Source organism: Streptomyces marokkonensis (assembly GCF_039539045.1).
Classification (GTDB): domain Bacteria; phylum Actinomycetota; class Actinomycetes; order Streptomycetales; family Streptomycetaceae; genus Streptomyces; species Streptomyces marokkonensis.
In genome coordinates this window covers 1-52,757 of the sequence record NZ_BAABCQ010000036.1, presented here as the reverse complement: position 1 = coordinate 52,757, position 52,757 = coordinate 1, and the positions used below count along the sequence as shown (strand labels likewise).

Annotated in this window: 48 protein-coding genes; 20 read left to right on the top strand and 28 right to left on the bottom strand. The window is 71.9% G+C overall.

Going from position 1 to position 52,757, the window contains the following annotated elements:
- The 4 genes from ABEA26_RS12115 to ABEA26_RS12100 all read left to right on the top strand — a co-directional run.
- Nucleotides 1-979, top strand: a 979-nt coding sequence (locus ABEA26_RS12115; RefSeq protein WP_345591819.1) for a metal ABC transporter substrate-binding protein, incomplete at its 5' end; no start/stop codon positions are given.
- A complete protein-coding gene (locus tag ABEA26_RS12110) occupies nucleotides 976-1,794 on the top strand; it encodes a metal ABC transporter ATP-binding protein (RefSeq protein ID WP_425587821.1) in 819 nt (272 codons plus the stop codon). The genes ABEA26_RS12115 and ABEA26_RS12110, both read left to right, overlap by 4 nt.
- 10 nt (nucleotides 1,795-1,804) lie before the next feature.
- On the top strand, nucleotides 1,805-2,707 hold the full coding sequence (locus tag ABEA26_RS12105; protein ID WP_345591817.1) for a metal ABC transporter permease: 903 nt from the start codon (nucleotides 1,805-1,807) through the stop codon (nucleotides 2,705-2,707).
- A gap of 68 nt (nucleotides 2,708-2,775) precedes the next feature.
- The gene (locus tag ABEA26_RS12100) at nucleotides 2,776-3,195 is read left to right on the top strand and encodes a Fur family transcriptional regulator (RefSeq protein ID WP_345591816.1); all 420 of its coding nucleotides are present in this window, start codon (nucleotides 2,776-2,778) and stop codon (nucleotides 3,193-3,195) included.
- 97 nt (nucleotides 3,196-3,292) lie between these two features.
- Here the strand turns inward: ABEA26_RS12100 and ABEA26_RS12095 are convergent, their stop codons facing one another.
- The 3 genes from ABEA26_RS12095 to ABEA26_RS12085 are packed head-to-tail and all read right to left on the bottom strand — an operon-like array spanning nucleotide 3,293 to nucleotide 5,183.
- The gene (locus ABEA26_RS12095) at nucleotides 3,293-4,144 is read right to left on the bottom strand and encodes an isoprenyl transferase (RefSeq protein ID WP_345591814.1); all 852 of its coding nucleotides are present in this window, start codon (nucleotides 4,142-4,144) and stop codon (nucleotides 3,293-3,295) included.
- A gap of 50 nt (nucleotides 4,145-4,194) precedes the next feature.
- Nucleotides 4,195-4,944: a DNA repair protein RecO gene (gene recO, locus ABEA26_RS12090; RefSeq protein WP_345591813.1), complete on the bottom strand. Its 750-nt coding sequence runs from the start codon at nucleotides 4,942-4,944 to the stop codon at nucleotides 4,195-4,197.
- A gap of 23 nt (nucleotides 4,945-4,967) precedes the next feature.
- Nucleotides 4,968-5,183 carry a hypothetical protein gene (locus ABEA26_RS12085; RefSeq protein WP_345591827.1) on the bottom strand — a complete coding sequence of 72 codons (216 nt, stop codon included), beginning with the start codon at nucleotides 5,181-5,183 and terminating at the stop codon, nucleotides 4,968-4,970.
- Nucleotides 5,184-5,504: 321 nt separating this feature from the next.
- Between ABEA26_RS12085 and ABEA26_RS12075 the strand changes: the two genes are divergently transcribed.
- From ABEA26_RS12075 to ABEA26_RS12065, 3 genes are all read left to right on the top strand, one after another.
- A complete protein-coding gene (locus ABEA26_RS12075) occupies nucleotides 5,505-6,338 on the top strand; it encodes a helix-turn-helix domain-containing protein (protein ID WP_345591811.1) in 834 nt (277 codons plus the stop codon).
- Nucleotides 6,320-6,529: a DUF397 domain-containing protein gene (locus tag ABEA26_RS12070; protein WP_345591810.1), complete on the top strand. Its 210-nt coding sequence runs from the start codon at nucleotides 6,320-6,322 to the stop codon at nucleotides 6,527-6,529. Before ABEA26_RS12075 ends, ABEA26_RS12070 begins: the two co-directional genes overlap by 19 nt.
- Nucleotides 6,530-6,634: 105 nt before the next feature.
- Nucleotides 6,635-8,131 (top strand): alpha/beta hydrolase, encoded by a 1,497-nt coding sequence (locus ABEA26_RS12065; RefSeq protein WP_345591808.1) that lies wholly within the window; start codon nucleotides 6,635-6,637, stop codon nucleotides 8,129-8,131.
- Here ABEA26_RS12065 and ABEA26_RS12060 read toward each other — a convergent pair.
- The 9 genes from ABEA26_RS12060 to ABEA26_RS12020 all read right to left on the bottom strand — a co-directional run bounded on the left by ABEA26_RS12060 (nucleotide 8,119) and on the right by ABEA26_RS12020 (nucleotide 19,237).
- On the bottom strand, nucleotides 8,119-8,796 hold the full coding sequence (locus ABEA26_RS12060) for a response regulator transcription factor (RefSeq protein ID WP_345591806.1): 678 nt from the start codon (nucleotides 8,794-8,796) through the stop codon (nucleotides 8,119-8,121). The two genes, ABEA26_RS12065 and ABEA26_RS12060, sit on opposite strands and share 13 nt — an antisense overlap.
- A gap of 3 nt (nucleotides 8,797-8,799) precedes the next feature.
- On the bottom strand, nucleotides 8,800-10,086 hold the full coding sequence (locus ABEA26_RS12055; RefSeq protein WP_425587820.1) for a sensor histidine kinase: 1,287 nt from the start codon (nucleotides 10,084-10,086) through the stop codon (nucleotides 8,800-8,802).
- A gap of 67 nt (nucleotides 10,087-10,153) precedes the next feature.
- Nucleotides 10,154-12,259 (bottom strand): MMPL family transporter, encoded by a 2,106-nt coding sequence (locus tag ABEA26_RS12050; RefSeq protein WP_345591805.1) that lies wholly within the window; start codon nucleotides 12,257-12,259, stop codon nucleotides 10,154-10,156.
- A 160-nt stretch (nucleotides 12,260-12,419) separates the two neighbouring features.
- The gene (locus ABEA26_RS12045) at nucleotides 12,420-13,598 is read right to left on the bottom strand and encodes a hypothetical protein (RefSeq protein WP_345591803.1); all 1,179 of its coding nucleotides are present in this window, start codon (nucleotides 13,596-13,598) and stop codon (nucleotides 12,420-12,422) included.
- Between the two features lie 73 nt (nucleotides 13,599-13,671).
- On the bottom strand, nucleotides 13,672-14,652 hold the full coding sequence (locus tag ABEA26_RS12040) for an SCO2521 family protein (RefSeq protein WP_345591802.1): 981 nt from the start codon (nucleotides 14,650-14,652) through the stop codon (nucleotides 13,672-13,674).
- Nucleotide 14,653: 1 nt separating this feature from the next.
- Complete coding sequence (locus ABEA26_RS12035) at nucleotides 14,654-15,619, bottom strand: SCO2522 family protein (protein WP_345591801.1); 966 nt, start codon at nucleotides 15,617-15,619, stop codon at nucleotides 14,654-14,656.
- Between the two features lie 25 nt (nucleotides 15,620-15,644).
- On the bottom strand, nucleotides 15,645-16,562 hold the full coding sequence (locus tag ABEA26_RS12030; protein WP_345591823.1) for an SCO2523 family variant P-loop protein: 918 nt from the start codon (nucleotides 16,560-16,562) through the stop codon (nucleotides 15,645-15,647).
- Between the two features lie 2 nt (nucleotides 16,563-16,564).
- Complete coding sequence (locus tag ABEA26_RS12025; protein ID WP_345591800.1) at nucleotides 16,565-18,412, bottom strand: SCO2524 family protein; 1,848 nt, start codon at nucleotides 18,410-18,412, stop codon at nucleotides 16,565-16,567.
- A gap of 54 nt (nucleotides 18,413-18,466) precedes the next feature.
- Nucleotides 18,467-19,237: an SCO2525 family SAM-dependent methyltransferase gene (locus ABEA26_RS12020; RefSeq protein ID WP_345591799.1), complete on the bottom strand. Its 771-nt coding sequence runs from the start codon at nucleotides 19,235-19,237 to the stop codon at nucleotides 18,467-18,469.
- Between the two features lie 310 nt (nucleotides 19,238-19,547).
- On the opposite strand from ABEA26_RS12020, the gene ABEA26_RS12015 reads away from it, so the two are divergent.
- Nucleotides 19,548-20,114: a GNAT family N-acetyltransferase gene (locus ABEA26_RS12015; protein ID WP_345591798.1), complete on the top strand. Its 567-nt coding sequence runs from the start codon at nucleotides 19,548-19,550 to the stop codon at nucleotides 20,112-20,114.
- Between the two features lie 116 nt (nucleotides 20,115-20,230).
- Here ABEA26_RS12015 and ABEA26_RS12010 read toward each other — a convergent pair whose 3' ends face one another.
- On the bottom strand, nucleotides 20,231-20,926 hold the full coding sequence (locus tag ABEA26_RS12010; RefSeq protein ID WP_345591797.1) for a TerB family tellurite resistance protein: 696 nt from the start codon (nucleotides 20,924-20,926) through the stop codon (nucleotides 20,231-20,233).
- A 184-nt stretch (nucleotides 20,927-21,110) separates the two neighbouring features.
- Complete coding sequence (gene leuA / locus ABEA26_RS12005; RefSeq protein WP_345591796.1) at nucleotides 21,111-22,832, bottom strand: 2-isopropylmalate synthase; 1,722 nt, start codon at nucleotides 22,830-22,832, stop codon at nucleotides 21,111-21,113.
- Between the two features lie 361 nt (nucleotides 22,833-23,193).
- Between leuA and ABEA26_RS12000 the strand changes: the two genes are divergently transcribed.
- The 9 genes from ABEA26_RS12000 to era all read left to right on the top strand — a co-directional run bounded on the left by ABEA26_RS12000 (nucleotide 23,194) and on the right by era (nucleotide 31,960).
- The gene (locus ABEA26_RS12000) at nucleotides 23,194-24,264 is read left to right on the top strand and encodes a M4 family metallopeptidase (protein ID WP_345591795.1); all 1,071 of its coding nucleotides are present in this window, start codon (nucleotides 23,194-23,196) and stop codon (nucleotides 24,262-24,264) included.
- Between the two features lie 21 nt (nucleotides 24,265-24,285).
- The gene (locus ABEA26_RS11995; protein ID WP_345591794.1) at nucleotides 24,286-24,552 is read left to right on the top strand and encodes a protealysin inhibitor emfourin; all 267 of its coding nucleotides are present in this window, start codon (nucleotides 24,286-24,288) and stop codon (nucleotides 24,550-24,552) included.
- Between the two features lie 76 nt (nucleotides 24,553-24,628).
- On the top strand, nucleotides 24,629-25,990 hold the full coding sequence (locus ABEA26_RS11990) for a GH1 family beta-glucosidase (RefSeq protein WP_345591793.1): 1,362 nt from the start codon (nucleotides 24,629-24,631) through the stop codon (nucleotides 25,988-25,990).
- A 157-nt stretch (nucleotides 25,991-26,147) separates the two neighbouring features.
- On the top strand, nucleotides 26,148-28,301 hold the full coding sequence (locus tag ABEA26_RS11985; RefSeq protein ID WP_345591792.1) for a PhoH family protein: 2,154 nt from the start codon (nucleotides 26,148-26,150) through the stop codon (nucleotides 28,299-28,301).
- A 12-nt stretch (nucleotides 28,302-28,313) separates the two neighbouring features.
- Nucleotides 28,314-28,811, top strand: coding sequence for an rRNA maturation RNase YbeY (ybeY, locus tag ABEA26_RS11980; RefSeq protein WP_345591791.1), 498 nt, complete (start codon nucleotides 28,314-28,316; stop codon nucleotides 28,809-28,811).
- A complete protein-coding gene (locus ABEA26_RS11975) occupies nucleotides 28,808-30,112 on the top strand; it encodes a hemolysin family protein (protein WP_345591789.1) in 1,305 nt (434 codons plus the stop codon). Before ybeY ends, ABEA26_RS11975 begins: the two co-directional genes overlap by 4 nt.
- A complete protein-coding gene (locus ABEA26_RS11970; RefSeq protein WP_345591787.1) occupies nucleotides 30,109-30,468 on the top strand; it encodes an MmcQ/YjbR family DNA-binding protein in 360 nt (119 codons plus the stop codon). Before ABEA26_RS11975 ends, ABEA26_RS11970 begins: the two co-directional genes overlap by 4 nt.
- Before the next feature lie 95 nt (nucleotides 30,469-30,563).
- The gene (locus tag ABEA26_RS11965; protein ID WP_345591785.1) at nucleotides 30,564-30,917 is read left to right on the top strand and encodes a cytidine deaminase; all 354 of its coding nucleotides are present in this window, start codon (nucleotides 30,564-30,566) and stop codon (nucleotides 30,915-30,917) included.
- Nucleotides 30,918-31,006: 89 nt separating this feature from the next.
- Nucleotides 31,007-31,960, top strand: a complete 954-nt coding sequence (era, locus tag ABEA26_RS11960; RefSeq protein WP_345591784.1) for a GTPase Era — start codon at nucleotides 31,007-31,009, stop codon at nucleotides 31,958-31,960.
- 45 nt (nucleotides 31,961-32,005) lie between these two features.
- On the opposite strand, the gene ABEA26_RS11955 is transcribed toward era, so the two are convergent.
- The 7 genes from ABEA26_RS11955 to ABEA26_RS11925 form a co-directional block, all read right to left on the bottom strand.
- Nucleotides 32,006-33,139: a carbohydrate kinase family protein gene (locus tag ABEA26_RS11955; protein ID WP_425587822.1), complete on the bottom strand. Its 1,134-nt coding sequence runs from the start codon at nucleotides 33,137-33,139 to the stop codon at nucleotides 32,006-32,008.
- A 224-nt stretch (nucleotides 33,140-33,363) separates the two neighbouring features.
- Entirely contained in the window at nucleotides 33,364-34,659 is a 1,296-nt protein-coding gene (locus ABEA26_RS11950) for a glucarate dehydratase family protein (RefSeq protein ID WP_345591783.1), read from the bottom strand.
- Between the two features lie 222 nt (nucleotides 34,660-34,881).
- Complete coding sequence (locus ABEA26_RS11945) at nucleotides 34,882-35,880, bottom strand: adenosine deaminase (RefSeq protein ID WP_345591781.1); 999 nt, start codon at nucleotides 35,878-35,880, stop codon at nucleotides 34,882-34,884.
- Between the two features lie 20 nt (nucleotides 35,881-35,900).
- Nucleotides 35,901-36,806, bottom strand: a complete 906-nt coding sequence (locus ABEA26_RS11940; RefSeq protein ID WP_345591780.1) for a ribonuclease Z — start codon at nucleotides 36,804-36,806, stop codon at nucleotides 35,901-35,903.
- A gap of 7 nt (nucleotides 36,807-36,813) precedes the next feature.
- A complete protein-coding gene (locus ABEA26_RS11935; RefSeq protein ID WP_345591779.1) occupies nucleotides 36,814-37,167 on the bottom strand; it encodes a histidine triad nucleotide-binding protein in 354 nt (117 codons plus the stop codon).
- A gap of 220 nt (nucleotides 37,168-37,387) precedes the next feature.
- The gene (locus ABEA26_RS11930) at nucleotides 37,388-40,585 is read right to left on the bottom strand and encodes a S41 family peptidase (RefSeq protein WP_345591778.1); all 3,198 of its coding nucleotides are present in this window, start codon (nucleotides 40,583-40,585) and stop codon (nucleotides 37,388-37,390) included.
- Between the two features lie 139 nt (nucleotides 40,586-40,724).
- The gene (locus ABEA26_RS11925; protein ID WP_345591777.1) at nucleotides 40,725-41,261 is read right to left on the bottom strand and encodes a hypothetical protein; all 537 of its coding nucleotides are present in this window, start codon (nucleotides 41,259-41,261) and stop codon (nucleotides 40,725-40,727) included.
- A 71-nt stretch (nucleotides 41,262-41,332) separates the two neighbouring features.
- Between ABEA26_RS11925 and ABEA26_RS11920 the strand changes: the two genes are divergently transcribed.
- Nucleotides 41,333-41,719 (top strand): hypothetical protein, encoded by a 387-nt coding sequence (locus ABEA26_RS11920; protein WP_345591775.1) that lies wholly within the window; start codon nucleotides 41,333-41,335, stop codon nucleotides 41,717-41,719.
- Nucleotides 41,720-41,726: 7 nt separating this feature from the next.
- Here ABEA26_RS11920 and ABEA26_RS11915 read toward each other — a convergent pair whose 3' ends face one another.
- The 4 genes from ABEA26_RS11915 to hrcA form a co-directional block, all read right to left on the bottom strand.
- On the bottom strand, nucleotides 41,727-42,476 hold the full coding sequence (locus ABEA26_RS11915) for a 16S rRNA (uracil(1498)-N(3))-methyltransferase (protein WP_345591773.1): 750 nt from the start codon (nucleotides 42,474-42,476) through the stop codon (nucleotides 41,727-41,729).
- On the bottom strand, nucleotides 42,473-43,585 hold the full coding sequence (locus ABEA26_RS11910) for a nitronate monooxygenase (protein WP_345591772.1): 1,113 nt from the start codon (nucleotides 43,583-43,585) through the stop codon (nucleotides 42,473-42,475). Before ABEA26_RS11910 ends, ABEA26_RS11915 begins: the two co-directional genes overlap by 4 nt.
- Before the next feature lie 145 nt (nucleotides 43,586-43,730).
- Nucleotides 43,731-44,867: a molecular chaperone DnaJ gene (dnaJ, locus tag ABEA26_RS11905; RefSeq protein ID WP_345591771.1), complete on the bottom strand. Its 1,137-nt coding sequence runs from the start codon at nucleotides 44,865-44,867 to the stop codon at nucleotides 43,731-43,733.
- Nucleotides 44,868-45,884, bottom strand: a complete 1,017-nt coding sequence (hrcA, locus tag ABEA26_RS11900) for a heat-inducible transcriptional repressor HrcA (RefSeq protein ID WP_345591770.1) — start codon at nucleotides 45,882-45,884, stop codon at nucleotides 44,868-44,870.
- Between the two features lie 187 nt (nucleotides 45,885-46,071).
- Between hrcA and ABEA26_RS11895 the strand changes: the two genes are divergently transcribed.
- The gene (locus ABEA26_RS11895; RefSeq protein WP_345591768.1) at nucleotides 46,072-46,821 is read left to right on the top strand and encodes an MBL fold metallo-hydrolase; all 750 of its coding nucleotides are present in this window, start codon (nucleotides 46,072-46,074) and stop codon (nucleotides 46,819-46,821) included.
- Nucleotides 46,822-46,956: 135 nt separating this feature from the next.
- Nucleotides 46,957-47,778, top strand: coding sequence for a DUF3097 domain-containing protein (locus tag ABEA26_RS11890; protein ID WP_345591766.1), 822 nt, complete (start codon nucleotides 46,957-46,959; stop codon nucleotides 47,776-47,778).
- A gap of 138 nt (nucleotides 47,779-47,916) precedes the next feature.
- Here ABEA26_RS11890 and hemW read toward each other — a convergent pair whose 3' ends face one another.
- The 3 genes from hemW to ABEA26_RS11875 all read right to left on the bottom strand — a co-directional run bounded on the left by hemW (nucleotide 47,917) and on the right by ABEA26_RS11875 (nucleotide 52,729).
- Nucleotides 47,917-49,149: a radical SAM family heme chaperone HemW gene (gene hemW, locus ABEA26_RS11885; RefSeq protein ID WP_345591765.1), complete on the bottom strand. Its 1,233-nt coding sequence runs from the start codon at nucleotides 49,147-49,149 to the stop codon at nucleotides 47,917-47,919.
- Nucleotides 49,150-49,176: 27 nt separating this feature from the next.
- On the bottom strand, nucleotides 49,177-51,429 hold the full coding sequence (locus ABEA26_RS11880) for a SpoIIE family protein phosphatase (protein ID WP_425587819.1): 2,253 nt from the start codon (nucleotides 51,427-51,429) through the stop codon (nucleotides 49,177-49,179).
- An 88-nt stretch (nucleotides 51,430-51,517) separates the two neighbouring features.
- Entirely contained in the window at nucleotides 51,518-52,729 is a 1,212-nt protein-coding gene (locus tag ABEA26_RS11875; RefSeq protein WP_345591763.1) for an RNA-guided endonuclease InsQ/TnpB family protein, read from the bottom strand.
- Between the last annotated feature and the right edge of the window lie 28 nt (nucleotides 52,730-52,757).

Here is a 52,757-nt window from a genome sequence, read left to right as displayed (position 1 = left end):
GCTCGGCCTCGGGACCCTCTCCGCCTGCTCGGGCGACAGTGCGGCGGCGGGCAACACGGACAAGTTCGACGTCGTCGCGTCGTTCTACCCCATGGCCTTCCTCGCCGAGGAGATAGGCGGCGACCACGTCAACGTCAGCAGCCTCACCGAGCCCGGCCAGGAACCGCACGACCTGGAGCTCAGCACCAAGCAGCGCGCGCAGCTGGAGGAGACCGACGCGGCGCTCTTCCTCGAGGGACTCCAGCCCGCCGTCGACGAGGCCATCGGCCAGTCCGGCGTCAAGACGAAGATCGACGCGGCCACGCTGACCTCCCTGGAGGAGCACGGCGCCGAGGCCGGCGGCCACGACCACGAGGGCGAGGCCGCCCACGAGGAAGAGCACGCCGAGGGCGAGCACGCCGCGGAGGAAGAGCACACCGAGGAAGAGCACGGCCACGAGCACAGCCACGAGGCCGGCGGCAAGGACCCCCACATCTGGCTCGACCCGGTCAAGTACGCCGAGGTCGCCGAGGGCGTAGGCAAGGCCTTCGAGAAGGCCGACCCCGACCACGCCGCCGACTACAAGAAGAACACCGAGGCCCTGGTCAAGAAGCTCGGCGACCTGAACACGAAGTTCGAGACCGGCCTGAAGGACACGGACACCAAGGTCTTCATCACCACGCACGCCGCCTTCGGCTACCTCGCCGAGCGCTACGGCCTGACCGAGGAGGCCATCAGCGGCCTCAGCCCCGAGTCCGAGCCCAGCGCCGCCCGGGTCAAGGAGCTTGAGAAGATGGCCAAGGCCGACGGCGTCTCCACGATCTTCTACGAGACGCTCGTCAGCGACAAGACCGCGAAGACGGTCGCCAAGGACTCCAACCTCGAGACGGACGTCCTCGACCCGCTCGAGGGCATCACCGACAAGTCCCGCGGCGACGACTACTTCCAGGTCATGGAAGCCAACCTCAAGGCACTGCAGACGGCTCTGGGAGCCAAATGACCAACCCTCTGGAGGGCAGCGGCATGAACGAGCCCGTGAGCAGGCCCGTCGACGAGCCCGTCATATCCCTGCGCGGCGTCCGAGCCGAGCTCGGCTCGCGCCCCGTCCTGCGCGGCATCGACCTCACCGTGCGCCGCGGCGAGGTCGTCGCCCTGCTCGGCGCCAACGGCTCGGGCAAGTCCACGGCCGTGCGCACCGTCATCGGCCAGGTACCGGTCACGGACGGGAAGATCGAGCTGTTCGGCACCCCCCGGCGCCGGTTCCGCGACTGGGCGCGCGTGGGCTACGTCCCGCAGCGCACCACGGCCGCGGGCGGCGTCCCCGCCACGGTGACCGAGGTCGTCTCCTCCGGCCGGCTCTCCCGGGCCCGCTTCGGCATCCTGCGCCGGGCCGACCACGAGGCCGTACGCAGGGCCCTCGACCTGGTCGGCATGGCGGACAGGGCCAAGGACTCCGTGGACGCCCTCTCCGGCGGCCAGCACCAGCGCGTACTGATCGCCCGCGCGCTCGCCTCCGAACCCGAACTGCTGATCATGGACGAGCCGATGGCGGGCGTCGACCTGGCCAGCCAGGAGGTCCTGGCCGCCACCCTGCGCGAGCAGGTCGCGGCCGGCTCCACCGTCCTGCTCGTCCTGCACGAGCTGGGCCCGCTGGAGCCCCTGATCGACCGGGCCGTGGTGCTCCGCGACGGCTGCGTCCTGCACGACGGCCCGCCCCCCGAAGCGGTCGGCCAGCACGCGCTGCCCGGCCACGACCACGTACACCCGCACGCGGCGGCCGGCGCCGAACCGATCCGCACCGGACTGCTGAGCTGAGAAGGCCCCCATGGAAATACTGAACTACGCCTTCATGCAGCGGGCGCTGCTGGCCGCCGTCCTGGTCGGCATCACCGCCCCCGCCGTCGGCATCTACCTGGTCCAGCGCCGTCAGGCCCTCATGGGCGACGGCATCGGCCACGTGGCGATGACCGGTGTCGGCCTCGGCTTCCTGCTCACCTGGTCCCCGGTGTGGATGGCCACGCTGGTCGCCGTGCTCGGCGCGGTCCTCATGGAGCTGATCCGCTGGTACGGCAGGACCCGCGGCGACATCGCCCTCGCCATGCTCTTCTACGGCGGTATGGCCGGCGGCGTGATGTTCATCAACCTGGCGCCGACGGGCTCCAACGCCAACCTGAACTCGTATCTCTTCGGCTCGCTGTCCACGGTGAGCGAGTCCGACGTCACGGCGATCTGCGTGCTGGCCGCCTTCGTGGTCCTGGTCACCCTCGGCCTGCGCCGCCAGCTGTTCGCGGTCAGCCAGGACGAGGAGTTCGCCCGGGTCACCGGCCTGCCGGTACGCGCGCTCAACCTGCTCACCGCCGTCACGGCGGCGGTCACGGTGACGGTCGCGATGCGCGTCGTCGGGCTGCTGCTGGTGTCGGCGCTGATGGTGGTCCCGGTGGCCGCCGCCCAGCAGCTCACCCGCAGCTTCGCCGCCACCTTCGCGATCGCCGTCGCCATCGGCGTCAGCGTGACCATCGGCGGCACGGTCACCTCGTACTACCAGGACGTGCCGCCCGGCGCGACCATCGTGCTGCTCACCATCGGCGCGTTCATCCTGCTCACGGCGCTGGCGGCGCCACTGGCCCGGCGACGCGCGCGGGCGGCCACCGCGGCGCGGGCCGCCGCCGATCCGGCGGAGTGCAAGATTCCGGCCACCCGGGGGGCCACCGACGAGGTCGGCGTCTGACCGCCGGGCGGCCGGGCTGGCACAATGGCCCGGCAAGCCCCAGACGGCAGACGTGAGGAGGAGTACCGGTGACGACCGCTGGACCGCCCGTGAAGGGCCGCGCCACCCGGCAGCGGGCCGCCGTGTCGGCGGCCCTCCAGGAGGTCGAGGAGTTCCGCAGCGCACAGGAGCTCCACGACATGCTCAAGCACAAGGGTGACTCGGTCGGGCTCACCACGGTCTACCGCACCCTTCAGTCCCTCGCCGACGCCGGCGAGGTAGACGTCCTGCGCACCGCCGAGGGCGAGTCCGTCTACCGCCGCTGCTCCACCGACGACCACCACCACCACCTGGTCTGCCGCACCTGCGGCAAGGCGGTCGAGGTCGAGGGCCCCGCGGTCGAGAAGTGGGCGGAGGCCATCGCCGCCGAGCACGGCTACGTCAACGTCGCGCACACGGTGGAGATCTTCGGCACCTGCGCGGACTGCGCGAACGCCTCCGGCGGCTGAGCCGTGGGGCCGGGGCTTCGCCCCGGGCCCCTTTTCGGCCTGGCGGCCTCGTCCTCAAACTCCCCCAGAGGGGGCACCCCCATACGGGCTGGAAGGATCAAACACCGGACGGGCGGGAGGGATCCGGCCCGCCCTCCATCGCGAGGAGCTCCTCGTTCGGGATCGCGCCGCCGAAGCGCCGGTCCCGGGAGGCGAACTCCAGGCACGCGCGCCACAGGTCGCGCCGGTCGAAGTCGGGCCAGAGCACGTCCTGGAACACCATCTCCGCGTACGCGCTCTGCCAGAGCAGGTAGTTGGACGTCCGCTGCTCCCCGCTCGGCCGCAGGAAGAGGTCCACGTCCGGCATGTCCGGGTAGTACAGGTACTTCGCGAGCGTCTTCTCGTTCACCTTCGACGGGTCGAGCCGCCCGGCCCGCACGTCCTCGGCGAGGGCCTGCGCGGCGTCGGCGATCTCCGCGCGCCCGCCGTAGTTCATGCAGAAGTACAGAGTGAGCCGGTCGTTGTCCTTGGTCTGCTCCTGGGCGACCTGGAGCTCCTTGGCCACCGACTTCCACAGCTTGGGCATCCGCCCCACCCAGCGCACCCGGATCCCCAGCGCGTCGAGCTGGTCGCGGCTCTTGCGGATGAAGTCCCGGTTGAAGTTCATCAGGAAGCGCACCTCGTCCGGCGACCGCTTCCAGTTCTCGGTGGAGAAGGCGTACAGGGAGATGTTCTCCACGCCGATCTCGATCGCGCCCTGGAGCACGTCCACCACCCGCTCGGCCCCGACCTTGTGGCCCTCGGTGCGCGGCAGCCCGCGCTCCTTGGCCCAGCGCCCGTTGCCGTCCATGACGATCGCCACATGCTCCGGCACCAGCTCGCCGAGGTTCGGGGGCCGCGCGCCGGACGGGTGCTGCTCCGGCGACCTGTACTCCCGGCGCTGACGCCCCAGGAACCCGCGTACGGCCATGTGTCTCTCGTCTCCTCGTGCTGTGTGTCTGTTCTTCCAGGACTTCTCGGCTAGGTCTTCTCGACGTAGCGCAGGGAGCGCAGGCCGCGTTCCAGGTGCCAGTGCAGGTACGCGGACACCAGCCCGCTCCCCTCCCGGACGTGGCGCGGCTCGCACGCGTCGGCGGTCGCCCAGTCTCCCGTGAGCAGCGCCCCGAGCAGTTCCAGGGCCTGCGGCGAGGGTACGACGCTGCCGGGCACCCGGCAGTCGGCGCAGACGGAGCCGCCCGAGCCGACCGAGAAGAACCGGTTGGGTCCCGGCATGCCGCACTTCGCGCAGTCGCCGAAGGTCGGGGCGTACCCGTTCACGGCGAGGGAGCGCAGCAGGAACGCGTCCAGGACGAGGTTGGGCGCGTGCTCGCCCCGGGCGAGGGTCCGCAGCCCGCCGACCAGCAGCAGGTACTGCTGCACCGCCGGCTCGCCCTCGTGGTCCGTGAACCGCTCGGCCGTCTCCAGCATGGCCGTCCCGGCGGTGTACCGAGGGTAGTCGGTGACGATCCCGCCGCCGTACGGCGCGATGGTCTCGCTCTGCGTGCACAGCGGCAGCCCACGGCCGACCAGCTCGCTCCCCTTCGAGAAGAACTGCACGTCCACGTGCGAGAACGGCTCCAGCCGCGCCCCGAACTTCGACTTGGTCCGCCGCACCCCGCGGGCCACGGCGCGTACGCGTCCGTGACCGCGCGTGAGCAACGTGATGATCCGGTCCGCCTCACCCAGCTTCTGGGTGCGCAGCACGATGCCGTCGTCGCGGAACAGACTCATGACGCCCATTCTCGCGCATGGCTTCAAGGCACCTCGCCACGGCTTCGGGCGTTGGCGTACGCCGTCGCCGCGCTGAGCCGCTCGGACGGAGTGGCGTGACGGACGTCACCCGGCGCGGCGTCCCACTCCCGCCCCCCGCCGTACGGCCGCATCTGCACGTACGGCCCCTCGTGTCCCATGACGACGCCGACCCGCCCGCTCCGGAGGTCGACGGCGTAGGACCCGACCGGCGGCATGATCATCGCAGCACCGCCGCGAGTCGCCGCGCGGTCTCGACGGAACACCGCCCCAATTCGATGAGCGGACAGGGGGCCTCCCGCGCAAGACTCACCGGGTCCAGCCCGAGTGACGGCAGAGTAATTCCTGCCTCAGTGAGCGCTGCGCGCAATTCTTTCACCGTAACCTCCGCTTCTTCGACGCAGGGCGTCGCATGCCGTGCCTCCACCGTGTTCCCCTTCCCTTTACGGTTTCACTCTTCGTGTCCCAAGAATGCCCCTCCGTGACTACGATCGGGGGGAGTTCGCGCACTACAAGTGCGGGTCAGTACAGGGGGGTTGGTTATGGCCAACGGTTCACGGCAAGCGGCTTGGGAGTTCTTCGGTATTGAACTAAAACGCCGTCGAGAGGACGCCGGAATCACCCAAGTCGAGCTGGGAGCGCGGGTATTCGTCTCCGGCGGATACATCGGCCAGTTCGAACAGGCAATTCGCAAACCGCAGCTGGATGTGGCCCAGCGGATTGACGGAGTGCTGCAAACCGACGGTATTTTCGAGCGGCTGTGCCGGAAGCTGATTGACGATCCTCGGTATGCGGATTACTTCGCCCATGTGGTGGAGTTGGAGCGCCTGGCCACGCGGGTCTGCGAGTTCGCGCCGACGGTGGTTCCTGGCCTGCTCCAGACGCAGCAGTACGCACGCGCGGTGACGATCGCCGCCAACCCGTTCAAGTCCGACGCCTATGTCGACGAGATCGTCACCGCCCGCCTGGAGCGGTCACTGATCCTCGACGACGCTGCACGGCCCGAGTACTGGGTCGCGTTGCACGAGAACGTGTTGCGGATCCCGGTGGGCGGAGCGCAGGGGATGGCGGCGCAACTGGAGCACATCACGCGGCTGATGCGGGAGCGCACGGCGGTGGTGACGGTGCTGCCGTACGAGGCGGGGGCGCACGCGGCCATGGGCGGGATGCTGAAACTCATGGACTTCGAGGATGCCCCGCCGGTGGCTTATACAGAGACGGAGTATTCGGGCACACTCATCGACAGTCCAGCCGTGGTGATGCACGCCCAGCGCACATACGATCTACTCAGGGTCGCCGCGCTGTCGCCGGAGGCGTCCCTGGCCCTGGTCGAGTCGGCGGCGGAGGACTTCAGACGATGCGCGAGTACGACCTGACCAACGCCCGCTGGACGAAGAGCAGCTACAGCAACGGCCAAGGCGGCGACTGCGTCGAGGTCGCCGACGGAGTCCCCGGTGTCGTCCCCGTCCGGGACAGCAAGGTGGCCGACGGCTCGGTGGTCCTCGTCGCCCCAACCGCCTGGACGGGGTTCGTCGCCGGGTTGGCGCGGCGTGCGGCGACGGACTGACGGGAGTCAGGGGCGACCCCGAGTGGTGGCACTGGGGTAATCCCCCCTGAATCTCAGGCTGTTACCCGGATGGGGAGGGCCCCGGGCATCCGCGAGGGTCGCCGTATGACGCAGCGCACTCGAACCATCCGTAACGCCGCCATCGTCGGCGTGTCCACCGCCCTCCTCGGCATCACCGCGCCCGTGACCGCGACGGCCTCCGCGACCACGGGCCCGTCCAAGCCCCTCACCTGGACGGACTGCGAGGGCGGCGCCGCCGACCCCCGTCAGCAGTGCGCCACCCTCCAGGTCCCCATGGACTACGCCGACCCCGACAGCCCGCTCATCGACATCGCCGTTTCCCGCATCCCCGCAGAGGATCCGGACGCCCGGCGCGGGGCCCTGCTGCTCATCCCCGGCGGGCCGGGCGGCTCAAGCCTGAACGACCCGTCGAAGAAGGGGCAGAAGCTGCCGCAGGAGGTACGGGGCACCCACGACCTGATCGGGTTCGCCCCGCGCGGCCTCGCACCGTCCACCGCCGTCGACTGCGGCCTGGAGTACGGCGACCTCGCCACCTCCAGGCTCCGCCCCTGGCCCGCCCCCGACGGCTCGGTGGACGGGAACATGGTCGCCGCCCAACGCATGGCCGACGCCTGCGCCCGCAACGGCGGCGAGCTGATGCGACACCTCAGCACCGCCAACGAGGCCCGCGACATCGACCGCCTCCGGGCCGCGCTCGGCGAGCGGAAGATCTCCGCGTGGGGCGTCTCGTACGGGACGTACGTCGGCGCGGTGTACGCGCAACTCTTCCCGCACCGCACCGACCGCGTCGTGTTGGACAGCGTCGACGACCCGGACCCCGCCCGTGTCGCCCGCGCCTGGCTCGCCGGGCACGAACAGGGTGTGGAGGACGTCTTCCCGCACTTCGCCGCCTGGGCGTCGAAGCCCGGCAACCCGGACCGCCTCGCGCGCAAGGCCGCCGACGTGCGGCCGATGTTCCTGCGGCTCGCCGCCCGGCTCGACCGCGAGCCGATCCCGTGGCCCGGCGCCAACCCGGAGGAACTGAACGGCAACGTGCTGCGCCAGACGATGCTGGACAGCCTCTACCGCCCCAGCCGCTACCCGGCGCTCGCCGAGCTGATGCGGGCCGCGCGGCAGGGCACCGTGCCGCCCGCGCCCGAGGCGCCGCCCGAGGACGTGCTGCAGAACGTCGCCGGCGTGGGCGCCGGGACGCTCTGCAACGACGTCGCCTGGCCCAAGTCCGGGGCCGTGTATCAGAAGGGCGTCGACGAGAGCCGCGCCAAGTACCCGCTCACCGCCGGGATGCCCCGCAACGCGATGCTGTGCGCCGCCTGGCCCTACCAGCCGCGCGAGGCGCCCGTGCGCATCACCGACCGGGGGCCGTCCAACATCCTGCTCGTCCAGAACGAGCGGGACGTCGCCACCCCGTTCAGCGGCGCTCTGAAGATGCGGGAGGCACTCGGCCGGCGCGCGGTCATGGTCACCGTGGACTCCACCGGCCACGACGCCTACCTCGCCGAGGGCAACGCCTGCGGCGACCGCACGGTCTCCCACTTCCTGGCGACGGGAGAACGCCCGGACGCGGACACCTACTGCGAGTAGCCGGCGCCCGGCGTGACCAGCCCCGACTCGTAGCCCACGATGACCAGTTGCGCCCGGTCCCGGGCCCTCAGTTTGCCCATGATGCGGCTTACGTGGGTCTTGGCGGTCAGAGGGCTCAGTCCCAGCGAGTCGGCGATCTCCGTGTTGTTGAGGCCGCGTGCGACCAGGGTGAGTACCTGGCGTTCGCGGTCCGACAGGCAGTCGGGGCCGCCGCCGTCCGTCACCGGCGTCGAAGGGCTGCGCAGGAAGCGCTCGATGAGCCGTGCCGTGGGGCCGGGCGACAGGAGGGCGTCGCCCGCCGTCACGGTACGGATGGCGTCGAGGAGGTCGGCGGGCCTGGTGTCCTTCACCAGGAAGCCGGAGGCGCCCGCCCGCAGTGCCTCCACGATGTTGTCGTCGGTGTCGTAGGTGGTGAGGACCAGCACCTTCACGCCGGCCAGGTCCTCGTCGGCCGCGATGAGCCGGGTCGCCTCGATACCGTCCAGGTCGGGCATGCGGATGTCCATGACGACCAGGTCGGCGCGTTCCGTGCGGGCCAGGTCGACGGCCTGGCGGCCGGTGCCCGCCTCGCCGACGACCTCCATGTCGGGGGCCGACGCCACGAGCAGGGCGAACGCGGCACGGACGAGGTTCTGATCGTCCGCGAGCAGCACTCGTATGGTCATCCGTCAGCCGTCTCTCTGCGTGGTCGCGGTCGTCAGGGGCGCGGCGGGCGGCGCGGGTGCCGCCGACGCCGTGGGTGTCGGCAGTACGGCCGTCACCTCGAAGCCGCCGGCGCCCCCGCCCCGCGGCCCGGCGTCGAAGGTGCCGCCCACACTGCGGGCCCGCTCGCGCATGCCGACGAGGCCGAAGCCGGGGATGCCGCCGTGGTCGTCGGAGCCGGTGCCGTCGTCGGTGACGGCCAAACGCAGGACGCCCCGCTCCGCGTGCACCTCGACGTGGACGGACGGTTCCGGGCCCGCGTGGCGTACGGCGTTGGTCAGCGCCTCCTGCACGATGCGGTAGGCGGCGGCGCCGACCGCGGGCGGGACGCCGTCGGCGCGTACCGACAGGTCCACCCGGGCTCCGGCCAGCCGGGCCGCCTCGGCCAGGTCGGGCAGGCCGTGCAGTCCGGGCAGCGGGCCTCGGGCATCCGGCGCGTCCTGTCCCCGCAGGACCTCCAGCGTGGTCCGCAGTTCGCCGCGCGCGCTCCGGCAGGTCTCGGCGATGTCGTCGAGGGCCTTGGCGACGGCGGCCCGGTCCAGACGCTCGGGGTCGGCGGTCAGGACGTGGGCGGCGACGGAGGTCTGCACGCCGATGAGGGTGATGCTGTGCGCGAGCAGGTCGTGCAGGTCCCGCGCGACGCGCAGGCGTTCCTCGGCGACGCGGCGCCGGGCCTCCTCCTCACGGGTGCGTTCGGCGCGCTCGGCGCGTTCGACGATGGAGGCGACGTAGTGCCGGTAGAAGCGGACGTCGATGCCGCAGAACAGGACCGCGACGACCCAGCCGGTGATCCGGAGCAGCTCGACCATGCCGTCGGGGTTGGTGACGGCGTTCATGGACAGCCCCACGCCGATGACTGCGAAGCCGACGACCAGGGTGCGGCGCACCGTGCCGGTCGCCGCGAGTGTGTAGAGGGCCGTCATGGTCGCGGGGCCGGGCGCGGAGTGGTTGTAGTCGAGGGCGTGAAAGGCGGCGACCGGAGCGGCCACCAGGCAGAGCACCAGCAGGGGACGGTGCCTGCGCCGCACGAGCGGCACGTGGGCGACGAGCAGCAGCGTCCAACCCACCGCGTCCGGGCGACGGCCCTCGTCGGTGAGCAGCGCGACACAGGCCGCCGCCGCGGCGAGGAACACGGCGAGCACGGCGTCGTTGCGGTCCCGGTGCGGGGCGGTGAGCGGGTCGCGGTTGATCGCGGCCATGATCCGCTCACCGGGGCGGGACGGCCGGGACGCCGCCGGAGTCGTTGCCTGCACGCGGCCATCCTCCTTGACGGACGCGCCCCTCCGGGAGAGGAGGGGCGCACTCCGGTCGTCGGGCACCTCAGACACCGGCGGGCTCTCGCTCCGCCGCCGGCAGGGGCTCCCCCTCGGGCGCCCGGGACAGGCGGCCCGGCCACCACACCCGGCGCCGCAGGACGACGCTCGCGCTGGTGACCAGGTAGGTGCGGACCAGGAAGGTGTCGAGGAGGACACCGACCGCGATGACGAAGCCCAGCTCGACGAGTTGCACCATCGGCATGTTGGTGAGCACCCCGAAGGTGGCCGCGAGGACGAGTCCGGCGGAGGCGATGACACCGCCCGTGGCACGCAGCGCGGTGAGCGCGGCCCGCGTGGGTTCGGCGCCCCGCAGGGACTCCTCGCGCATGCGGTGCATCAGGAAGATGCCGTAGTCGACGCCCAGTGCCACCAGGAAGACGAAGGACAGCAGGCCCAGGCCCGGATCGGTGCCCTCGAAGCCGAAGAGGGGCCCGAAGACCAGCCCTCCGATGCCGAGGGCCGCACCCCACACGGCGACGACGGCGGCGACCAGGATCAGCGGCGCGACCAGTGACCGCAGGAGGGCCGCGAGGATCAGCAGCACCGAGAGCAGCACGATCGGTACGACGACGACGGTGTCCCGGGCGCTGGTGTCCTCCAGGTCGATCTGCTGGGCGCTGGGGCCGCCGACGTAGGAGCCGTCGAGTGCGTCGCGCAGGGCGTCGATGGTGGCGGTCTCGGCCGCCGACTGGGGCGGTGCGGAGGCCAGTACGGTCAGTTCGGTCCAGCCTTGGCCGGTGCGGCCCCGCTCGGCGCTCTTGACGCCTCGGGTGTCGCGGGCCTCGGCGAGCGCGGCGTCGGCGCGGTCGGTGGGGGCGATGACGGTGATGGGCTGGGTGCCGCGCTCCGGGTAGGCGGCGGCGAGGGTCTCCATGGCGGCGATCGCCTCGGGCCTGGTGGTGAAGGTGTCCTCCTGCTTGAGGGAGCCGGGGAGATTGAACGACCCGAGGGCGAGTGCGCCCAGGAGCACGGCGCCGCCGACGAGGACGGCGCGGGGCCGGCGTTCGGCGGAACTGCCCATCGCGGTGAACAGCGACCTGCGGGCCTTGGGGGTGCTGCCGTAGCGGGGTACGAGCGGCCAGAAGACGCGGCGGCCGAGCAGGACCAGGATCGCCGGGAGCAGCGTGAGCATGGCGGCCAGGGCGCACAGCACGCCGACGGTGCCGAGCGGGCCCATGCCGCGGCTGGAGTTGAGGTCGGCGGCGAGCAGGCAGAGCAGTCCGGCGGCGACGGTGCCGGAGGAGGCGAGCACGGCGGGGCCGCAGCCGCGCAGGGCGGCGACCATGGCGTCGTAGGGGCGTTCGATACGGCGCAGTTCCTCGCGGTAGCGGGAGACGAGCAGCAGCGCGTAGTCGGTGCCGACGCCGAAGACGAGGATGGTCATGATGCCGGCGCTCTGGCCGGAGACCGAGGTGCCGAACCACTGGTTGAGGCCGTAGGCGACTCCCATGGAGAGGTAGTCGGCGATTCCGGCGACGGCGAGCGGGACGAGCCACAGGAAGGGGCTGCGGTAGATGAGGATCAGCAGGAGGGCGACGACGGCCGCGGTGGTGTAGAGCAGCGGGCCGTCGAGGGAGTTGTAGACCTCGCCGGCGTCGGTGGCCAGTGCGCCCGCGCCACCGACCTCCGCGCTCAGCCCGTCGCCGCCCTCGGCGACGTCCCGTACGGCGTTGACCAGTGCGTCGCGGGCCTCCTCGTCCTGGCCGGGCTCGGTGGAGGCGACCGGGTACATGAGGGTGGTGCCGTCCTTGGACGGGATGGCCTCCGGGCGGTCGGTCAGCGGGTGCGCGCCCGCGATCTCGGCGATCTGGTCGGCGGCGGTGGCCTTGTCGGCGGCGGTCAGTCCGGTGTCGCGGTGGTAGACGACGACCATCTCGGTGGCCTCGCCGCCCGGCAGCCGGTCCTGGATCTTCGCGACCTGGGTCGAGTCGGCGCTCGCCGGCAGGTAGTCGACGGCGCGGTCCTGCTGCACGTCGGACAGTTTCGACGCGAACGGCGAGGCGATCGCCAGGACGGCGATCCAGAGTCCGAGCACCAGCCAGGGCACGGCCCGCCGCCGTGTCCCGCCGGCTCCCCCGCCCGTTGTTCCTCGTGTCCTTGCTGCCCCCATGTGACGGGCTCCCCTCCGGTCGGATGTCTGGTCTGTCCGTCTCCAGACTTCCGGTGGCGGGGCGTCGGCACGTCGGGCGCGAGGGCGATCCGGCCGTTACTGCACGGGGTGACGCGGGGCCGCCCCTACTCCCCGGGGAGTACCCGGGGCGGGGCGCCGGTCAGGCGCGGTCGACCATCCAGTTGCCGTCCTCCTCGGCGTCGACCCGCACTTCCAGTTCGCGCAGGCCCATGCCCGCGTCCCAGAGTTCCTTGAAGCGCTTCATGCGGTCCCGTACGTACTCCTGGCGCGCGGTGAGCCGGGTGCGGACGTTGACGTCGCGCAGGTCCTGCTCGACCTCGAACGACACCTCCTCGTCGTAGAGGATGAAGTCGTTGGTGGTGCCGCGCTGGAGGTGCGGGGGCAGTTCGGGCAGGACGGCCACGCGTACGTCGATACGCCGCAGTTCCTGCTCCTCGCACAGCCGCAGCAGCCGGTCGTCGAGCTCGCGCGCGCTCTCCAGCAGGAACAGCCGGCGTACCGACACGCCCTGTTCGTCGATCGCCGCCTGCTGGGCGTCGAGGTAGCGGCCCGCGGGTTCGCTGGTCCAGAAGTCCCGGTCGACGGAGGTGCTGGTGGCGCAGATGGACTGCTCGGCGGCGCGGGTGAGGGTGAGCATCCAGTCGTGGTTCTCACCGGGGCACTCGGCGCTCAGGTTGGTGAGGTCCGCCATGTGGCCGACGACCCGCGACATCTCCAGGTGGACGAAGGTGTGCAGGATGGAGGTGCCGGGCAGCAGGACGTCGGCGAAGCCCTTGGCCAGGTCGGGCAGGCTCTCGATGCGGACCCGGTCGAGCTGCGGGTACGGCTCGGAGGTCCCGTGGTCGACCTGGGTGACGTGTGTCTCGACCAGCTGCTTCACGTCCTCCGTGTGCCGGGTCAGGCCGGTTTTCAGCTCGTCGTCGTACCGGTTGAGGCCGTCCCGTACAGCGGCGCTGTTCTCGGCCAGCGCGTTCTCCGTCCGGCGGGTGTGTTCTTCCACCCGGCGGGTGTGTTCCTCCAGCCGGCGGGTGTGTTCCTCCAGCCGCGGGGGGTGTTGCTCCTGCCGCGGGGGGTCCGGTCGCGGGGCCAGGCCGAGGATGTACTGGACGAGTACCGCGGCGCCGGCGCAGAGAACGGCGGCCGTGAACTGCCGCAGCGTTCCGTCGTCGGGGCCGAGCAGCGCGGTGACGCTCCAGAAGAGGGCGCCGACGACCAGGGCGACCAGCAGCGTGCGCGCCCATGGGGACTCCCCCCTCGGGTCGGCCGGGTTCGTGGTGCGGACCGGGTCGTCGGACTGGGGTGACTGTGCCGTGCTCATCTCGCTTCTCCCCCCGTTGGGATACGCGTCGGATCGGGGTGCGGGGATGTGCGTGGGAGGCGCCGGCGCCCGGTCAGGGGACCGGTTCCACCTCCCGGTGGGGTGCGGGGATGGCGTGCAGGGTGAGCTGGTCGCGGATGCGCTGCACCAGTGCCTGCCACTGCCGGGTGAAGCCGGGCCGCTCTTCCAGCGGATCCCACAGCGGGGCCAGTCCACTGGCCACCCTGGCCCGGGGCATCCACAGGTGCAGCAGGTGGTCGACGGCCGGCCGCAGCGTTCGGACGACGGCGGTGGCGTCCTCGGCGGCTCCGGTGCCCAGGCGGAGGCCGTCGAGCATGCGGACGACGGTGGTGAGCAGCCAGTCGTGCAGGGCGAGGTCGTCGCAGAGCGCGGCGAGGTCGGTGCCGGGGGTGCCTTCGGGCACCCGGAGCCGCACGGTGCGCAGTTCGTCCTCGGCGAGGGTGAACCGCTCGATGGACGGGCCGCCGCCCGCGACCGCGGGGAGGGCGACCCAGCGCAGCCGGGTGGGACGGGACCGGAAGGGCGGGCGCTGGTCGAGCAGGGGGTGGCGCAGCAGCCGGGTGAGCAGCCCGTCGGCGATCAGGCCGACGTCGAGGTCGCCGTGGCGTCCGCCGCCGAGCACGCCCTGGGCGACCGCCTCGGCGGGCAGCTTCCCGAGCGGCTCGACCACGCCGGGGCGTACCAGGTACTCGCCCCACGGCCGTCGCTGGTCGGGGCCGGTGGCGGGGACGCGGAAGTGGGCGGAGGTCTGCAGGACGCGCCCCTCGGTGAGCGCGGCGTGTGCGGTGACGGTACCGACCGCGCGGATCCGGGCGCCGTTGGAGCTGGGCAGCGGGCAGTCGACGCCGGTGAGGGTGTCGGGGGAACGCGCGTAGAGACCGGGACGCTCCGAGAGCAGGACGCGTTCGTCGGCGCGCAGGGCCAGGAGCTGGGCGGCGGCGCGGATGTCGAGGGCCTGCCGGGCGGGCAGCAGACAGGTGCGGATCTCGCCGCAGGCGACTACGGCGCGCGGTGTGCTCTCCCCCGGGCCCATGTCACAGCCCCGCGTAGTAGACGTAGGAGACGCGGTCGGCGACCGAGTCCGGGACGGCGGTGCGCTCGCGCCCGGAGCGTTCGGCGACCTGTGCCAGCGCGCCCGGATCCACCTCGATCTGGTCGAGGATCACGCGGACGGCGTGTTCGACGGGGAGGAACCGGGTGGGCAGGACCGAGCAGGTCCGGTAGGCGGCGAAGGGGTCCGCCCGGGGGTTGAGCCGGAGCAGGGAGGGCAGTTCGTCCCAGGTCTCGGGGAAGCCGGTGGCGGTGTGCGGCTGGGGGACGAGGACCGCCTCGCCCTCGTTGCGCAGCAGTCCGAGCCGGGCGAGCTGCCACACGGCGGCGAGGAAGGGGCAGGACCAGGTGCGGTGCCCGTCGGCGTCGTCGCTCCACATCTCGACGTCGAGGAAGACGGAGTGGCGGCGGGCCGCGGTCTCCTGGGGCGGCTGCCAGGCGGCGGCCCGTTTCATCGCCTGCGGGGCGCGGGCGACGGGGCTGCGCTCGCCGTTGGCCAGCCAGCCGGTCTGCGCGGCGGGCGGGCGCAGACCGTAGCTGCCGGGTGGCGGCGACTCGACGATGCGGCCGGCCACCGCCTCGGCGACGGGCACCTTGCCGGTGGTGGCGCAGCCGGACTCGCGGGCCAGGTAGTCGACGGTCAGCCCGGCCCGCTCGGCCTCGGCGAGGAGCACGGGGACGACTTCGGCGGGGGTGGAGAAGCGGGTGAAGTAGTCGTCGATCAGAAAACAGGTGCTGATCCGGGCACGTTTGCCGCCGGTCCGGACGGTGGCGGCGGTGCGTGCCGCCTCCGCCCAGGGGCGTACTTCGGTGAAGTGCCGGCGCAGCCGTTCGGGCCCGGCCTCGAAGTCCTCCATGTAGAGGTGCCCCAGCTCCAGCGAGAGGTGGGCCAGCGGCACCGACTGGGTGCGCGGCTCGGCGGCGGTCTCGCGGAACACCGCGTCCGTCATGGCCGCCCCCGGTGCGAGTCGTCCGTCATGGCCGCCCCCAGTGCGAGTCGTCCGTCAGGCGCCTGGCGATCTCCTCCAGCGCCTCCAGGGTTTCCTTGTTGGCGATCTGAGTGGAGAGCACGTCCTCTTCGGTGATCAGCTGCTCACGCCACTGCAGTATGGGCTCCAGCGGCACGATGCCGAGGACCACGCTGTCGCCGATGCCCTGTTCGGCGGCGAGCCGGCGCAGCGCCTCGTCGCAGGCCAGCATCCAGGCGGCCTGGGCTGGTGTGCCCTGGGACCACAGGGGCGACTCGGGGTCGGGTACGGCGGCCCGCACGAAGCGGATGGCGGCGCGCAGGGCCTCCTCGTCGTGCCCGCGTTCGACTCCGCCGCCGATGATGCCGTGGTCCTTGTGGACCAGTCCGGAGGCGGCGATCACGTGCTGCCGGGTCCAGCGGTGGAAGACGAGCCAGCGGAAGGGGACGTTGCGCATCCGGGGGTGGGCGGTCGCCGCGAGGACCATGTCGACGGCGTAGCTGCGGCCGGCGCTGAGGTCGACGACGGTGAGGTCGAACTCGCCGTTGAGCCGCAGCAGCAGGTCGATGCACCGCTCGAGGGCTTCCTCGCCGGTGGCGAACTCGCCGCCGCCGATGTCGCCGGGGAACAGCACCAGGCGGCCGGACTGGTTCGGACGGGCCCGCAGCAAGGGGTGCTCGGTCTGCCGCCAGACGTCGATCCTGGCCGGTTCGGCCGTCTCGCCCTCCAGGTAGGAGTGGAGGCCGCGCTGGTCGGTGCCGCGCATCGCGCCGGGGACGTCGAAGACGGCGGCGGCCGTGGGCGAGCCGAAGTCGAAGTCCACGTACGCCACGTGGTCGCCGGCGAGGGCGCGCTGGTAGGCCAGGTTGGCGCTGGTCACCGAGCGTCCGGTGCCTCCCTTGTCGGAGGCGGCGAAGACGAACACGCTCACACCTCCTGCGCGGCGGCGCCCCTGGCCTGGGCCAGGGTGTCGAGTTCCTGGAGCACGGGCAGGGCCAGTGCGAAGGCGGTGGCGGGCCGGTCGTCGACCAGGCTGCGGGCGTGGTCGAGACGGCTTTCGACGCTCCGCATGGCCCGGGCTCTGCTGCCGTCGGCGGCCGCGGCGGCCTCCAGCTGCTCCCTGCCGAACAGGTGAGTGGCCTCGCTGAGCAGTTCGCGGGCGAGGTCTGCGAGTTCGGGGCTGCGGATGGGCTGCTGCTCGTACAGGTTACGGGCGGCGACGAGGCATTCGGTGACGCGCTCGGTGATGCTCCAGGACATGCGTGTCCCGACGTCGTGCGCCTCGGGGTAGACGGCCCGGACGTTGTCCCAGAGGCCGGCGCCGTCGTCGTCCTCCGCGATCCGCCGTGACCACAGGTGCTCGAAGGTCTGCTCGGCGAGGCGCAGCAGACGGTCCTGTGCGCCGATGTTCCGGGAGAGCTCGGCGAGCTGGATGGTCCGCTTGAGGAGCTGCGCCGAGAAGTCGGGCATCCGCCACAGGAGGAGTCCACCGGAGCGCTCGGATCCGGCGAGGGGCATGGTGACGCCGGGGTTGTGGAGCCGGATGACGGGGTCGTTCCTGGTCATCCGGCTGGTGACACGGCCGCGGTCGGCGAGGCGCTCCATGACGGCGACGGTGCGGGTGAGGTCGTCGTCGGTGGCCTTCCGGCGGACCAGGTCGTGGACGAGGATGGCCGCGACGGTGAGGGAGAAGTACTCGGACTCCAGCCGGAGTCCGGTGGTCTGCCAGGGCAGGTCCTCCAGGGGCCAGCGCTCGGTGCCGAAGCGGGCGATGGCCGACCAGTACTGCTGGCTCAGCTCCCAGCGCAGCCGCAGTGCCTCGGCGAGTTTCTGCTGGTCGGCGTCGAGCAGACCGAGGGTCAGGGTGCGGTCGGAGAACAGGTCCTGGATACCGTCCAGGGCGACCACGGTGAAGTACACGTAGGGCAGCCGGTCGGCGAGGCCGTCGGGCTGGCCGGGGACCTGCACGTTCAGGTCGGTGATCTTCGGTGCGTCCTGCACGACGCCCCAGGCCCAGCCGCACTCGAAGAGCTGGCTCTCGTCGCGGATGCCCTCGTCGACCTCGATGCCGCGGCTGAGGCTCTCGATGATGGTGGCGCGCAGGGGACGTAACCTGCGGGAGAACTGCTGGAGGACGAGCCGGTCGGACTGCCTGCTCTGTCCGATGACCTGGATCAGCCGGTGGCCCTGTTCCGACTCGGCGTCGAAGACGTTGACGGTGAAGGAGCGCAGCAGGCTGATCATCGCGGCGGTCAGCCGGGCGTTGGTGGCTTCTCTCAGCTCGGTGATCGCCTTGCGCATCTCCGGGCGGGTCGTGGTGCCCTCGTAGACCTTGAGGAAACCGAGGGTGGCGAGGCAGAGCGTGACGGACATGGAGTAGGAGTCGACCACGCCCAGCTGGCCCTGCTCGTGCGTCACCTTCTCCTCGGGGGTGCCGGGGCGGAAGTAGTGCCCGCCGGCGAAGGTGGGGCTGTCGTCCGTCCCGGTGTGGGTACGCATGAACTGGGTCAGCGCGGTCACCAGGTTGGGCGGGATCTCCAGCCGGCTGCCGACCCGGTCGAGCGCGCGCAGGACGTCACGTTCGGTGGTGTCCGGCTGGTCGAGACGGAAGGCGGGGACCTCGGTGGCCGGGTAGAGCAGACAGAGCAGGCGTTCGGCGTCCGCGACGCTGCTCAGCCGGTCGGCGTCCCCCTGGACGAGTTTCCCGTCCTCGAACGCGTGACGGGCCATGGCCTGCCAGATGTCCAGCAGATGCTGGCGTGGCTTGATCTGCATTCCCGCACCCCTCGTACAGATCTCGTTGCCCTGTGTTCAGCATGGTCCCCGTTCTCAGGGGGTGGCAATCTCCGAATTGCGCCGCCCCAGGGCGAGGAGGATTCCCTCGTGTCCCGGCCGCACCATGTGGTGCAGATCGTGGATCTCCAGCTCACCCGTGAACGGTTCCAGGCTCTCCCTGACCCGGTCCTCGTTCACCCGGTAGGCCGGGTAGTCGTGTTCGCCGACGCGATAGCCGACCGACTCCTTCATGAACGCGGCGGCGAACGGCGCCCCTTCACTGAGCGCGTTCATGAAGCACCGCACGCCCCGGTGGAACTCCTCGGGGCACTCGGACATCGAGTCGGCGACGAAGAACATCGTCCCGATGTCCCAGCGACGGTGTCCGTCCAGGTCGAACAGGTTGCCCCGTTCCACTCTGGCGACCTCGCCGAACCGTGCCCTCGGCTCGATCGCGCCGTAGGCGGGGGCGCCCCGGAGCTCCTCCCAGAACGCGTCCCACGCCGTGTCGTAACTCCCGGAGGAGACCTGCCTCTCCAGATACGCGACGTTCGGACGCGCGTACTCGAGCAGGAGCACCTTCTCGCACCACGGCAGCATGGACAGCGCGGGATAGAGGTTCGCGCCCGCGCCGACATCGACACCGCGCACCGAGTTCGGCACGCCGGAGGCGAAAGAGCGGCTGAAGTAGTCGCGCATCAACCGGACGATCAGCAGATCGACTTCGAGCGGCGTCCGGTAGTTGTTGTCGACGTACACCTCTGGATCGAACTTCGACCACGGTGCGTCGGCGTTACGATCCATAGTCACCCTGCCACGTTCCATTCGAAATCCCGACCGGGCCCTGTGCCGTGTGCGCGGGCCCGTGGACGCCGTCCGACGAGGGAAGCGTCTTCTTTGCTCGCACGGTAGGCCACCAGGGCACTCCGAGACAGCCGGGAACCCGCCAGTCCGCAACCGCCGGGCGCACGTCGGGCGCACCGTGGCACACCCGAACTCGCCCTTGCACGACGTTAGTTGGACGCTCACTGTAGCGAGAGGGAGTCACTGCCCGCCACACGTGGCGTCATTCCATCGTGTGTATGGCGGCAGTGCTGTCCGCGTTGACGTCCGCACGTCCCGAGTTGGGGGTGGCATGACCGCCGAACCGCTGGAACGCTCCTTGGACCGCCACGAGCAACGTACGGTGCCGGCCCCGTACCCGGACACCCTGCCACCGGTCCTGCGGACGGCACGCGACTCCGACCTGTCCGAACTGCGGCGGCTCGACGAGGAGGTCTTCCAGGACGTCTCCTATCCCGGCTTCCTCCTGCGCCAGCTCTTCGACATGTACGAGGAACACTTCCTGGTCCTCGACGACGGCGCGGGCCGGCTGCGCGGCTACGTCCTGGCCGCCACCAGGGCGCTCGGCCAGGACAGCTGGATACTCGGTCTGTGCGTCACCCAGGACCGCCGTCGGCACGGGCTGGGCCGGGAGCTGATGACGGAGGTCCTGAGCCGGTTGCGCCGGGACGGCATAGAAGTGGTCCGCCTCACCGTGGAGCCCGCCAACGTCGCCGCCATCCTGCTCTACCGCTCCCTGGGCTTCCGTCCCGAGGACCCCGACGCCGGTCTGCGCCGGGACTACTTCGGCCCGGGGATGGACCGCCAGATCATGCGCCTGGACCTTCCGGGCCGGGCGGACCGGGGGCCAGGGGGCTGAGGGCCAGGGGGCTGAGGGCCAGGGGGCTGACGGGCAGGAGCGCCGGGGGCCGGGAGCGCCGAAGGCCAGCAGCGCCGAAGGCCGGGAGCGCCTTCCCGGGCCGGGAGAGCAGAAGGCTAGGAAGGCGTGCCCGCCGAGTGCAGGAGGCGGGTCACGTCGGCGGAGCAGAGGGTGAGGGCCGCGCCGACCGTCGCCAGGGCGTCGCGTTCGGCGGAGGTGTAGGGGCCGTCGGCCAGGGCGATGCGGGCGCCCTGGAGGAGGATCGACTCGCGGCCGACTGCGGCGAGGTGCGGGGCCAGCGGGTCCAGCGCCTCGTGCAGTTCTATGACCAGGCCGGGCACACAGGGCTCCCCGTGGACCCGGCCGGTGTCCGCCTCCAGGGCCTCGACCAGCGCGTTCAGCCGGTCCTCGTCGCAGTCCTCGTAACCGGCCGCGCGCACCGCGACGGCCGCCGTCTCCAGCGACGTACGGGAGCAGGTACCGCCCGCGGCCAGGACCGCGAGGGCGACCGTGTGGACGGCGTCGCGGAGCATCGCGGAGAAGCGGGTGGTGGTCGGGTGGTCGAGGACGTCGGTGCCGTAGTGGCGGCGGCAGGCCGCGCACTCGACGGTCGGCGCGGACTCACCGCGCGGCAGCACGGGCACGCCGAGCAGGGTGAAGCGGCGTCGGCCGGTGAGCCGCTGGTAGTTGCGGTCGCCTCCGCAGCCGGGGCAGAAGAACTCGCCGTCGCCGGCGGGTGTCCACGCGGTGCGTGTGCCCAGGATGCGCGGCAGCCGGGCAGCTCGGCCGTTTCGTCCCCGTCCAGGCAGCACGTCGCACCTCCGTAACGGCGCGACAGCATCGTCGCGCTTGCGTGATGTTAGCCACATCACCGACGCGGAGTCAGTACCCGGGAAGAGACCTTTCCGTGACCTGCCCGGATATATGGCCGGTATATGACGGGGCCCCGCCCGCCGTCTTCCGGCGAGGGGGGCCCCGAACCGCTGATTCGGCTGGTCAGCGAGCCGCTCGGTTGACGGCGGAGACGACCGCCTTCAGCGAGGCCCGCGTGGTGTTCGCGTCGATTCCGATCCCCCACAGCACCTTGTCGCCGATGGCGCACTCGATGTAGGACGCGGCCTGCGCCGAGGCGCCCTCGCTCATCGTGTGCTCCTGGTAGTCCAGCAGGCGTACGTCGATGCCGACGCCCTGCAGCGCGTGGAAGAACGCCGAGATCGGGCCGTTGCCGGTGCCGACCAGAGTGGTCTCCACCCCGTCGACCGTGGCGTCGACGGTGAGGGTGTCGATGCCGTCGCGGTCGGTCGTGGTCTGGCCGTTGGCGACCTGGATGCGGCCCCAGGGGTTGTCCGGGTTGGGCAGGTACTCGTCCTGGAAGACGTCCCGAATCGCCGTCGGGGTGATCTCGCCGCCCTCGGCGTCCGTCTTGGCCTGGATCAGTTTGGAGAACTCGATCTGCATCCGGCGCGGCAGGTCCAGCTTGTGGTCGTTCTTCAGGACGTAGGCGATACCGCCCTTGCCGGACTGCGAGTTGACGCGGATGACCGCCTCGTAGGAGCGGCCGACGTCCTTGGGGTCGATCGGCAGGTACGGGACCGCCCACTCGATGTCGTCGACGGTGACGCCCCTGGCCTTCGCGTCGGCCTCCATGGCGTCGAAGCCCTTCTTGATGGCGTCCTGGTGGGAGCCGGAGAAGGACGTGTAGACCAGGTCGCCCACGTACGGGTGGCGCGGGTGGACCTCCATCTGGTTGCAGTACTCCCACGTGCGACGGATCTCGTCGATGTCGGAGAAGTCGATCTGCGGGTCGACGCCCTGGGAGAACAGGTTCATGCCCAGGGTGACCAGGTCGACGTTGCCGGTACGCTCGCCCTGCCCGAACAGGCAGCCCTCGACGCGGTCGGCGCCGGCCATGACCGCCAGCTCGGCCGCCGCCACCGCCGTACCGCGGTCGTTGTGCGGGTGGGCGGACAGCACCACGTGCTCGCGACGGGAGAGGTTGCGGTGCATCCACTCGAAGCGGTCCGCGTGCGTGGCGGGGGTGGAACGCTCCACGGTGGCGGGCAGGTTGAGGATGATCTCGCGACCGGGGCCGGGCTGGTAGGTGTCCATCACCGCCTCGCAGACCTCCAGGGCGAAGTCCAGCTCGGTGTCGGTGAAGATCTCGGGGCTGTACTGGTAGCCGAACTCCGTCTCGGGGCCCAGCAGTTTCTCGGCGTACTCCATGACCAGCCGGGTGCCGTCGACGGCGATCTGCTTGATGTCGTCCCTGGAACCGCGGAAGACGACACGGCGGAAGACCGGCGCGGTGGCGTTGTACAGGTGGACGGTGGCCCGCCGGGCGCCCTGCAGGGACTCCACCGTGCGCTCGATCAGGTCCTCGCGGGCCTGGGTCAGTACGGAGATCGTCACGTCGTCCGGGACGGCGTCCGGGTCCTCGATGATCGAGCGCACGAAATCGAAGTCGGTCTGGCCGGAGGCCGGGAAGCCGACCTCGATCTCCTTGTAGCCCATCTTGACCAGCAGGTCGAACATCGCACGCTTACGGGCGGGCGACATGGGGTCGATCAGCGCCTGGTTGCCGTCGCGCAGGTCGGTGGAGAGCCAGCGGGGGGCGGTGGTGATCCGCCGGTTCGGCCAGGTGCGGTCGGTGATGTCCACCTGCTCGTACCCGCGGTACTTGGCGGTCGGCATGGAACTGGGCTGCTGGCGGTTGGCCATGATGGCGTGGGCTCCTCGTGATGTCCGCGGTGTGCGGCACGTCCGCGACGTCCGCGACGTCCGCGTGTTCCGGAAGGACGGCCGACGGCACCACCAAGCTCCGCGGGGAGGGAGTCGGCCTTCTACAGGCCCTCGCCGCGGCAGCTAAGGAGAAGCAGCCCGAATCGCATGGTGCCCAGCACCCTAGCCGAGTCACGCGGGTCACGCGGGTCCGTATCAGTATGCGGGACCGCGGGGAGAACCGGGATAAAGAGTGCCGTATACCACTTGCGAGCGGCCGACGGGCCGCCTCGGCGCCGCATTTCACCAATCATGGTTGCAGATGGTGACAGTCGCGTCACGGAGTGCGATGGTTTTGGGCATGACGACACCCGGGGGCTTCGAGCCCGTCTTCTGCACCATCGTGCCGCCCCACGTCCTCGACAAGCTCGCCGAGCAGGCGGACCCCGTGCTCTCCGGGCCCGCCCGCCGGACCCTCCAGCGCGACGCCTTCGAGCGCACCCACCGCTCGCTGACCACGGTCATCGGCGCCCCCGCCGTCGCCCCGCGCGCCGGCGACGAACCCGAGAAGCCCCAGCGCACGATCTACGACGCCCGGCACGGCACCGACCTGCCGGGCAAGAAGGTGCGCGGCGAGGGCGAGGAGCCCGGCAAGGACGCCACCGTGAACCGCGCCTACGCGGCACTCGGCGCCACCTTCGAGCACTTCCTCAAGGTCTACGGGCGCAACTCCATCGACGGCGCCGGGATGCCGCTGGACGCCACCGTGCACTACGACCGCGAGTACAACAACGCCTTCTGGAACGGCGAGCAGATGGTCTTCGGCGACGGGGACGGGGAGATCTTCCTCGACTTCACCATCCCCCTCGACGTGATCGGCCACGAGCTGACCCACGGCGTGATCCAGCACACCGCCAACCTGACCTACTACGGCCAGCCGGGCGCCCTCAACGAGTCGGTGGCCGACGTCTTCGGCGCCCTCATCAAGCAGTACTCGCTCGGCCAGAGTGCCACCGAGGCCGACTGGCTGATCGGCGCCGGGCTGCTCGCCCCGCGCGTGACGGGTGTGGCGCTGCGCTCCATGAAGGCGCCGGGCACGGCGTACGACGACGACGTCCTCGGCAAGGACCCGCAGCCCGCGACGATGGACGACTACGTGCGCACCGGCCGCGACAACGGCGGCGTCCACATCAACTCCGGCATCCCCAACCACGCCTTCTACCTCTTCGCCACCGAGCTCGGCGGCAACGCCTGGGAGCGTGCCGGACAGGTCTGGTACGACGTGCTGACCGGCGGCGAGGTGGCGCAGGACGCGTCGTTCGCGGACTTCGCGACACTGACCGTGAAGGCCGCCCGGGCGCGCTACGGCGACGCCGACGAACTGGAGGCGGTGGGCAAGGCCTGGGAGCAGGTCGGGGTGCGCACACCGTAGTTCCGTACTAGACACGGACCCATGCGGATTCAGGTGAGGCGCACAGGAGGCTTCGCGGGCATCGAACGCCACGCGGAGGTCGACACCGCGGGACGCCCCGACGCGGCCGAGTGGCACGCCCTGGCGGAGCGGGCGGTCGCCGACGGGCGGACCACGCGGCCCGTCGGGGTGCCGGACGGGTTCAGCTACCAGATCACCGTGGACGGCAGGACGGTGTACGCCGCCGACCCCCGGCTGACGGACGAACAGCGGCGGCTGATCTCGCGGGTACTGAAGGAGGGTGCGTAACGGCGCTGCGGACGCGTAACGGCACTGTCGCGCAAGGGCGTTGACTTTCCTGACCGGCGGTACGGATGATCCGCGCATGGCGACCGATCCGAGCGCGAGCGCCCCGAGCGGGGCCGACCGGGGCACGGTGACGCACCCGGTGCCCCGGTTCCCGGACGGCTTCCTGTGGGGCGTGTCCACCTCGGCGCACCAGATCGAGGGCGCGGCCGAGCTGCGGAAGCCGTCCGTCTGGGACGTCTTCGCGTCCGAGCCGGGACGGATCAGGGACGGCTCGACGGCGGCGGTGGCCTGCGACCACTTCCACCGCTACCGCGAGGACGTGGCACTCCTCGCGGACCTGGGCGTGGACGCGTACCGCTTCTCGGTCTCCTGGCCGCGGGTGGACTCCCCCGGCGGCCTCGGCTTCTACGACCGTCTGGTCGACGAGCTGTGCGCGGCGGGCGTCCGACCGGTGCCGACGCTCTTCCACTGGGACCTGCCGGCGGACCTGGACTGGCTGGACCGGGACACGGCGCCGCGCTTCGCCGAGTACGTGTCGGTGGTCGCGGACCGGCTCGGCGACCGCGTCGGCAAGTGGATCACCCTCAACGAGCCCGCCGAGCACACCCTGCTGGGCCACGCCGTCGGCGCGCACGCCCCCGGCCGAAAGCTGCTGTTCGACGCCCTCCCGGTGGCCCACCACCAGCTCCTCGCCCACGGCCTGGCGGTGCGGGCCCTGCGCGCGTGCGGCGCCACGGACGTCGGGATCTCCAACTCGCACGGGCCGACCTGGCCGGCCTCCGACGGCCCGGCCGACCGGGAGGCGGCGGACTTCTACGACCTCCTCCTGAACCGGCTGTTCTCCGACCCCGTGCTCACCGGGCGGTATCCGGACGGCATCGCTGAGCTGATGCCGGGCGGCTCCAGGCGGACCGACGCCGACCTGGAGGTCGTCGCCGAGCCACTGGACTGGTACGGGGTGAACTACTACGCGCCGACGCGGGTGGGCGCCCCTCGGGGCGCGACGACCGAGTCCGGAGGCCTGACGCTCCCGGCGGAACTGCCCTTCTCCGTGCGCGAGATCGAGGGACGGCCGCTGACCGACTACGGCTGGCCCGTCGTCCCCGAGGGGCTGACGGAGCTGCTCACGGGCTTGCGCGACCGCTACGGCGACCGGCTCCCGCCGATCGTCATCACCGAGAACGGCTGCTCCTACGAGGGGCTCGACGACCGGGACCGCATCGCCTACCTCGACGGGCACGTCCGCGCCCTGCACCGGGCGGTGGAGGCGGGTGCGGACGTGCGCGGCTACTTCGTGTGGTCGCTGCTGGACAACTTCGAGTGGGCCGAGGGATACGCGCGCCGGTTCGGGCTGGTGCACGTCGACTTCGAGACGCACCGGCGCACGCCCAAGGCGTCGTACGGCTGGTTCCGGGATGTGATCCGCGCACAACGGTGAGTAGCGCCCAAGCGCGCGGGCCGGACAAGCGGTGGGCACCGGTCGGATAAAAGGTCTCGGTGCTGTCGGCGGGGAGTCGTACGCTGGAGGGAGCAGACCACACCCGTCACGCGGCGGACGCCGCAGAGGAGGATGTGCAGGCCTCGAGCGCCGGCCCATGACTCAGACACCCTCAGCTCAGACCCCCGCGCGGGGACAGGCGAGAGCACAGTTCACCGTCCCCGCCCAGCACCCCATGGTGACCGTGCTGGGATCAGGCGACTCCCTGTTGCGCGTGATCGAGAAGGCCTTCCCGGCGGCCGACATCCACGTCCGGGGAAACGACATCAGCGCGGTCGGCGACACCCATGACGTCGCCCTCATACAGCGCGTGTTCGACGAGATGATGCTGGTGCTCCGCACGGGGCAGCCGATGACGGAGGACGCAGTGGAACGCTCGATCGCCATGCTCAAGGCGAGCGAGAACGGGGAGAGCGACGGCCAGGAGACCCCGGCCGAGGTGCTCACGCAGAACATCCTGTCCTCGCGCGGCCGCACGATCCGCCCCAAGACGCTGAACCAGAAGCGGTACGTCGACGCGATCGACAAGCACACCATCGTCTTCGGTATCGGCCCCGCGGGCACCGGCAAGACCTACCTGGCGATGGCCAAGGCCGTGCAGGCCCTGCAGTCCAAGCAGGTCAACCGCATCATCCTGACCCGCCCGGCGGTCGAGGCGGGCGAGCGGCTCGGCTTCCTGCCGGGCACGCTCTACGAGAAGATCGACCCGTACCTGCGCCCGTTGTACGACGCGCTGCACGACATGCTCGACCCGGACTCGATCCCGCGGCTGATGGCGGCGGGGACGATCGAGGTCGCGCCGCTGGCCTACATGCGGGGCCGCAGCCAACCGGTTTTCACGAACGTCCTGACGCCGGACGGCTGGCGTCCCATCGGCGACCTCGAGGTAGGTGACCTCGTCATCGGCTCGAACGGCGAGCCGACTCCAGTACTCGGTGTGTACCCGCAGGGCGAGCGGGACATCTACCGCGTCACTGCCCAGGACGGCTCCTGGACCCTGTGCTGCGGCGAACACCTGTGGACGGTCCGGACGGCTTCGGACAAGCGCCGGAACAAGCCGTGGCGGGTCCTGGAGACGCAGGAGATGATCGGCAACCTGCGGGCGGCGCACGCACGCCGGTACGAATTGCCGCTGCTCACAGCACCCGTGCAGTTGCCCGAGCACGAGGTTCCCATGGCCCCGTACGCGCTCGGCTTGCTGCTCGGCGACGGTTGCCTGACCGGCTCCACAACGCCCTCGTTCGCGACAGAGGATCCTGAACTGGTGCGGGCGCTGGAAGAATCGCTTCCCGGCGTGACGGCGCGGCACCGCGGCGGCCTCGACTACGCGCTCAACCGGATCAAGGCACCGGGCGACGTCATCACGCTGGAGAACCCTGTCACGGGAATACTGCGTGAGCTGGATCTGCTGCGCACACATTCCAAGTTCGTCCCGGACGACTACTTGAACAACTCGGCGGAGATCCGGCTGGCTGTGCTGCAGGGCCTGCTCGACTCCGACGGCGGCCCGGTCACACAGGCGGACCGCACATGCCGCATCCAGTACACGACGACCTCGATCCTGCTGCGTGACGACGTGATCTCGCTGGTCAGGTCGCTGGGCGGAGTGGCGTACACGCGTCGCCGCCCTGCCGAGGGCCGCAAGCCGGGCCTCGCGAAGGGCCGCGAGGTCGCTCATCGCTATGACGCCCACACCATCGACATCCGGCTCCCGGAAGGCATCGAGCCCTTCCGCCTCGCCCGCAAGCGCGACACATACCACGCGGCCGGAGGCGGCGGACGCCCGATGCGGTTCATCGACAGCATCGAACCCGCGGGGCGGGAGGAGACCGTCTGCATCCAGGTGGCGGCTGAGGACTCGCTGTACGTCACCCAGGACTACCTGCTGACGCACAACACGCTCAATGACGCCTTCATCATCCTGGACGAGGCCCAGAACACCAGCCCCGAGCAGATGAAGATGTTCCTCACCCGCCTCGGCTTCGAGTCGAAGATCGTGATCACGGGTGACGTGACGCAGGTCGACCTGCCCGGCGGGACGAAGTCCGGTCTGCGGCAGGTGCAGGAGATCCTGGAGGGCCTGGACGACGTCCATTTCTCCCGGCTGTCGTCCCAGGACGTCGTCCGGCACAAGCTGGTGGGCCGTATCGTCGACGCGTACGAGCAGTACGACAGCAGGAACGGCACCGAGAACGGCGGCCACAACGGCGGCCGTACACCGCGAGACGGTGCCAAAACCAAGGGGAAGTAGACCAGCACGACCATGTCGATCGACGTCAACAACGAGTCCGGAACCGAGGTCGACGAGCAGGCGATCCTCGACATCGCCCGCTACGCGCTCGCGCGGATGCGCATCCACCCGCTCTCCGAGCTCTCGGTGATCGTCGTGGACGCCGACGCCATGGAGCAGCTCCACATCCAGTGGATGGACCTGCCGGGTCCGACGGATGTCATGTCCTTCCCGATGGACGAGCTGCGTCCGCCGGCGAAGGACGAGGAGGAGCCGCCGCAGGGGCTGCTCGGCGACATCGTGCTCTGCCCGGAGGTCGCCGCCAGGCAGGGCACCGAGGCACCGACGCGGCACTCCATGGACGAGGAGCTCCAGTTGCTCACCGTCCACGGGGTGCTGCACCTGCTCGGTTACGACCACGAGGAGCCGGACGAGAAGGCCGAGATGTTCGGTCTGCAGGCCGCCATCGTGGACGGCTGGCGTGCGGAGAAGGGCCTGACCGGCCCGTCCCCGGCCCCGACCGTCTCATGAGCCTCCCGCTACTGGCCGGCGCGATCACCCTGGTGGTGATCGCCTGGCTCGCCGCGTGCGCGGAGGCGGGGCTCGCGAGGGTCTCCGCCTTCCGCGCGGAGGAAGCCGTACGGTCCGGACGGCGCGGCGCCGGGAAGCTCGCCCAGGTCGCGGCCGACCCGACGCGCCATCTCAACGTGGCGCTGCTGGTCCGCGTGGGCTGTGAGATGGCCGCCGCCGCGCTGGTGACGTACGCCTGTCTGAAGCAGTTCGACGGCACCGGTGAGGCGCTGGTGATCGCCATCGCGGTCATGGTGCTCGTCTCGTACGTCGCCGTCGGGGTGTCCCCGCGCACCATCGGACGCCAGCACCCGCTGAACACCGCGACCGCGGCGGCGTACGTCCTGGTGCCGCTGGACCGGATCATGGGCCCTGTCCCGTCGCTGCTCATCCTCATCGGCAACGCCCTCACCCCCGGCAAGGGCTTCCGCCGCGGCCCCTTCGCCTCCGAGGCGGAGCTGCGGGCGCTGGTCGACTACGCCGAGAAGGAGTCTCTGATCGAGGCCGAGGAGCGCCGCATGGTGCACTCGGTGTTCGAGCTGGGTGACACGCTGGTGCGGGAGGTCATGGTCCCGCGGACCGACCTCGTCGTCATCGAGCGCTACAAGACCATCCGCCAGGCCCTCACCCTCGCCCTGCGCTCGGGTTTCTCCCGGATCCCGGTCACCGGGGACAGCGAGGACGACATCGTCGGCATCGTGTACCTGAAGGACCTGGTCCGCCGGACGCACATCAGCCGGGAGGCGGAGAGCGACCTGGTCTCCACGGCGATGCGGCCGGCGTTCTTCGTGCCCGACACCAAGAACGCCGGTGACCTGCTGCGCGAGATGCAGAAGGAGCGCAACCACGTCGCCGTCGTGATCGACGAGTACGGCGGCACGGCGGGCATCGTCACCATCGAGGACATCCTGGAGGAGATCGTCGGCGAGATCACCGACGAGTACGACCGGGAGCTCCCGCCCGTCGAGGAGCTGGGCGAGGACCGTTTCCGGGTCACCGCCCGCCTCGACATCGGCGACCTGGGCGAGCTGTACGGCCTGGAGGAGTTCGACGACGAGGACGTGGAGACGGTGGGCGGTCTGCTGGCGAAGGCGCTGGGCCGGGTGCCGATCCCCGGTGCCTCGTCGATCGTGGAGCTGCCCGACGGCCGGGAGCTGCGGCTGACGGCGGAGACCGCGGCGGGCCGCCGGAACAAGATCGTGACGGTGCTGGTGGAGCCGGTGGGCGCGGTGGAGCGCGCCGAGGAGGCCGCGGCGTCGTGACCCCCGGGGAACTGCGCGACTTCTGCCTGTCCTTCAACGCCTCGGTGGAGGACTTCCCCTTCGGCCCCGAGACCTCGGTCTTCAAGGTGCTGGGGAAGATGTTCGCGCTCTCCGCGCTGGACGGGCACCCGCTCACGGTCAACCTCAAGTGCGACCCGGACGACGCGATCCGGCTGCGCGCCGGGCACCCGGGGCTCGTCGTCCCCGGTTGGCACATGAACAAGCGGCACTGGAACACGGTGACCGTGGACGGCGGGCTCCCGGACCGTGTCGTCCGGGAGCTGGTCGAGGACTCCTACGACCTGGTGGTCGCCGGACTGCCGCGCGCGGAGCGGCTCCGGCTCGACCGTCCCTGAGGAACGGGCGGGCCGCGATGCGTCCCTGAGGAACGGGCGGGCGGCGGTGCGTCCCTGAGAGCCCGGCGGGCCGTGGCGCTACGTATGCTCGCCTCATGACCGAGACTCCCGACCTCGACCCCGAGGACCGCAAGATCGTCACCCTGGCCCGCTCGGCCCGGGCCCGCAACGGCGTCCCCGAGGGCGCCGCCGTACGCGACGAGACCGGCCGTACGTACGTCGCCGGCACGGTCGCCCTGGACTCCCTCAAGCTCAGCGCCCTGCGTACGGCGGTGGCGATGGCGGTCGCCTCCGGCGCGAAGTCGCTGGAGGCGGCGGCGGTGGTGACCGAGTCCGGTTCGGCGTCGGAGGAGGACCGGGCGGCGGTCCGGGACCTGGGTGGTCCGAAGACGCCGGTGGTGGTGGCCGCGCCGGACGGCACGGTGCGTGACACGATGAGCGCGGGCTGACCCGGGCGTCGCGGGCCGGGCCGGGCGTCGCGGGCCCGGTGGGCGACCGTGGTACGGCGGGGCTCCGGGGATCAGGGACAATGGGCGCCATGAGTGTTCGTACCCAGTCATCCGAAGAGCCGGCCGAAGCTGTCCACAGGGCCGGTTTCGCCTGCTTCGTGGGCCGCCCCAACGCGGGCAAGTCCACCCTCACGAACGCTCTGGTCGGGCAGAAGGTGGCGATCACCTCGAACCGTCCGCAGACGACCCGGCACACCGTGCGGGGCATCGTGCACCGCCCGGAGGCGCAGCTGATCCTGGTGGACACCCCGGGGCTGCACAAGCCGCGCACACTGCTGGGCGAACGGCTCAACGACATCGTGCGGACGACGTGGGCCGAGGTGGACGTCATCGGTTTCTGCCTGCCCGCGAACGAGAAGCTGGGCCCCGGTGACCGCTTCATCGCCAAGGAACTGGCCGGGATCAAGAAGACCCCGAAGGTGGCGATCGTCACCAAGACCGACCTGGTGGACTCCAAGACCCTGGCCGAGCAGCTGATCGCGATCGACCAGCTCGGCCAGGAACTGGGCATCACCTGGGCGGAGATCGTCCCGGTGTCGGCCACCGGGAACCAGCAGGTGGACCTGCTCGCGGACCTGCTGACCCCGCTGCTGCCCGAGGGCCCCGCGCTCTACCCCGAGGGCGACCTGACCGACGAGCCCGAGCAGGTCATGGTCGCCGAGCTGATCCGGGAGGCCGCGCTGGAGGGCGTACGGGACGAGCTGCCGCACTCCATCGCGGTGGTCGTGGAGGAGATGCTCCCGCGCGAGGACCGCCCCGCCGACAAGCCGCTTCTGGACATCCACGCCAACGTCTACATCGAGCGCCCCAGCCAGAAGGGCATCATCATCGGCCCCAAGGGCAAGCGCCTGAAGGACGTCGGCATCAAGTCCCGCCAGCAGATCGAGGCGCTGCTCGGCACCCCGGTCTTCCTGGACCTGCACGTGAAGGTCGCCAAGGACTGGCAGCGCGATCCCAAGCAGCTGCGGCGGCTCGGTTTCTGAGCACGCTCGGATTCCGGTTCCGAGGACTCCGAGGAGTCACGGCGGTCAGGCCGGGCGGCGGAAGCCGATGGTCGGGACCGCGCGGCGCAGGGGCCAGGAGTCGGGCACGTCGGCGGGGACGAGGTCGGCCAGGAACGCGTAGCGGCGCAGGGCCGTCGGGTCCTGACGCTGGACCGACTGGACCTTGCGCCACCAGGTGGCGATCTCGCACCAGCCGGGCGCCGACAGCGAGCCGCCGAACTCCTGGACGGAGAGGGCGGCGGTCAGACCGGCGAAGGCGAGCCGGTCGGCCAGCGGCCAGTCGGCCAGGGTGCCGGTGACGAACCCGGCCACGAAGACGTCCCCGGCGCCGGTCGGGTCCAGTGCCGCCACCTCGATGGCCGGGACCTCGGCGCTCTCCCCCGTACGCCGGTCCACCGCGTACGCGCCGTCCGCGCCGAGGGTGACCACGGCGAGCGGCACGTGCTCGGTCAGGGCGTGCGCGGCGGCGCGGGGGCAGGTGGTGCCCGTGTAGCGCATGGCCTCCGCCGCGTTCGGCAGGAAGGCCTCGCAGTGCGCGAGGTCGGGCAGCCCGGCCAGGTCCCAGGCGCCGGTTTCGTCCCAGCCGACGTCGGCGAAGACACGGGTGCCGCGCGCGGCGGCCTGGGCGATCCAGGGGGCGCGGACGCCGGGTGTGAGGGAGGCGACGGCGGCTCGCGCGCGGGGCGGGCAGTCGGGGGACGGTTCCTCCGGCGGCGGTTCGTGGCCGTGGGAGACCATGGTGCGCTCCCCCTCGTACGCCATCGAGACCGTCACCGGCGAGTGCCAGCCGGGCACGGTGCGCGAGGGGGTCAGGTCGATGCCCTCGCCCTGGGCGAGGGCGTCCCAGCAGTAGTCGCCGTAGTGGTCGTCGCCGAAGGCCGCCGCCAGCGAGGTGCGCATGCCGAGCCTGGCCAGCGCGGTCGCCATGTTCGCCACGCCGCCCGGGCTGGAGCCCATCCCGCGGGCCCAGGACTCGGTACCGCGCACCGGGGCGGAGTCGAGCCCGGTGAAGATGACGTCGAGGAAGACGGTGCCGGTCAGGTACACGTCCCAGGGCGGGTCCTGGCGCGTGCGCAGCGCGGCGAGGGGATCGACGTGGGGGTGGTGGTGCGATGCCTCGTCCGGGACGTGGCGGTGCGTTCTGTCGGCGGCCGGCAGTACGGGCCTGGCGGGTACGTCGGACGCGGTGGACGCGACGGACGCGGTGGTCACGTCGGACACATCGGACGCGGTGGACGCGGTGGACGCGGTGGAGGCTGTCACGGTGCGCTCCCTGGCATGGTGCGGACCCCGCCAGTGTGCACCACGTCACCGACAACGCGGCGGTGTCCGGGCCGGTGGTGCCACGCCGAGGACGCCGACGGCCATAGCGGTACGGACGGTTACCAGCGCGGGACGGAAGGGGTGACCCACCCCGGGTCGGCCACCCGCATCGCCGCCGCGTCGTCGCGGTCCCGGAGCGTGCCGTCGTCGTCCAGCCAGCGCTGGTGCAGGAACGCCAGCCGGTCGCGGTCGAGTTCGACGCCGAGGCCGGGCGCGTCGGAGACCGTGACCCTGCCTCCGTCGAAGGTGAGCCGTTCGGTGAGCACGTCCTCGGACTGCCACGGGTAGTGGGAGTCGCAGGCGTGGTGGAGGTTCGGGACGGTGGCCGCCACGTGCGTCATGGCGGCGAGGCTGATGCCCAGGTGGGTGTTGGAGTGCATGGAGACCCCGACGCCGAAGGTGCGGCAGACGGCGGCGAGTTGCTGGGTGTTGCGCAGCCCACCCCAGTAGTGGTGGTCGGAGAGAACGACCTGTACGGCGCCCTTGGTGAACGCCTCCTGCACCTCGGCGAACGTCGTCACGCACATGTTGGTCGCCAGCGGCACCCCGGTCCTCGCGGCGACCTCCGCCATGGCCGGGGTGCCGAGCGCGGGGTCCTCCAGGTACTCCAGGACGTCCCCGATTTCCGCGGCGACCTTCAGCGACGTCTCCACGGACCAGGCGCCGTTGGGGTCGAGACGCAGCGGGTGTCCGGGGAAGGCCTCGGCGAGGGCCCTGACGGCGGCGGTCTCCTCCTCGGGCGGGAAGACGCCGCCCTTGAGCTTGAAGGAGGAGAAGCCGTAGCGGTCGGTGAAGGCGCGGGCCTGGGCGACGATCCCGGCCGGGTCGACGGCGGCGCCCCAGTCGTCCTTCTCGCTCGGCACGCCCTCGGGGTGGCCGGCCCACTTGTAGAAGAGGTACGCGCTGTACTCCACGGCGTCGCGCACCTTGCCGCCCAGCAGCGCGTGGACGGGCAGGCCGAGCGACTTGCCGAGAGCGTCCAGGCAGGCGACCTCGAAGCCCGAGACGACGGACAGGCGCAGCTTGTCGGCGGTCTGGACGCCACGCAGCCCGCCGACGTCCACTCGTCCCAGGACCCGTGAGGCGTCGACGGCGACCTCGTCGGCGAGGAGCAACAGGGCGCCCAGGTCACTGACCTGGCGGCCGACGAGTTTCCCGGCGAAGGGGCGGGCCAGTTCGAGGTACTTGGCGTCGCCGTACGTCTCGCCGACGCCGGTGATCCCGTCGGCGGTCTCCACCTCCACGATCAGGCGGGGAGTGTACGGCTGGTGGACGCCCTGCGTGTTGAGCAGGGGCGGATCGGCCACCAGGATCGGTGTGAGGCGTACGGCGGCGATGGTGAGGTCGCGGGTCACGGGGCGGCTCCTACGGGGTCGGGTCCGGCCGTGGTCAGCGGGCGGTGTCGAGACCCACGCCCCTCACCCTGTCTCCGCACCTGTGTCTGTGCCTGCGTCTGCGTATGTAGATGACATCCACGTACAGGGATGGAGGTTAGACAGGGGGACGGAAGGCGTCAATGGCGCGACACAGCGGGCCCCGGCAGGCCGCGGCCACACCGGGGTCCGGGTCGGGACGGGTCACGCGGAGGGGAACTCGTACGCCTCCACCTCGGCGAGGTAACGGGCCCGCAGTTCCTCGTCGTCCTCCAGGAAGGAGGCGAGGAAGGAGTTGCGGGCCAGCTCCCGCAGCCGCTCCTCGGTGAGGCCGAGGGACTGGCGTACGGCGTCGAAGTTGTCGCCCGCGTAGCCGCCGAAGTAGGCCGGGTCGTCGGAGTTGACCGTGCAGAGCAGGCCCGCGTCGAGCATGGCGGGCAGCGGGTGGTCGGCGAGGGTGTCGATCGTGCGCAGCCGGACGTTGGACAGCGGGCACAGGGTCAGCGGGACGCGCTCGCGCACCAGCCGTTCGACCAGCGCCGGGTCCTCCACCGAGCGCAGACCGTGGTCGATCCGCTCGACACCGAGGATGTCCAGGGCCTCGGTGACGTACTCCGGCGGCCCCTCCTCACCCGCGTGCGCGACCCGGCGCAGCCCGAGGCCGGCGGCGGCCTCGTACACCTCGCGGAACTTCACCGGCGGGTGGCCGACCTCGGCCGAGTCCAGGCCGACGCCGGTGATGCGGTCGAGGTGGGGCTTTGCCGCGTCGAGGGTCGTCAGCGCCGACTCGGCGGACTCGTCGCGCAGGAAGCACATGATCAGGCGGGTGGAGACGCCGTGGTTGTCGCGGCTGGTGCTCAGCGCCCGCCACAGGCCCTCCACCACCGTGTCCATCTCCACGCCCCGGGCGAGGTGTGCCTGCGGGTCGAAGAAGATCTCCGCGTGCCGCACGCCCTGGGCGGCGGCACGGGTGAGGTAGGCGTTCGCCAGGTCCTCGAAGTCCCGCTCGGTGCGCAGGACGGCCATGAGCTCGTAGTACAGGTTCAGGAAGGACTGGAGGTCCTCGAACCGGTACGCCTCGCGCAGCGCGTCCGTGTCCGCGTACGGGAGGGACACGCCGTTGCGGGCGGCCAGCTCGAAGGCCAGCTCCGGCTCCAGGGTGCCTTCGATGTGGAGGTGCAGTTCAGCTTTGGGCAGAGGCATCAGAGAATCGTACGACCGTTTTACCGGCGTTTCGGAACCGGGACTCTCAGTAGGTCGTGGGCGACGGTCAGCTCACCGTCGTAGCCGGCGGCCCGGGCCTGCCGCTCGAACTCCCCGGGGTCCGAGTAGCGCTGACTGAAGTGGGTCAGCACCAGGTGCCGTACGCCCGCGTCCCGGGCGGCCCGCGCGGCCTGGCCGGCGGTGAGGTGCCCGTGGTCGGTGGCGAGCGCCTCGTCCTCGTCGAGGAACGTGGACTCGATGACCAGCAGGTCGCAGCCCTCGGCCAGCGCGTGCACGCCGTCGCACAGCCGGGTGTCCATGACGAACGCGAACCGCTGACCGCGGCGGATCTCGCTGACGTCGTCGAGCGGGACCCCGTTCAGCGAGCCCTCGCGCTGGATGCGGCCCACGTCGGGGCCCTTGATGCCGTGCGCGGCGAGGCGTTCGGGCAGCATGCGGCGGCCGTCGGGCTCGGTGAGGCGGTAGCCGTAGGACTCGACGGGGTGGGAGAGCCGGTGGGCATCGAGGGTGTAGGCGGAGGTGACCGCGAGGACGCCGTCGGTGGCGACCGGGGCCTCGGTGAGGACGACCGTCTCGCGGTAGGCGGTGGCGTACCGCAGGCGGTCGAAGAAGCGCCGGCCGGAGAGCGGGTAGTGGGCGGTGACCTCGTGCGGGACCCGGTCGAGGTTGATCCGCTGGATGACGCCCGCGAGGCCCAGGCTGTGGTCGCCGTGGAAGTGCGTGACGCAGATCCGGTTCAGGTCGTGGGCGGCGACCCCGGCGCGCAGCATCTGCCGCTGTGTGCCCTCGCCGGGGTCGAACAGGATGCCCTCGCCGTCCCAGCGCAGCAGGTAGCCGTTGTGGTTGCGGTGCCGGGTCGGGACCTGGCTGGCGGTGCCGAGGACCACCAGTTCGCGTACGGACACGGGATGCCTATCCGGGGGGCCATTCGAGGCCGCGGCCGCCGAGGACGTGGGCGTGGGTGTGCCAGACGGTCTGGCCCGCGCCGGTGCCGGTGTTGAAGATCGTGCGGTAGCTGTCCAGCTTCTCCTGGTCCGCGACCGCCCGGGTCTCGCGCAGGACGTCCGCGGCGAGTTCCGGGGCGCCGGCGGCGAGGGCGGCGGCGTCCTGGTAATGCGCCTTGGGGATCACCAGGACGTGGGTGGGCGCCTGGGGGTTTATGTCCCGGAAGGCGACGGTCGTCTCGGTCTCGCGGACGATCGTCGCGGGGATCTGGCCTGCGACGATCTTGCAGAACAGGCAGTCGTCCTGTGGTTCCCCTGCCATGGGGTTCTCCTCACGCCGGTGATCTTCTTACGGCATCGTATCCGCCGGGCCGTCGGCGGTCGGGCCGTCGGTCCGTGGGCGCTCGGGCCGTGGGCGCTCGGGCCGTGGGCGCTCGGGCCGTGGGCCGTCGCGCCCGCCGTTGCGGCTACGGCGGGCGCGGGCGGCCTCCGGTTACGGCAGGCTCTGGCGGTCAGGGCCACGGCCACGGCTACGGCTACGGCTACGGCATGCTCGGCGGCGTCTTCGCCGGGGTTTCCTCCAGCGCCGTCAGGGCCAGGCTGATCGCCTCGTCCAGCTGGGGGTCCCGGCCCGCCGCGTGGTCCTGGGGACGCTGGGGGACCTCGACGTCGGGGTCGACGCCGTGGTTCTCCACGCCCCAGCCGTAGCCCTCCAGCCAGAAGGCGTACTTGGGCTGGGTGATCAGCGTGCCGTCGACCAGCCGGTAGCGGCTGTCGATGCCGATGACGCCGCCCCAGGTGCGGGTGCCGACGACCGGGCCGATGCCGAGCGCCTTGATCGCGGCGTTGACGATGTCGCCGTCGGAGCCGGAGAACTCGTTGGCGACGGCGACGACCGGTCCCCGGGGGGCGTCCAGCGGGTAACTGGCGGGCCGCATGCCGCGCGGCAGGTCCCAGCCGACGATGCGCCGGGCCAGCTTCTCGACGACCAGCTGGGAGGTGTGGCCGCCGCGGTTCTCGCGGACGTCGACGACCAGGCCCTCCCGGGTCACCTCGACGCGCAGGTCCCGGTGGAGCTGGGCCCAGCCGGCGCCGACCATGTCGGGCACGTGCAGGTAGCCGAGCCGGCCACCGGACTTCTCGTGGACGTAGGCGCGGCGGTCGGCGACCCAGGCGTGGTAGCGCAGGGGCTCCTCGTCGGCGAGGGGGACGACGACGGCGTGCCGGGGCTCGCCACCCCCGGACGGGGAGATGGTCAGCTCCACCGGCTTGCCCGCGGTGCCGACCAGCAGCGGGCCGGGTCCGGTGACCGGGTCCACGGGCTGTCCGGCGACGGCCACGATCGCGTCCCCGGCGCGCACGGCGACGCCGGGGGCGGCGAGCGGGGAACGGGCGTCGGGGTCGGAGGTCTCCGAGGGCAGGACGCGGTCGATGCGCCAGGCGCCGTCCTCGTGACGGGAGAGGTCGGCGCCGAGCAGGCCCTGCCGGGCGCCGGAGCCGTGGCCGCCGCGCGGGGTGACGTAGGCGTGCGAGGTGCCCAGTTCGCCGTGCACCTCCCACAGGAGGTCGACCAGGTCGTCGTGGGTGGCGAGGCGGTCGAGGACGGGCCGGTAGCGGTCGAGGACGGCGTCCCAGTCGACGCCGTTCATGTCGGGCCGCCAGAAGTTGTCCCGCATGACGCGGCCGGTCTCGTCGTACATCTGCCGCCACTCGGCGACCGGGTCGACGGTCTGCCGCACGCGGCTGAGGTCGACGGTGATGTTGGTGTCGCTCTCCTCGTCGCCCGAGGCCCGCCGGTCGCTGGGGACGACCTTGAGGCGTCCGTCGGCCCACAGCAGCACCCGCTTGCCGTCGCCGCTGACCTCGAAGTGGTCGGCGTCGGCGGCGAGGTGCTCGACGCGCTGCTGGGCGAGGTCGTAGCGCTCCAGCTCGGTGTGCGGGTCGGGGGCGTCCGGGGTGGCGCGGGAGGCGCCGAGGACACCGGTGACCGGGTGGCGCAGCCACAGGACACCGTCCTTGGCGGCGCGCAGCCGGGAGTAGCGGGCGGCCTCGACCGGGAAGGGCACGATGCGGTCGGCGAGGCCCTCGATGTCGATCCGGGTGGTCGGGGTGCCCTCGCTGTCGGGGGTCTCGTCCCGGTCCGGGGTCTCGAAGGGGCGGCCGTGGCGCTGCGGGCCGAAGGGCGACGGGGTGGTCGCGGCCAGCGTGATCAGGTACGGGCGGGCGCCCTCGACGAAGGCCAGGTCGAAGACGTGCTCGTCGTAGACCGGGTCGAAGGAGCGGGTGGAGAGGAAGGCGAGGTGCTTGCCGTCCAGGGTGAAGGCCGGGGAGTAGTCCTTGAAACGCAGCGGGGTCGCCTCGCTCACCGACAGGTCGGTGGTGTTGGCGAGCCTCAGCTGGCGCAGCGGGCTCGGGCCGGGGTGGGACCAGGCGAGCCAGGCGGAGTCGGGTGAGAAGGCCAGTCCCGAGGCGTCGCCGTCCTCGCTGCGGTCGACCTCGCGGACCTCACCGGTCTCCCGCTCGACGAGCAGGACGCGGCCGTCGTGCGAGGCGACGGCGGCGCGGCTGCCGTCCGGCGCCATGGCGAGGCCCAGCACGCGGCCGAGCTGTCCGGCGGCGAGGCGGCGCGCGGTGGCGCCGGGCGCGAGTCCGGTGGCGGGCGCGAACTCCAGGGCGTCGTCGCCCTCGGCGTCCGTCACCCACACCACCCACTCCTCGCCGTCGGCGCGGAAGGTGCGCGGCAGCCGGGTGCGGACGCCGGGCTGTGCGGCCAGCGCGCGGGCCGGTCCCGAGCGGTGGGTGATCCAGTGCACGCCGCCGCGTACGGCGACGGCGCTGCCGCGCGCGGTGTGGTCGGGGGACGCGGAGCCGAACCAGCGGGCGGCGTTCACCGGGTACGTCTGGAGGTCCACGCGCGTGCCGCCGACGCGGATGTCGAGCCTGCGCGGCTCGGCCGCCTCCAGGTCGTCCAGCGTCCACAGCTCACCGGCGCTGGAGTAGACGACGCGGGTGCCGTCGGTGGCGGCGTGCCGGGCGTAGAAACCGTCGAGTGGCGTGTGCCGGCGCAGGTCGGAGCCGTCGGCGAGGGAGGAGTACAGGGCGCCGGTGCCCTCGTGGTCGGAGAGGAACGCGATGCGGTCACCGACCCAGCAGGGGTACTCGATGTTGCCGTCGAGGTCGCTGTGCAGCCGTACGAACTCGCCGTCGTCCTCGGCGTCGATCCACAGCTTGCCCGCCGTGCCGCCCCGGTAGCGCTTCCACCAGGCGGCCTCGCGGCCCATCGGCGCGGACAGCAGCACGGTGCGCGGCCCGTACGCGACGTCGCCGACGGGCCCGTACGGCAGGGTGGTGGCCGGTCCGCCGTCGAGCGGGACGGCACGGGCCCAGCTGCGGCGCAGGCTGGGCTGTCCGTGACTGCTGAGGGCGAGGACCTGGCCCTGTGAGGTCCAGCCGCGTACCTGGGTCTTCAGGCTGCCCCAGTGGGTGAGGCGCTTGGCGGGGCCGCCGTCGGCGGAGGCGATGTGCACCTCGGGGGCGCCGTCACGGGTGGAGGTCCAGGCGACCGTGGTGCCGTCGGGCGAGACGCGGGGGTGGTTGACCGGCACGTTGTCGGCGCTGACCCGCCAGGCCCGGCCGCCGTCGAGCGGGGCGAGCCACACGTCGTCCTCGGCGGTGAAGGCGACCAACTCGCCGTGCGGGTGCGGAAAGCGGAGGTAGGCAGGCGCTGCGGGCTGTGTCACCCCCTCACCCTATGCAGGGGCGGGACCCGCCGACAGAGGTTTGGATCACATCCGGCCACCGGACCGCCGGGCCATCGAGGCCATCGGGGCCATCGAGGCCATCGGGGCCAATGAGCCACCGGGCCACCGGGCCACCGGGCTATTTGCCCTCGACCGGTCGGCAGTGCGGGTCGTCCGGGCACCAGATGGTGCGGGTGACGGTCACCGTGGGTCCCGGCTGCTGCTGGGAGGGCCGGTCCGCGGGCGGGGCGCTCGTGGAGTCGCAGTTGCCCAGCCCCTTGACGCGGAACCACTCCTCGCCGTCCACTTTCGCGGTGAGATCGCCACGCACGCAGGCGCCGTTGACGACCCGGGTCACCTCACCGTCGACGGTGACGTCCTTCCCGTCGTCGGTCTCCCCCTCGCAGTCGACGGCGGCGACCGTGTCCTCGCCGGCCCGGGCGGTGGCACCGCCGCCGCCGTCGCCGTCGCCGTCGCCGCCGAGGGAGGCGGTGCAGGTGAGCCACCGGACGTCCGCCTTCTGCCGCTCCAGTTCGCGGGTCACGGTCTGGTCGGTCGTGAACGCCACCGAGGCGGAGCTGAGTCCGCCCGGGTCGCACGCGACGACACCGCCGACGGCGACCACCGAGCCGACGACAACCGGAGCCACACGCCAAATCCGCCTCAATGCCCCCATGGACGGCAGCCTGCCACCGGTCCGGAGCTCGCGGTAGAGCGCATACGGCCACTCCTCACTACCGTGGGCGGATGGGCAACGACCGCAGGCAGCGCAGGCTCGTCGTCGACGAGCGGACGACGTACCTCTGGAGCCACCGGCAGAAACGGGGCCGTGACGGTGTCTGGCGGGACGCGCTGACCCTCTACCGCGACGGACTCCGCATCCGGTTCGTCTTTCTCGCGGGCGGCCCTGAGTCGGGCCGGTACACCCCCGAGGGCGGCTACTGGTACGAGGGCTGCGTGGCGGACGGCCGCGGCAACCTGCTCAACCTGCGCGAACCCGCCGTCGTACGGCAGTTGACGGACGAGGCCGGACGGCGCGGGCTGCTGCCCGGGGCCGGGGGCGGGCCGGTGGAACTGGACGGCTGGGGCCTGTTCCCGGCGGTCGCCTCGGCGCTCGACGGCGCGCCGGCCTGACGCCGCCTCAGGACCAGCGGCCGGTGCGGGCCAGGAGTACCGCTGTCGCCGCGGTACCGGCCGTGGAGGTGCGCAGGACGCTGGGTCCCAGACGGTAGGGCTTCGCGCCGGCCTCGGCGAAGAGAGCCAACTCCTCGGGGGACACCCCGCCTTCGGGGCCGACGACCAGCACGATGCCACCGGCGGTGGGGAGTCCGGTGGCGGCCAGTGGCTCGTCACCGCTCTCGTGGAGTACGGCGGCGAAGTCGGCGTCGGCCAGAAGTGAGGCAACCTGCTTGCTCGTCGCCGCGTCCGCGACGTCGGGGAAGCGGACCCGGCGGGACTGCTTGCCGGCCTCTCGGGCCGTCGCCCGCCACTTGCCGAGCGCCTTGAGGCCGCGGTCGCCCTTCCACTGGGTGATGCAACGGGACGCCGCCCACGGCACGATGGCGTCGACACCGACCTCGGTCATCGTCTCCACGGCCAGCTCACCGCGGTCACCCTTGGGCAGGGCCTGGACGACGGTGATGCGGGGCCGTTCCTCGGGCTCCTCGCGCACGCCGTCCACGACGGTGACGACGAGACGGTCCTTGCCCTCGGCGGCCTTCACGACACCCTCGGCCCAGCGTCCGCGTCCGTCGGTGAGGACGACGTCCTCGCCGGCGCGCAACCGCTTCACGGAGACGGCGTGCCGTCCCTCGGGGCCGTCCAGGACGTACTCGCCGCCGGGCAGGTCCCCCGGCCGGAGGGAGTCGACCACGAACACCGGCGCCGTCATCGGCCCGCACCTCCCGTCGCGAAACCCGAAAACCCCGACAAACCCGAAAACCCCGACAACACGGTCCCTGCGGCGGCGAGTTCGGCCGCCAGCACCTCCACCAGCCGGCCGGCGGGGAGTTCCCGGGCCATCCGGTGACCCTGTCCCGCCCAGAGCGCCATGCCCTGCGCGTCCCCCGCCTTCGCCGCAGCCTTGCGCAGCGGGGCGGTGAGGTGGTGGACCTCCGGGTAGGCGGCGGGGGCGTAGGGGCCGTGCTCGCGCAGGAAGCGGTTGACCAGGCCGCGGGCGGGGCGGCCGGAGAAGGCACGGGTCAGTTCGGTGCGGACGAACAGAGGGTTGGTCAGCGCCTGCTTGTGCAGGGCGTGCGCGCCGGACTCGGAGGTGGCGAGGAAGGCGGTGCCGAGCTGGGCGGCGCTCGCACCGGCCGCGAGGACCGCGGCGATCTGACCCCCGCGCATGATGCCGCCGGCGGCGATGACCGGCAGGTTCACCGCCTCCCGGACCTGGGCGACCAGCGACAGCAGCCCGGTGCCGGCGCCGCCCGTCTCCGGGTTGTCCCGGTGGGTGCCCTGGTGTCCGCCGGCCTCGGCGCCCTGCGCGATCACCGCGTCGGCACCGGACAGCTCCACGGCCCGGGCCTCTTCCACGGTGGTCGCGGCGACCACGGCGAAGGTGCCGACCCGGTGCAGGGAGTCGACGACCTCACGGGTCGGGACGCCGAAGTGGAACGACACCACCGGCACCGGGTTGTCCAGCAGCACCGCGAGCTTGGTGTCGTAGCCGTCGTCCCGGCCGCACTCGGGATCGCCGAGTTCCGTCTCGTACCAGGCGGCCTCACCGGCCAGCTGGTCGGCGTAGACGCCGACGGCGGAGGGGTCGGCCGTCTCCGGCTGCGGCATGAAGAGGTTGACGCCGAAAGGGCGGGCGGTGAGTCCCCGCAGCTGCTTGATCTCCTGGTACATCCCGTCCGCGGTCTTGTACCCGGCGGCCAGGAATCCCAGTCCGCCCGCCTCGCCGACCGCGGCGGCGAGCCGCGGCACGGAGACGCCGCCCGCCATGGGCGCCTGCACGATCGGGTAGGGGAAGAGATCGGTCAGTGCGGAGGACATGACGGCATGGTGTCACGTCCTGTGGACGGGTCCGAATCCGGGCTTCCGTTGGCATACGCCAGAAGCATCCCCGTCGCGCAACCGTCCCGTACCCACCGGAAAGCCCCTGGCGCGGGCCTCGCCAGGGGCTTTCCGGTACCGGGCTTCAGCGCCCGTTGAAAGCGTCCTTCAACCGGGAGAACAGCCCTTGCTGCCCGGGCTGGAACTGCCCCTGCGGACGCTCCTCGCCGCGCAGCTTGGCCAGCTCGCGGAGCAGGCGCTCCTGCTCGGGGTCGAGCTTGCTCGGGGTCAGGACCTCGACGTGGACGATGAGGTCGCCCCGGCCGCCGCCACGCAGGTGGGTGACGCCGCGGCCGTGCAGCGGGACCGACTGGCCGGACTGGGTGCCCGGGCGGATGTCGATCTCCTCCACGCCGTCGAGCGTCTCCAGCGGCACCTTCGTGCCCAGGGACGCCGCCGTCATCGGGATGGTGACCGTGCAGTGCAGGTCGTCGCCGCGGCGCTGGAAGGTCGAGTGGGGCAGTTCGTGGATCTCGACGTACAGGTCACCGGCGGGGCCTCCGCCGGGGCCGACCTCACCCTCGCCCGCGAGCTGGATCCGGGTGCCGTTGTCGACGCCGGCCGGGATCTTCACGGTCAGGGTGCGCCGCGAGCGGACCCGGCCGTCGCCCGCGCACTCGGGGCACGGGGTCGGGACCACGGTGCCGAAGCCCTGGCACTGCGGGCAGGGGCGGGAGGTCATGACCTGGCCCAGGAAGGACCGCGTGACCTGTGACACCTCGCCGCGACCGCGGCACATGTCGCACGTCTGGGCACTGGTGCCCGGAGCGGCGCCCTCGCCGTTGCAGGTGTTGCAGACGACCGCGGTGTCGACCTGGATGTCCTTGGTCGTCCCGAAGGCCGCCTCGTCCAGCTCGACCTCGATGCGGATCATCGCGTCCTGGCCGCGGCGGGTGCGCGAGCGCGGCCCGCGCTGCGACGCCGTACCGAAGAACGCGTCCATGATGTCCGAGAAGTTCCCGAAGCCACCCGCGCCGAAGCCACCCGCGCCACCGCCGCCGGCCTGCGAGAGTGGGTCGCCGCCGAGGTCGTAGACCTGCTTCTTCTGCGGGTCCGACAACACCTCGTAGGCGGCGTTGATCTCCTTGAACCGCTCCTGGGTCTTCGGATCGGGGTTGACGTCCGGGTGCAGCTCGCGGGCGAGCCTCCGAAACGCCTTCTTGATCTCGTCCTGGGACGCGTCGCGGCGTACGCCGAGTACGGCGTAGTAGTCCGTGGCCACCTACGACTCCGCCAGGATCTGTCCGACGTACCGTGCCACTGCGCGTACCGCTCCCATCGTTCCCGGGTAATCCATGCGGGTCGGTCCGACCACGCCGAGCTTGGCAACCGCCTCGCCGCCCGAACCGTAGCCCACCGACACGACGGACGTTGAGTTGAGTCCTTCGTGGGCGTTCTCATGACCGATACGGACGGTCACGCCCGGATCCTTCGCCTCACCGAGCAGCTTGAGGAGCACGACCTGCTCCTCCAGCGCCTCGAGGACGGGTCGGATCACCAAGGGGAAGTCGTGCCCGAAGCGGGTCAGATTGGCGGTACCGCCGATCATCAACCGCTCCTCGTTCTCCTCGACCAGCGTCTCCAGGAGAGTGGAGAGCACAGTAGAGACCGTACCCCGGTCCTCGGCCTCGAAAGCCTCCGCCAGGTCCTCCACCAGGCTCGGCACGTCCGAGAAGCGGCGCCCGGCGACCCGGCTGTTGAGCCGCGCGCGCAGGTCCGCCAGGGACGACTCGCCGAACGGCGCCGGGCAGTCGACCATCCGCTGCTCGACCCGGCCGGTGTCGGTGATCAGCACCAGCATCAGCCGCGCGGGCGCCAGGGAGAGCAACTCCACGTGCCGCACGGTCGAGCGGGTCAGCGACGGATACTGCACGACGGCGACCTGCCGGGTCAGCTGCGCGAGCAGCCGCACCGTGCGGGCCACCACGTCGTCGAGGTCGACGGCGCCCTCCAGGAAGTTCTGGATGGCACGCCGCTCGGGCCCGGTCATCGGCTTGACGCCGGCCAGCTTGTCGACGAAGAGCCGGTAGCCCTTGTCGGTCGGGATGCGCCCGGCGCTGGTGTGCGGCTGGGCGATGAACCCCTCGTCCTCCAGGGCCGCCATGTCGTTGCGCACGGTGGCCGGGGAGACGCCGAGGTTGTGCCGCTCGGTGAGGGCCTTGGAGCCGACCGGCTCCTCGGTGCCGACGTAGTCCTGGACGATGGCGCGCAGCACCTCGAGCCTGCGTTCACTGAGCACTCGCGCACACCTCCAAGATCTCGTCGTCCGCCGGCGTACTGCCGGGGGTCCCACTGTCTTCCCTGGCACTCACGGTGCGCGAGTGCCAGACTTCCCCGGCCCAGTGTACGGCCGCGGGGTACGCCCCCGGCAAGGCCGGGGGCACGCCCGCCGTGCGCCAAGGTGCCGTACCGCTAGCGTCGTGGCCGTGACGGTGACTTGGGAAGACCTGGGATGGGAGCGGCTGGCGGCCGGGGTGGGGCGGCGCCGGCTGCCGGTGTGGGACTGCACGGCGGGGCTGGTCGTCGGCGCGGACGCGGCGCTGATGGTCGACGCGGGGTCGAGCCTCGGTGAGGGCGCCCGGTTGCACGCGGGGGCGCGGGAGCTCGCCGGTCACCGTGTGACACATCTCGCGCTGACCCACCCGCACTTCGACCACGTCTTCGGGGCGGCGGCGTTCGCGGGTCCGGGTCCGGAGGGGGCTGAGGTGTACGGCGCGATGGGCGTGGGCGCGGTGTTCGCGCCGGGCGGACCGGGGCGGGAGGCGCTGCGCTCGGAGGCGGTGGCGGAGGGCCTGGACGCGCGGGTGGCGCGGGAGGCGGCCAACGCCCTCGTCCGCGTCGACCACGAGGTCCACGGCGAGTGCACGCTCGACCTGGGCGGCGGCCGACGGGTCCTGCTCGCCGACGTGGGCCCCGGGCACACCGGCCACGACCTCGTGGCGCTGGTGCCGGGCGCCCCGGCGGTCGTCTTCTGCGGCGACCTGGTCGAGGAGTCCGGCGAGCCCCAGGCGGGCTCCGACGCCGTACCGTCGCGCTGGCCCGCCGCCCTGGACCGGCTGCTCGACCTGGGCGGTGAGGACGCGCTGTACGTCCCCGGTCACGGAGCGGTGGTGGACGCGGCCTACGTCCGGGCCCAACGGGACGCGCTGGCCACCCGGTTCGGTGTGTCGCGCTGATCACTGCGGACCCGGTTCGGCGCGTGAGGCGCTGGTCACGCGGACCCGGTTCGGCGTGTGAGGCGCTGGTCACGCGGACCCGGTTCGGCGTGTCGCGTCGATCACGGAGCGCCCGCTCCTCGTATCGTCATCAGAATGCGCCAGTACTCCGCCGACCTGACCCCTCCGTGGAAGAAACCGCAGCCGGTACCGGAGGTCCCGGCCGATCCCGGCCTGGTGGTCGAGGAGCCCGGCACCGGCTTCTGCGGCGCGGTGACCGGCTGCGAGGCCGGCACGGTGACCCTGGAGGACCGCTTCGGCAAGCGCCGGGTGTTCCCGATGGAGCCGCGCGGCTTCCTGCTGGAGGGGCGGGTGGTGACTCTGATCCGGCCGCCGTCCGGTTCGTCCCGTTCGTCCGGTCCGGTGCGTCCCGCCCGTACGGCATCCGGTTCGGTCGCCGTCCCCGGCGCACGGGCGCGCGTGGCCCGCGCCGGACGCATCTACGTCGAGGGGCGACACGACGCCGAGCTGGTCGAGAAGGTGTGGGGCGACGACCTGCGGGTCGAGGGTGTCGTCGTGGAGTACCTGGGCGGTGTCGACGACCTGCCGTCGATCGTGGACGACTTCGCGCCGGGGCCGGACGCCCGGCTGGGGGTCCTGGTGGACCACCTGGTGCCGGGTTCCAAGGAGTGGCGGATCGCCCAGGCGGTGACCGGCGAACACGCGCTGGTCGTGGGCCATCCCTACATCGACATCTGGGAGGCCGTGAAGCCGTCGTCCCTGGGGATCGCCGAGTGGCCCCGGGTGCCGCGCGGGCAGGACTGGAAGACGGGGGTGTGCCGGGCGCTGGGGTGGCCGCCGGAGAACACGGGGGCGGTGTGGCAGGCGATCCTGGCGCGGGTGGGGTCGTACAAGGACCTGGAGCCGGAACTGCTGGGCAGCGTGGAACGACTCATCGACCACGTGACCGTGCCTTGAGTGTCGTCCGGTCGTCGACAGTCCGGGCCCGGTGGACTGCTCTCCGCCGCTGCGGAAATGGTGCGTCGGCCAGCTCGGCCACACTGCCGAGCAGTCCCTGCTCCCCGCCGAAGCGAGGACGACCCCTCAGTTGATCCCTCAGTCCACCAGGTCCCGCACCACCGCGTCCGCCAGCAGCCGCCCGCGCAGCGTCAGCACCGCGTGCCCGTCCTCGTACGGCCCCTCCTGGAGGAGCCCGTCGGACAACGCCCGCCGTGCCGCCGCGAGCCCCGTCTCCCGCAGCAGCGACAGCGGGACGCCTTCCCTCAGGCGCAGCTCCAGCAGGATGCGCTCGACGCGGCGGTCCTCGTCCGTCAGGAGCTCGCGTCCGGCCCCCGGCGACTTACCGGCCGCCAGTGCTCCCGCGTAGGCGCCGGGGTGCTTCACGTTCCACCAGCGCACCCCGCCCACGTGGGAGTGCGCTCCCGGCCCCGCGCCCCACCAGTCGGCGCCGCGCCAGTACAGCTCGTTGTGCAGGCAGCGGCCCGCGTCGGAGGTGGCCCAGTTCGACACCTCGTACCAGTCGAAGCCCGCCGCGGAGAGGGTCTCCTCGGTGATCAGGTAGCGGTCGGCGTGGACGTCGTCGTCGGTCATGGGGACCTCGCCGCGTCGGATGCGGCGGGCCAGCTGGGTGCCCTCCTCGACGATCAGGGCGTACGCGGAGACGTGGTCGGGACCGGCGCCGAGCGCCGCGTCGAGGGAGGCACGCCAGTCGTCGTCGCTCTCGCCGGGGGTGCCGTAGATCAGGTCGAGGTTGACGTGGTCGAAGCCGGCCTCGCGGGCCTCGGTGACGCAGGCCTCGGGGCGGCCCGGGGTGTGGGTGCGGTCCAGCACCTTCAGGACGTGCTGCTTCGCACTCTGCATGCCGAAGGAGATCCGGTTGAAGCCGCCCTCGCGGAGAGTGGCGAGGTAGGCCGGGTCGACGGACTCCGGGTTGGCCTCCGTCGTGATCTCCGCGTCCGCCGCGAGGCCGAACTCGTCGCGGATCGCGTGCAGCATCCGCACCAGGTCGCCGGCGGCCAGCAGGGTGGGCGTACCGCCGCCGACGAAGACCGTGCGGACCTCTCGGGGGTCGTCGCCGAGCACCTTGCGGGCCAGGCGGACCTCGTCGGTGAGCGTCTCGGCGTAGTTGTCGCGGGAGGCGAGGACGCCGCCGGTGCCGCGCAGCTCGGTCGCGGTGTAGGTGTTGAAGTCGCAGTAGCCGCAGCGGGTCGCGCAGTACGGCACGTGCAGGTAGAAGCCGAGGGGGCGGTCGGCGGCGCCGACGAGCGCGGACGCCGGGAGGGCGCCGTCGGCGGGGACGGGTTCGCCGTCGGGGAGTGCGGAGGGCATGCGTTCCATTGTCCCGTACGGCCGTGGTTACTCGGCCTGGAGCACCAGCAGGGCCAGATCGTCCTCCGGGGGCCGGGGGCCGAACTCGTGCACCAGCCGCCTGATCCGCTCGGCGACCAGCCCGGCGTCCAGCCCCACGCATCCGGCGAGGGCGGCGGCGAGGCCGTCCCCGTCGTCGAACTGCCGGGAGCCGCTGCGCCGCTCGGTGACCCCGTCCGTGACGCAGAGCAGGGTGTCGCCGGACCGCAGCTCGAAGGTCTCGCTGGTGTACGTGGCGTCCTCGACGACCCCGAGCAGGGTCTGCGGCCGCGCTACCGCGCGCACCGTGCCGTCGGGGCCCAGGAGCAGCGGCAGCGGATGCCCGGCCGAGGCGAGGGTGCAGCGGACGCCGCCGTCGAACGGGACCAGTTCGCCGTAGAGCAGGGACAGGAAGCGGGTCTGCGGTCCGTCGCCCGGGGCAACCGGAGGGCCGGTGGCGACCAGGGCACGGGCGGCGGCGTCGGCGGCCTCCGTGGCGTCGTCGAGGAGGAGCTGGTTGAGGCGGTCGAGTACGTCGGGGACCTCGTACTCCTCGCGGGCCAGCAGCCGCAGCCAGGGCCGGGCGAGGCCGATGACGACGGCGGCCTCCGGCCCCTTGCCCTGGACGTCGCCGACGGCGAAGCACCAGCGGCCCTCGCCGGCCGGGAAGAGGTCGTAGAAGTCGCCGCTGGGACCGCCCTTGTCGCACGGCTCGTAGACGAGGGCGCTGCATACTCCGGGGATCTCGGCGACGGCGCCGGGCAGCAGGCCGCGCTGGAGCACGGCGCTGATGGTGGCCTGCCGGGCGTACTGGCGGGCGGCGCCGATGGCGAGTGCCACCCGGCGGCTGAGATCCTCGACGAGGCCGGTGATCTCGTCGGGGAAGCCGACGGTGCCGGCCCGCCCGATGACCAGGGTGCCCAGCGGCCGGCCGCCGGCGACCAGGCGGTAGGCGAGTGCGGCGCCCTGCGCGGCGTCCGGGCCGAGCGCCTCGGCGGGCCAGGGGTGGGCGACGGGGCCGGAACGCCACGGGTCGCGCGGGCGGGGCGGGTCCTTCTCCAGGGCCCGGCGCAGTTCCTCGAAGTGGCTCTCGCCGGCGTGCCAGACGCGGGCCAGCCGCGCTCCCACGGAGGCGGCCGGGTCGTCGCTCCAGGCCGCCCGGCCCAGGGACTCGTCCTCCAGCCACACGCCGCACCAGTCGGCGAGCCGCGGCACGATCAGCTGGCCGGTGAGGGAGGCGACCAGGTCCTCGTCGAGTTGCCCGGCCAGGAGGTCGGAGGCCTCGGCGAGGAAGGACAGCGCGCCGCGGCCCAGCCACTCCCGGTCGCGCACGCCGCGCCCCCGGCCGGTCCCGGCCGTGCCGTCCCGCCAGTCCGGACGGTCCGGACGGTCCGGACGGTCCGGACGGTCCGGCCACTGCGGGGGGTCGGGACGGGCAGGGCCGTCCGGGCCGTTCGGGCTCTCGGGGGCTTGGTCGTGGTCGAAGGCGCCGCCGTGGTTGCGGGCCTGGTCGTGGTCGAAGGCGCCGCCGTGGTCGAAGGTGCCGTCGTGACCGAGGGCTTCGTCGAGGCTGGAAGCCGCGTCGTGCTCGGGCCCTCCCACACGGCCGGGGCCTGCCCCGCGCCCGGGGTCCGGCAGAGCGCCCTCCGGACATCCCGGACCGCCCAGCACCTCCAGGTCCCGGCCACCGTGGGCCTCGGACCCGCTCCACCCTCCGGCCCCCTCCCCCGGTCGGTCCACGGCCGGGGACTCGGTGCGCCGCAGGCTCCCGCCCCCGGCGTACGCCTCGGTCTGCCCGGCGACCTCGGCGCCCGCGGCCGGCAGCCGCGCCCACACCATCTTGGTGCCCGGGCGGTACGTGATGCCCCAGGCCTCCGAGAGCGCGGCGACGAGCCGCAGGCCGCGCCCGTACTCCGGGAGCTCGTGCGGCGTCTCGTCGTCGCCGCTCCTCGGTGCGCGGCAGGGGTGGTAGTCCGTGGCCTCGACGACGAGGGTGCCCGTCTCCTCCAGCCGGCAGACCACCTCGACGTCGGTGCCCGCGTGCACGACGGCGTTGGTGACCAGCTCGCTGACGACGACCAGGGCGTCGGCGACGAGATGCGCGGTCAGCTGTTCCGTACCGGGCAGGCCGAGCGCGGACCAGTCGGAGAGCGCGTCCCGCACCATCTCGCGGGCCGCGCCCGGCGCCAGGGAGCTTCCGAGCAGGGTCACGTGCGCCCGCGCGCACTCCTGGGCGGATGCGTCAGCGGCGTACGCGAGCACTCCGGCGCGGGAGACGGTCTCCCGCTGCGTCGGAATAACACCCGTGACTCCTCCACTCCCCGAAGGAGATGGCTTCTCGCTGGGCCGGTCAGGCTTCACGACGGACCAGCCCGGCCCGGAGAACGTTCAGAGCGCCCACGGTGTCCGCGTGCGCGCGGTGGCCGCAGGCGGTGCAATGGAACTTGTCCTGCGTGAGCCGGTTCTCCGCTGAGACGTGCCCGCACTCGGGGCAGGTCCGGGAGGTGTTGCGAGGGTCCACCGCCATGACTTCCCGTCCGGCGCTTTCAGCCTCGGCGGTCAGGATCGCGAGGAACACCCCCCATCCGGCATCAGCGATCGAGCGGTTCAACCCGGCCTTGGACGCAGCCCCGTTGGGCAGGAAGCTGCCCGGCGTGGCCGGGTCCGGCTTCGAGACGGGAGCTTTGACCGTGTCGCGGACCCTGAGGTCTTCGTGCGCGATGAAGTCGTGTTCCCGCACGAGGTCAAAAGCGGTCTTGTGTGCGTGGTCGAGGCGTTGGCGGCGGACCTTGCGGTGCAGTCGGGCTGCATTCTCCACGGCCTTGCGGCGGCGCTTGCTGCCGCGCCGGCACCGGCTGAGCGCCTGTTGCGCCTGTTGCGCCTCTTCGAGTTTCGCGGCGGCCTTTCGGCCGTGACGCGGGTTGGGAACGAAGCGGCCGTCCGAGTCCGCGAGGAAGTTGGCCACGCCCAGGTCGTTGCCGACCATGCTGCCGCTGGCGGGCAGCGGCTCGGGCCGGGCCCGCTCAGCGGTGAGAATCACGTACCAGCGCTTGCCCTCGCGCTTGACTGAGACCGTCTTGACCTTGCCGACCACCGGACGGTGCTGATGCACCTTGACGTGCCCGACGCCCTGGAAGCGGACACGGGTAACCGGATCGTGCGGTGTGGAGTCCCAGCGACAACCGTCCCCGTCCCCGTCCTCGTCCCCGGGAAATCCCACGGTGTCGAATCGGCCGATACCACGGAAACGCGGGTAACCGGCCTTCTCTGCGGTCCTGACGCGGCGAAAGAACGCGGCAAGCGCCTTGTCCAGACGCCTGAGCGTCGCCTGCTGCGAACTGAACGACCATCGCCCCTGACGCTCCGAGTCGAACGCTCGGATCTCTTTGAGCTGAGCCGACTGGTCGCCGTACCGGACGGTGGCCCTGGACATATGCCGGTAGGCGTCCCGACGTTCCTGCAGGGCCCCGTTGTACAGCGAGCAGTGATCGCTCAGCATCTCGCCGAACGCGATCGTCTGGCGCACGGTGGGCCGCAAGAGGAACTTGTACGCACGAATCATTCAGCTCACCCCCTCCCGGTCACCGCAG

Bases quoted from the DNA above. Each gene is read 5' to 3' on its own strand.
- ABEA26_RS12060 (WP_345591806.1), bottom strand. From the start codon at position 8,796: ATGACCATACGAGTGCTGCTCGCGGACGATCAGAACCTCGTCCGTGCC.
- ABEA26_RS11925 (WP_345591777.1), bottom strand. From the start codon at position 41,261: ATGGGGGCATTGAGGCGGATTTGGCGTGTGGCTCCGGTTGTCGTCGGC.
- ABEA26_RS12105 (WP_345591817.1), top strand. From the start codon at position 1,805: ATGGAAATACTGAACTACGCCTTCATGCAGCGGGCGCTGCTGGCCGCC.
- ABEA26_RS11965 (WP_345591785.1), top strand. From the start codon at position 30,564: ATGACCGAGACTCCCGACCTCGACCCCGAGGACCGCAAGATCGTCACC.
- ABEA26_RS12050 (WP_345591805.1), bottom strand. From the start codon at position 12,259: ATGGGGGCAGCAAGGACACGAGGAACAACGGGCGGGGGAGCCGGCGGG.
- ABEA26_RS11945 (WP_345591781.1), bottom strand. From the start codon at position 35,880: ATGCCTCTGCCCAAAGCTGAACTGCACCTCCACATCGAAGGCACCCTG.
- ABEA26_RS11995 (WP_345591794.1), top strand. From the start codon at position 24,286: ATGCGGATTCAGGTGAGGCGCACAGGAGGCTTCGCGGGCATCGAACGC.
- ABEA26_RS11915 (WP_345591773.1), bottom strand. From the start codon at position 42,476: ATGACGGCGCCGGTGTTCGTGGTCGACTCCCTCCGGCCGGGGGACCTG.
- ABEA26_RS11935 (WP_345591779.1), bottom strand. From the start codon at position 37,167: ATGGCAGGGGAACCACAGGACGACTGCCTGTTCTGCAAGATCGTCGCA.
- era (WP_345591784.1), top strand. From the start codon at position 31,007: ATGAGTGTTCGTACCCAGTCATCCGAAGAGCCGGCCGAAGCTGTCCAC.
- leuA (WP_345591796.1), bottom strand. From the start codon at position 22,832: ATGGCCAACCGCCAGCAGCCCAGTTCCATGCCGACCGCCAAGTACCGC.
- ABEA26_RS12095 (WP_345591814.1), bottom strand. From the start codon at position 4,144: ATGGCCGTACGCGGGTTCCTGGGGCGTCAGCGCCGGGAGTACAGGTCG.
- ABEA26_RS11875 (WP_345591763.1), bottom strand. From the start codon at position 52,729: ATGATTCGTGCGTACAAGTTCCTCTTGCGGCCCACCGTGCGCCAGACG.
- ABEA26_RS12000 (WP_345591795.1), top strand. From the start codon at position 23,194: ATGACGACACCCGGGGGCTTCGAGCCCGTCTTCTGCACCATCGTGCCG.
- ABEA26_RS11920 (WP_345591775.1), top strand. From the start codon at position 41,333: ATGGGCAACGACCGCAGGCAGCGCAGGCTCGTCGTCGACGAGCGGACG.
- ABEA26_RS12020 (WP_345591799.1), bottom strand. From the start codon at position 19,237: ATGGAACGTGGCAGGGTGACTATGGATCGTAACGCCGACGCACCGTGG.
- recO (WP_345591813.1), bottom strand. From the start codon at position 4,944: ATGAGTCTGTTCCGCGACGACGGCATCGTGCTGCGCACCCAGAAGCTG.
- ABEA26_RS11985 (WP_345591792.1), top strand. From the start codon at position 26,148: ATGACTCAGACACCCTCAGCTCAGACCCCCGCGCGGGGACAGGCGAGA.
- ABEA26_RS11890 (WP_345591766.1), top strand. From the start codon at position 46,957: ATGCGCCAGTACTCCGCCGACCTGACCCCTCCGTGGAAGAAACCGCAG.
- ABEA26_RS11910 (WP_345591772.1), bottom strand. From the start codon at position 43,585: ATGTCCTCCGCACTGACCGATCTCTTCCCCTACCCGATCGTGCAGGCG.
- ABEA26_RS12025 (WP_345591800.1), bottom strand. From the start codon at position 18,412: ATGCAGATCAAGCCACGCCAGCATCTGCTGGACATCTGGCAGGCCATG.
- ABEA26_RS12045 (WP_345591803.1), bottom strand. From the start codon at position 13,598: ATGAGCACGGCACAGTCACCCCAGTCCGACGACCCGGTCCGCACCACG.
- ABEA26_RS11990 (WP_345591793.1), top strand. From the start codon at position 24,629: ATGGCGACCGATCCGAGCGCGAGCGCCCCGAGCGGGGCCGACCGGGGC.
- ABEA26_RS12065 (WP_345591808.1), top strand. From the start codon at position 6,635: ATGACGCAGCGCACTCGAACCATCCGTAACGCCGCCATCGTCGGCGTG.
- hemW (WP_345591765.1), bottom strand. From the start codon at position 49,149: ATGCCCTCCGCACTCCCCGACGGCGAACCCGTCCCCGCCGACGGCGCC.
- ABEA26_RS12015 (WP_345591798.1), top strand. From the start codon at position 19,548: ATGACCGCCGAACCGCTGGAACGCTCCTTGGACCGCCACGAGCAACGT.
- ABEA26_RS12110 (WP_425587821.1), top strand. From the start codon at position 976: ATGACCAACCCTCTGGAGGGCAGCGGCATGAACGAGCCCGTGAGCAGG.
- ybeY (WP_345591791.1), top strand. From the start codon at position 28,314: ATGTCGATCGACGTCAACAACGAGTCCGGAACCGAGGTCGACGAGCAG.
- ABEA26_RS12040 (WP_345591802.1), bottom strand. From the start codon at position 14,652: ATGGGCCCGGGGGAGAGCACACCGCGCGCCGTAGTCGCCTGCGGCGAG.
- ABEA26_RS12035 (WP_345591801.1), bottom strand. From the start codon at position 15,619: ATGACGGACGCGGTGTTCCGCGAGACCGCCGCCGAGCCGCGCACCCAG.
- ABEA26_RS12075 (WP_345591811.1), top strand. From the start codon at position 5,505: ATGGCCAACGGTTCACGGCAAGCGGCTTGGGAGTTCTTCGGTATTGAA.
- ABEA26_RS11975 (WP_345591789.1), top strand. From the start codon at position 28,808: ATGAGCCTCCCGCTACTGGCCGGCGCGATCACCCTGGTGGTGATCGCC.
- ABEA26_RS12070 (WP_345591810.1), top strand. From the start codon at position 6,320: ATGCGCGAGTACGACCTGACCAACGCCCGCTGGACGAAGAGCAGCTAC.